The sequence below is a fragment of the Kitasatospora sp. NPDC114501 genome, from assembly GCF_055633695.1.
Genome location: NZ_JBVKDS010000004.1, coordinates 230,687 through 278,695, shown reverse-complemented (window position 1 = coordinate 278,695; position 48,009 = coordinate 230,687). Strand labels below are relative to the sequence as shown.

The 48,009-nt window shown below is 73.8% G+C and carries 47 protein-coding genes (1 of these 47 running past the window's edge); 17 read left to right on the top strand and 30 right to left on the bottom strand.

Translation table 11 applies throughout. The features are described 5' to 3' along the window. Positions 1-127 precede the first annotated feature (127 nt). The 4 genes from ACZ7RU_RS10355 to ACZ7RU_RS10340 form a co-directional block, all read right to left on the bottom strand. Entirely contained in the window at positions 128-1,024 is an 897-nt protein-coding gene (locus ACZ7RU_RS10355) for a hypothetical protein (protein WP_470340456.1), read from the bottom strand. Between the two features lie 45 nt (positions 1,025-1,069). Beyond that, complete coding sequence (locus tag ACZ7RU_RS10350; RefSeq protein WP_470340455.1) at positions 1,070-1,354, bottom strand: DUF427 domain-containing protein; 285 nt, start codon at positions 1,352-1,354, stop codon at positions 1,070-1,072. Positions 1,355-1,461: 107 nt separating this feature from the next. Beyond that, positions 1,462-1,698 carry a DUF6296 family protein gene (locus tag ACZ7RU_RS10345; protein WP_470340454.1) on the bottom strand — a complete coding sequence of 79 codons (237 nt, stop codon included), beginning with the start codon at positions 1,696-1,698 and terminating at the stop codon, positions 1,462-1,464. A 15-nt stretch (positions 1,699-1,713) separates the two neighbouring features. Then, positions 1,714-1,959: a DUF2277 domain-containing protein gene (locus ACZ7RU_RS10340; RefSeq protein ID WP_470340453.1), complete on the bottom strand. Its 246-nt coding sequence runs from the start codon at positions 1,957-1,959 to the stop codon at positions 1,714-1,716. A 167-nt stretch (positions 1,960-2,126) separates the two neighbouring features. On the opposite strand from ACZ7RU_RS10340, the gene ACZ7RU_RS10335 reads away from it, so the two are divergent. Next, positions 2,127-3,335 (top strand): MFS transporter, encoded by a 1,209-nt coding sequence (locus ACZ7RU_RS10335; RefSeq protein WP_470340452.1) that lies wholly within the window; start codon positions 2,127-2,129, stop codon positions 3,333-3,335. Positions 3,336-3,504: 169 nt separating this feature from the next. Here the strand turns inward: ACZ7RU_RS10335 and ACZ7RU_RS10330 are convergent, their stop codons facing one another. From ACZ7RU_RS10330 to ACZ7RU_RS10320, 3 genes are all read right to left on the bottom strand, one after another. Then, entirely contained in the window at positions 3,505-4,023 is a 519-nt protein-coding gene (locus ACZ7RU_RS10330; protein ID WP_470340451.1) for a gamma carbonic anhydrase family protein, read from the bottom strand. A 112-nt stretch (positions 4,024-4,135) separates the two neighbouring features. Continuing rightward, positions 4,136-5,431, bottom strand: a complete 1,296-nt coding sequence (locus tag ACZ7RU_RS10325) for a serine hydrolase domain-containing protein (protein WP_470340450.1) — start codon at positions 5,429-5,431, stop codon at positions 4,136-4,138. A gap of 217 nt (positions 5,432-5,648) precedes the next feature. Beyond that, entirely contained in the window at positions 5,649-6,215 is a 567-nt protein-coding gene (locus ACZ7RU_RS10320; RefSeq protein WP_470340449.1) for a DJ-1/PfpI family protein, read from the bottom strand. A gap of 256 nt (positions 6,216-6,471) precedes the next feature. On the opposite strand from ACZ7RU_RS10320, the gene ACZ7RU_RS10315 reads away from it, so the two are divergent. Together ACZ7RU_RS10315 and ACZ7RU_RS10310 are read left to right on the top strand one after the other, a co-directional pair. After that, positions 6,472-7,020, top strand: a complete 549-nt coding sequence (locus ACZ7RU_RS10315) for an RBBP9/YdeN family alpha/beta hydrolase (RefSeq protein WP_470340448.1) — start codon at positions 6,472-6,474, stop codon at positions 7,018-7,020. 64 nt (positions 7,021-7,084) lie between these two features. Further along, on the top strand, positions 7,085-7,681 hold the full coding sequence (locus tag ACZ7RU_RS10310) for a hypothetical protein (RefSeq protein ID WP_470340447.1): 597 nt from the start codon (positions 7,085-7,087) through the stop codon (positions 7,679-7,681). 25 nt (positions 7,682-7,706) lie between these two features. Here ACZ7RU_RS10310 and ACZ7RU_RS10305 read toward each other — a convergent pair whose 3' ends face one another. From ACZ7RU_RS10305 to map, 6 genes are all read right to left on the bottom strand, one after another. Beyond that, entirely contained in the window at positions 7,707-8,051 is a 345-nt protein-coding gene (locus ACZ7RU_RS10305; RefSeq protein WP_470340446.1) for a hypothetical protein, read from the bottom strand. An 82-nt stretch (positions 8,052-8,133) separates the two neighbouring features. Further along, the gene (locus tag ACZ7RU_RS10300) at positions 8,134-10,452 is read right to left on the bottom strand and encodes a transglycosylase domain-containing protein (RefSeq protein ID WP_470340445.1); all 2,319 of its coding nucleotides are present in this window, start codon (positions 10,450-10,452) and stop codon (positions 8,134-8,136) included. 169 nt (positions 10,453-10,621) lie between these two features. Further along, positions 10,622-12,133, bottom strand: a complete 1,512-nt coding sequence (locus ACZ7RU_RS10295) for an alpha/beta hydrolase (protein WP_470340444.1) — start codon at positions 12,131-12,133, stop codon at positions 10,622-10,624. A 143-nt stretch (positions 12,134-12,276) separates the two neighbouring features. After that, a complete protein-coding gene (locus tag ACZ7RU_RS10290; RefSeq protein WP_470340443.1) occupies positions 12,277-12,702 on the bottom strand; it encodes an acyl-CoA thioesterase in 426 nt (141 codons plus the stop codon). Between the two features lie 100 nt (positions 12,703-12,802). Next, entirely contained in the window at positions 12,803-13,498 is a 696-nt protein-coding gene (locus ACZ7RU_RS10285; RefSeq protein WP_470340442.1) for an HAD family hydrolase, read from the bottom strand. A gap of 78 nt (positions 13,499-13,576) precedes the next feature. Continuing rightward, positions 13,577-14,344, bottom strand: coding sequence for a type I methionyl aminopeptidase (gene map / locus ACZ7RU_RS10280; protein WP_470340441.1), 768 nt, complete (start codon positions 14,342-14,344; stop codon positions 13,577-13,579). A gap of 97 nt (positions 14,345-14,441) precedes the next feature. On the opposite strand from map, the gene ACZ7RU_RS10275 reads away from it, so the two are divergent. Further along, complete coding sequence (locus ACZ7RU_RS10275; protein ID WP_470340440.1) at positions 14,442-14,711, top strand: helix-turn-helix domain-containing protein; 270 nt, start codon at positions 14,442-14,444, stop codon at positions 14,709-14,711. A 391-nt stretch (positions 14,712-15,102) separates the two neighbouring features. On the opposite strand, the gene ACZ7RU_RS10270 is transcribed toward ACZ7RU_RS10275, so the two are convergent. The 5 genes from ACZ7RU_RS10270 to ACZ7RU_RS10250 all read right to left on the bottom strand — a co-directional run bounded on the left by ACZ7RU_RS10270 (position 15,103) and on the right by ACZ7RU_RS10250 (position 20,513). Next, positions 15,103-16,308, bottom strand: a complete 1,206-nt coding sequence (locus ACZ7RU_RS10270; RefSeq protein ID WP_470340439.1) for a cytochrome P450 — start codon at positions 16,306-16,308, stop codon at positions 15,103-15,105. A gap of 90 nt (positions 16,309-16,398) precedes the next feature. Then, complete coding sequence (locus ACZ7RU_RS10265; RefSeq protein ID WP_470340438.1) at positions 16,399-16,617, bottom strand: ferredoxin; 219 nt, start codon at positions 16,615-16,617, stop codon at positions 16,399-16,401. A gap of 581 nt (positions 16,618-17,198) precedes the next feature. Continuing rightward, positions 17,199-18,593 (bottom strand): ABC transporter substrate-binding protein, encoded by a 1,395-nt coding sequence (locus tag ACZ7RU_RS10260; RefSeq protein WP_470340437.1) that lies wholly within the window; start codon positions 18,591-18,593, stop codon positions 17,199-17,201. Between the two features lie 91 nt (positions 18,594-18,684). Next, positions 18,685-19,581, bottom strand: a complete 897-nt coding sequence (locus ACZ7RU_RS10255; RefSeq protein ID WP_470340436.1) for a carbohydrate ABC transporter permease — start codon at positions 19,579-19,581, stop codon at positions 18,685-18,687. Continuing rightward, positions 19,578-20,513 carry a carbohydrate ABC transporter permease gene (locus ACZ7RU_RS10250; RefSeq protein ID WP_470340435.1) on the bottom strand — a complete coding sequence of 312 codons (936 nt, stop codon included), beginning with the start codon at positions 20,511-20,513 and terminating at the stop codon, positions 19,578-19,580. The genes ACZ7RU_RS10255 and ACZ7RU_RS10250 overlap by 4 nt, the downstream gene beginning before the upstream one ends. A gap of 215 nt (positions 20,514-20,728) precedes the next feature. Here ACZ7RU_RS10250 and ACZ7RU_RS10245 point away from each other — a divergent pair, with 215 nt between their 5' ends. After that, positions 20,729-21,415 (top strand): SMI1/KNR4 family protein, encoded by a 687-nt coding sequence (locus ACZ7RU_RS10245; protein ID WP_470340434.1) that lies wholly within the window; start codon positions 20,729-20,731, stop codon positions 21,413-21,415. Positions 21,416-21,437: 22 nt separating this feature from the next. Here ACZ7RU_RS10245 and ACZ7RU_RS10240 read toward each other — a convergent pair whose 3' ends face one another. From ACZ7RU_RS10240 to ACZ7RU_RS10230, 3 genes are all read right to left on the bottom strand, one after another. Next, complete coding sequence (locus ACZ7RU_RS10240) at positions 21,438-22,199, bottom strand: SDR family NAD(P)-dependent oxidoreductase (RefSeq protein WP_470340433.1); 762 nt, start codon at positions 22,197-22,199, stop codon at positions 21,438-21,440. Further along, positions 22,196-23,596 carry an MFS transporter gene (locus ACZ7RU_RS10235; RefSeq protein WP_470340432.1) on the bottom strand — a complete coding sequence of 467 codons (1,401 nt, stop codon included), beginning with the start codon at positions 23,594-23,596 and terminating at the stop codon, positions 22,196-22,198. Before ACZ7RU_RS10235 ends, ACZ7RU_RS10240 begins: the two co-directional genes overlap by 4 nt. Positions 23,597-23,674: 78 nt before the next feature. Further along, positions 23,675-24,253, bottom strand: coding sequence for a TetR/AcrR family transcriptional regulator (locus ACZ7RU_RS10230; RefSeq protein ID WP_470340431.1), 579 nt, complete (start codon positions 24,251-24,253; stop codon positions 23,675-23,677). Positions 24,254-24,405: 152 nt separating this feature from the next. Here ACZ7RU_RS10230 and ACZ7RU_RS10225 point away from each other — a divergent pair, with 152 nt between their 5' ends. Beyond that, positions 24,406-24,879 (top strand): DoxX family protein, encoded by a 474-nt coding sequence (locus tag ACZ7RU_RS10225; RefSeq protein WP_470340430.1) that lies wholly within the window; start codon positions 24,406-24,408, stop codon positions 24,877-24,879. 108 nt (positions 24,880-24,987) lie between these two features. On the opposite strand, the gene ACZ7RU_RS10220 is transcribed toward ACZ7RU_RS10225, so the two are convergent. Continuing rightward, positions 24,988-26,469: a SulP family inorganic anion transporter gene (locus tag ACZ7RU_RS10220; RefSeq protein ID WP_470340591.1), complete on the bottom strand. Its 1,482-nt coding sequence runs from the start codon at positions 26,467-26,469 to the stop codon at positions 24,988-24,990. A gap of 769 nt (positions 26,470-27,238) precedes the next feature. Here ACZ7RU_RS10220 and gcl point away from each other — a divergent pair. From gcl to ACZ7RU_RS10200, 4 genes are all read left to right on the top strand, one after another. Further along, the gene (gene gcl, locus ACZ7RU_RS10215) at positions 27,239-29,020 is read left to right on the top strand and encodes a glyoxylate carboligase (protein WP_470340429.1); all 1,782 of its coding nucleotides are present in this window, start codon (positions 27,239-27,241) and stop codon (positions 29,018-29,020) included. A gap of 157 nt (positions 29,021-29,177) precedes the next feature. Continuing rightward, the gene (locus ACZ7RU_RS10210) at positions 29,178-29,666 is read left to right on the top strand and encodes a glutathione peroxidase (RefSeq protein ID WP_470340428.1); all 489 of its coding nucleotides are present in this window, start codon (positions 29,178-29,180) and stop codon (positions 29,664-29,666) included. A gap of 199 nt (positions 29,667-29,865) precedes the next feature. Further along, on the top strand, positions 29,866-30,441 hold the full coding sequence (locus tag ACZ7RU_RS10205; RefSeq protein ID WP_470340427.1) for a nuclear transport factor 2 family protein: 576 nt from the start codon (positions 29,866-29,868) through the stop codon (positions 30,439-30,441). Between the two features lie 107 nt (positions 30,442-30,548). Next, positions 30,549-31,760 (top strand): hypothetical protein, encoded by a 1,212-nt coding sequence (locus tag ACZ7RU_RS10200; protein ID WP_470340426.1) that lies wholly within the window; start codon positions 30,549-30,551, stop codon positions 31,758-31,760. Positions 31,761-31,866: 106 nt separating this feature from the next. Here ACZ7RU_RS10200 and ACZ7RU_RS10195 read toward each other — a convergent pair whose 3' ends face one another. Beyond that, positions 31,867-32,787 carry a LysR family transcriptional regulator gene (locus ACZ7RU_RS10195; protein ID WP_470340425.1) on the bottom strand — a complete coding sequence of 307 codons (921 nt, stop codon included), beginning with the start codon at positions 32,785-32,787 and terminating at the stop codon, positions 31,867-31,869. A 96-nt stretch (positions 32,788-32,883) separates the two neighbouring features. Between ACZ7RU_RS10195 and ACZ7RU_RS10190 the strand changes: the two genes are divergently transcribed. The 4 genes from ACZ7RU_RS10190 to ACZ7RU_RS10175 all read left to right on the top strand — a co-directional run bounded on the left by ACZ7RU_RS10190 (position 32,884) and on the right by ACZ7RU_RS10175 (position 36,925). After that, complete coding sequence (locus ACZ7RU_RS10190) at positions 32,884-33,588, top strand: succinate dehydrogenase cytochrome b subunit (protein ID WP_470340424.1); 705 nt, start codon at positions 32,884-32,886, stop codon at positions 33,586-33,588. Then, a complete protein-coding gene (locus ACZ7RU_RS10185; RefSeq protein WP_470340423.1) occupies positions 33,585-35,528 on the top strand; it encodes a fumarate reductase/succinate dehydrogenase flavoprotein subunit in 1,944 nt (647 codons plus the stop codon). Before ACZ7RU_RS10190 ends, ACZ7RU_RS10185 begins: the two co-directional genes overlap by 4 nt. Further along, positions 35,525-36,262, top strand: coding sequence for a succinate dehydrogenase/fumarate reductase iron-sulfur subunit (locus tag ACZ7RU_RS10180; protein WP_470340422.1), 738 nt, complete (start codon positions 35,525-35,527; stop codon positions 36,260-36,262). The genes ACZ7RU_RS10185 and ACZ7RU_RS10180 overlap by 4 nt, the downstream gene beginning before the upstream one ends. Before the next feature lie 357 nt (positions 36,263-36,619). Further along, positions 36,620-36,925, top strand: a complete 306-nt coding sequence (locus tag ACZ7RU_RS10175; RefSeq protein WP_470340421.1) for a hypothetical protein — start codon at positions 36,620-36,622, stop codon at positions 36,923-36,925. 21 nt (positions 36,926-36,946) lie between these two features. On the opposite strand, the gene ACZ7RU_RS10170 is transcribed toward ACZ7RU_RS10175, so the two are convergent. Beyond that, positions 36,947-38,449, bottom strand: a complete 1,503-nt coding sequence (locus ACZ7RU_RS10170; protein ID WP_470340420.1) for an FAD-dependent monooxygenase — start codon at positions 38,447-38,449, stop codon at positions 36,947-36,949. A 93-nt stretch (positions 38,450-38,542) separates the two neighbouring features. Between ACZ7RU_RS10170 and ACZ7RU_RS10165 the strand changes: the two genes are divergently transcribed. After that, on the top strand, positions 38,543-39,157 hold the full coding sequence (locus tag ACZ7RU_RS10165; protein ID WP_470340419.1) for a TetR/AcrR family transcriptional regulator C-terminal domain-containing protein: 615 nt from the start codon (positions 38,543-38,545) through the stop codon (positions 39,155-39,157). Positions 39,158-39,302: 145 nt separating this feature from the next. Here the strand turns inward: ACZ7RU_RS10165 and ACZ7RU_RS10160 are convergent, their stop codons facing one another. Next, on the bottom strand, positions 39,303-40,238 hold the full coding sequence (locus tag ACZ7RU_RS10160) for a DUF2797 domain-containing protein (protein ID WP_470340418.1): 936 nt from the start codon (positions 40,236-40,238) through the stop codon (positions 39,303-39,305). 246 nt (positions 40,239-40,484) lie between these two features. Here ACZ7RU_RS10160 and ACZ7RU_RS10155 point away from each other — a divergent pair, with 246 nt between their 5' ends. Then, positions 40,485-40,805, top strand: a complete 321-nt coding sequence (locus ACZ7RU_RS10155; protein ID WP_470340417.1) for a hypothetical protein — start codon at positions 40,485-40,487, stop codon at positions 40,803-40,805. A 455-nt stretch (positions 40,806-41,260) separates the two neighbouring features. Next, positions 41,261-43,378, top strand: a complete 2,118-nt coding sequence (locus tag ACZ7RU_RS10150; protein ID WP_470340416.1) for a restriction endonuclease — start codon at positions 41,261-41,263, stop codon at positions 43,376-43,378. 122 nt (positions 43,379-43,500) lie between these two features. Here ACZ7RU_RS10150 and ACZ7RU_RS10145 read toward each other — a convergent pair whose 3' ends face one another. The 5 genes from ACZ7RU_RS10145 to ACZ7RU_RS10125 all read right to left on the bottom strand — a co-directional run. After that, complete coding sequence (locus tag ACZ7RU_RS10145; RefSeq protein ID WP_470340415.1) at positions 43,501-44,112, bottom strand: DUF4232 domain-containing protein; 612 nt, start codon at positions 44,110-44,112, stop codon at positions 43,501-43,503. Between the two features lie 226 nt (positions 44,113-44,338). After that, on the bottom strand, positions 44,339-45,184 hold the full coding sequence (gene efeU / locus ACZ7RU_RS10140; RefSeq protein WP_470340414.1) for an iron uptake transporter permease EfeU: 846 nt from the start codon (positions 45,182-45,184) through the stop codon (positions 44,339-44,341). 48 nt (positions 45,185-45,232) lie between these two features. Further along, on the bottom strand, positions 45,233-46,534 hold the full coding sequence (efeB, locus tag ACZ7RU_RS10135) for an iron uptake transporter deferrochelatase/peroxidase subunit (RefSeq protein ID WP_470340413.1): 1,302 nt from the start codon (positions 46,532-46,534) through the stop codon (positions 45,233-45,235). Between the two features lie 126 nt (positions 46,535-46,660). Further along, positions 46,661-47,806, bottom strand: a complete 1,146-nt coding sequence (gene efeO / locus ACZ7RU_RS10130) for an iron uptake system protein EfeO (protein WP_470340412.1) — start codon at positions 47,804-47,806, stop codon at positions 46,661-46,663. A 131-nt stretch (positions 47,807-47,937) separates the two neighbouring features. Next, positions 47,938-48,009, bottom strand: the 3' end of a protein-coding gene (locus ACZ7RU_RS10125) for an ABC transporter ATP-binding protein (protein ID WP_470340411.1). The gene runs 753 nt beyond the window's last position; 72 of the gene's 825 nt are visible here — the last part of the coding sequence; its start codon lies off the right edge, out of view; it ends in the stop codon at positions 47,938-47,940.

Here is a 48,009-nt window from a genome sequence, read left to right as displayed (position 1 = left end):
CGGGGTCAGGTCGGGCGGGGGCGCGCTTTCCTCGGCGCCGCCGGGGCAGCGGGAACTCCGGGAAAAGGACGACACACTCGGGACCGGTGACCGGTCCCGGGCGCGCCGTACTGCCGTTCTCCCACCGCTACGGAGCCGTGCCGCCCTTCGGGGCGGGTGCGGCCGCCGCCCAGTAGGCGCCGTCCGCCGGGCGGCGCACGCGCAGGTCCTCCCGCACCTCGTCGGCCAGCCGGCGGGTGTCGCGGCGGTTCATGGTGGCGCCGATGCCTGCGCCGACCAGCAGCGGGGTCACCGCCGGCAGGTGGCGCAGCGAGCTGCGGGTCAGCCGGCGGCGGACCTGCTGGCGCACCTCCGAGCTGATCGCCAGCGCGGCGAAGCCGGCCGGCCGGACCAGCAGGCCGGCGTCGATCCCGCGGCGGTTGGCCCAGGCGCCGAGGTAGGCGCCGGCCCGCTGGGTGGCGGTGCCCTGCGCCGGGATTCCGTACACCTCGTGCAGCTCGGCGATCAGCTTGATCTCCACGGCCGCCACCGCGAGCGTCTCGGCCGCGATCTCCATCGGCATCGCGGGCGGGACCGGCAGCATCGCCGCCGCGCCGACGCCCGCGCCGAGCGCGCTGGAGGCCCGGACGGCGCCGGTGACCAGCACGTCGGCCAGCTGCTCCGGGAAGGCCGCGTCCGGGTGCTGCGCCCGCAGGGTGGCGAGGTCGCGCACCGGGATCCGCGGCGCGGACCGCACCAGCTGTTCGGTCAGGGCCTTGCCGCCGTACGCGGCGCCCTTGGCCGCTCCCCTGGCGGCGGCCCGGCCGCCGTGGCCGAGCAGCCGGGCGCCGTGCAGCACCACGGCGCGGCCGCGGCCGCGCTGCTTCGTCGCGTACTCGGCGGCCGGGCCCCTGCCGACGGGCCGCTCGGACTCCTCGACCAGTTCGGCGAGCCGCTCGGTCAGGAGCGGCACCGCCGGATCGGGCGCCGTCGGATCGGGCTCGGCGGATGGCCGGGAGTGGCCCGGCCTGCGGAAGACTGCCATGGGAATCCGGTACCCCTTTCGCGACGACGTACGGCCCGGGGCCGCCTACTCGACGACCTCCACTCCCCGCCAGAAGGCCACCCGGCCGCGCACGTGCTCGGCCTCGGGCTTCGGGTCGGTGTAGAACCAGGCGGCGTCCGGGTTGGTCCGCCCGTCCACCTCCAGGGTGTAGTAGTCGGCGGTGCCCTTCCACCCGCACACCGTGGTGGTCTCCGAGGGGCGCAGGTACTCGCTGCGCACCGCCTCGGCCGGGAAGTAGTGGTTGCCCTCGACGACGACCGTGTCGTCGCTCTCGGCGATGACGACGCCCTGCCAACTCGCTGTGGTCATACGGCGATTGTGCCTGACCGAGAGCGACCGCGCCCGTGCTTCCCGGCACGGGCCGGCGGTAGGCCGCCGACGGTCGGCGCGCCGGCGGTCAGGGCAGCGGCCGGCCGTCAGGGCAGCGGTTGGGCGTGCACCGGCACGTGCGGGCTCTGGTGGCCGCCGCTGGCGAGCATCCGGACCTCGCCGGCGTCGCTGATCTCGGCCCGGACGATCCCGCTCTCGTCCTCGTACACCGGGTGGCCGCCCGGGCCGCTGGCGTCGGTGCGGGTGACCACCACGACGTCCTGCGGGGCCTGGGTGCCCGGGGTGCCGGGGAAGGTGAGGGCGTAACGCTCGGCGGGGTCCATCACACCTGCTCCTGCCTACCCGACGGCCTCGGCGGGCTCGGCGGCCCGGGTGTGCGAGCCGCGGACCTCCAGCTCGGCCAGCAGCCGGGCGGTGGCCTCCGCCACCGCTTCCACCGCCCGGTCGAAGGCCTCCCGGTTGTGCGCCGCGGGGGCGCGGAACCCGGAGACCTTGCGGACGTACTGGAGCGCGGCGGCGTGGAAGTCCCCCTCGTCGGCGTCGGGCGTGACGGGGGGTCGCAGCGTCTTGATGTTGCGGCACATGCTCCCAGTCTCTCGCGCGGGAGCCGTGTCGGCGACCCCCTCCCGTCACCCGCACCTCACGGCGGCGCCATCCGACCGGATTAGGATGCCGGACGAACGAATCCGTTCCGCCTTCATCCCCGCCGCGCGCTCCCCCCGGTCCGTCGGCGTCACTCCGGAGTCACCCCTTGCCTCTCGCGCTGCTCGCGCTGGCCGTCACCGCGTTCGCCATCGGAACCACCGAATTCGCCGCCATGGGGCTGCTCCCCCAGGTCGCCGACAGTCTCCACGTCTCCATCCCCCGGGCCGGCTGGCTGATCTCGGCGTACGCGCTGGGAGTGGTCGTCGGTGCGCCGCTGCTGACCGCGCTGGCCGCCGGGCGGCCGCGCAAGGCGGTGCTGGTGGCGCTGGCCGGGCTGTTCGCCACCGGCAACCTGCTGTGCGCGCTGGCCCCGGAGTTCTGGACGCTGGCCGCCGCCCGACTGATCACCGGGCTGCCGCACGGCGCCTTCTTCGGGGCCGGCGCGGTGGCGGCGGCCGAGCTGGTCGCGCCGGACCGGCGGGCCCGGGCGGTGGCCGTGATGTTCTCCGGACTGACCGTCGCCAACATCGTCGGCGTCCCGGCCGCGACCCTGCTCGGCCAGCACCTGGGCTGGCGGGCGACCATGCTGGTGGTGGTGCTGATCGCCGCCGCCGGGACGGCCGCCATCGCCCGGCTGGTTCCCGCGCTCCCCTCCCCCGGCCAGTCCGGCCTGCGGCACGAGCTTCGGGCCCTGCGCAGCGGGCAGCTCTGGCTGGCGCTGGCCACCGTGGTGTTCGGCTGCGGCGGCTTCTTCGCCTGCTACAGCTACATCGCGCCGCTGCTCACCGAGGTCTCCGGGTACGCCACGGGCTCGGTGACCCTGGTGCTGGCCCTGTTCGGGGTCGGCATGACGATCGGCAACGTGCTGGGCGGGTTCGCCGCCGACCGGGCGCTGCGCCCCACCGTCTGCGCGGCCTTCGTGCTGCTCGCCGCCACCCTGGCGCTGTTCTCGGTGACCGCGCACGCCCGCTGGTCGGCGGCCGTCACGGTGGTGCTGATCGGACTGTTCGGCTTCGCGATCGTGCCGGCCGTGCAGACCCTGGTGATGCAGAAGGCACGCAGCGCGCCGACCCTCGCCTCGGCGACGGTCCAGGGCGCCTTCAACCTGGCCAACGCCCAGGGCGCGTACTTCGGCGGGCTGGCACTGGCCGCCGGGTTCGGCTGGACCTCGCCGACGCTGGTCGGCGCGGGCCTGGCCGTCGTGGGGACGCTGATCGCGGTGCTCGCCTGGGTGGACGACCGCCGGCGGTCCGCCCCCGCGGCCGGGGAACCCGCGGCGGCGGAACCGGCGGCGGCCGCGATCGCCACGGCCTAAGGCGCGTCTGACAATTCCCGCCGGGTGCGCGACGCCGGGGCACGCACCTCGCCGCGTTGTCGTCGGTCACCAATGCTCCGCAGTGGCTCCCTCCTCCGCCTTGCGATGCACGCACCCCAACGCCGCGCCCTGATCCGACGCGAATTGTCAGACACGCCTTAGAAAGCTCCTAGACCTCCCGGTGGGCCTCGGCGAGCAGTTGGTAGCCGGCGCCGTTGGCCTTGATGCCCGACCTCTCGTCCTCGGTCAGCTCGCGGCGGACCTTGGCCGGGACGCCGGCGACCAGCGAGCCGGGCGGGACGACCATGCCCTGCGGCACCACCGCGCCGGCCGCGACCAGCGAGCCGGTGCCGATCCGGGCGCCGTTGAGCACGGTGGCGTTCATGCCCACCAGCACGTCGTCCTCGACGGTGCAGCCGTGCAGCACGGCGTTGTGGCCGACCGAGATCCGTTCGCCGACCACCAGCGGGAAGCCGGGGTCGGCGTGCAGGGTGCAGTTGTCCTGGATGTTGCTGCCCGCGCCGACGCTGATCGACTCGGCGTCGCCGCGCAGCACCGCGCCGTACCAGATGCTCGCGCCGGCGGCGACGGTGACGTCCCCGACCACGACGGCGTTCGGCGCCACGAAGGCGCCCGGGTCGACGGCGGGTGTCCTGCCCGCGACGGCGGCGATCAGCGGCTCTGCCATGTCTCGTCCTCCTGGTGACGGTGGCCGGTGGGGCGTGTCCGACGATTCCCGCCGGGTGCGCGGCGCCGGTCGCCGGACACGCCCTGGGTCGCCGGTCAGCGTAGGGGGTCGGTCACGGCGCCATGCGGGCGAGGTCGGTTCCGGCGGCTCCGGGCCGGGGCCCGCACAGGGCGGTGGTGAACACCTTGTGCCAGGCGGCGTTGGCCGGCTCGTCCGGGGCGTCGTAGACGGTGGCGTTCCCGGCGAACTCGCGCCTGCCGTCCGCCGAGCCGAGCAGCAGGGTGCCGTAGCCGGGGATGCCGCCCGCGTGGCCCCAGAAGGAGCCGCAGGGCGTGTCCAGGCGCTGTAGCCCGAGGCCGTAGGTCCGGCCCTCGCCGTGCTCGGTGGTCTGCCGCATGGCGGCGAGTTCGGCCGGGCGCAGCAGGCGGCCGCCGAGCAGGGCGTGGAGGAAGGCGGTGAGGTCGGCGGTGGTGGAGATCCCGGCGCCGGACGGGCCGGCCATCGAGGGGTTGAACAGGGTGACGTCGACCGGGCCGGTGTCGGCCTTGTAGTAGCCGTGGGCGTGCGGGCCGGGGAGGAAGGGCGAGTCGCCGGGCATCCAGGTCCCGGTGAGGCCGAGCGGACGGATGATCCGGCGGGTCACCTCCTCGTTCCAGCCGCGGCCGGTGAGCTTCTCGATGATCATCCCGATCAGGATGTAGTTGGTGTTGGAGTACTGCCAGTCCTGGCCGGGCGGGAAGGCGGGCGGGTAGCGCTTGGCGATGTCCACCAGGTCCCGGAGGCCGTAGTGCGTGAAGCGGCCCCCGGCCAGCCACTCCGGGCGCCGGAAGTCGAAGGCCTGGTCCTGGGTGTAGTCGGCGACGCCGCTGGTGTGGTTGAGCAGCTGCCGGACGGTGATCCCGGTGCTGTTCGGGACGATGCCCGGCAGCAGGCACTCCAGGCGGTCGTCGAGGTCCAGCCGTCCTTCGCCGACCAGTTGGAGCAGCGTGGTGGCGACGAAGGGCTTGGTGACGCTGCCGATCCGGAAGGAGCCCCGGGGGTCGGCCGGCGGGCCGTCGAGTTCGGCGACGCCGGTGGCGTTGCGCCAGACCAGCCGGCCGTCCTCGCGGACGGCGGCGAGGGCGGAGGTCGAGTAGCCGGGGTCGGTCATCCCGGCGAGGGCGGCGTCGGCGGCCTCCCAGTCGGCGCGGCGCTCGGGGGTGGCGACGGCGCCGGCCCGGGTGGCGGCGCCGGTGGCGCGGCCGCCGTGCGGGCCGCCGCAGCCGGCGGTGCCCGGGCCGGCGGCGGGCCGGGCCTCGGCGGCTGGGGCGAGCGCGACGAGCAGGCCCGCGCCGACGGCGGCCGCGACGGCGGTGCGCAGGGCCGGTCGGCGGCGCCGGGTGGTCGGAGTGGTCGGGGCGTCGGTCATGCCGGTCTCCCTGGTCTGGGCGTGGCGACGGTCGACCGGGGTACGGTCCCCGGGCTTTGACACCGTGTCAGGGATCCGGGCGGCGGTCGTCGGCCGCTGGTCGGCGCCCGACCCGGAACGGACCCGGAGCGGACCCCGAGCGAACCCCGAACGAACGCGGGAGCCGGACCCCGGGACGGCTCGGGGTACGGCCCCGCGACCAGCGGCGGGGTGTGCGTCAGGTGACCGGGGCGTGCTTGCGCAGGACCTCGATGAAGGCCCGCAGCCAGGCCGGGTGGTCGGGCCAGGCGCGGGCCGAGACGACCAGGCCGTCCACCACCGCCGCGCCGTCCACGAACTCTGCGCCGGCCGCCCTGATGTCCGGGGCCAGCGCCGGGTAGGCGGAGCTGCGGCGGCCGTCCAGGACCCCGGCGGCGGCGGTGATCAGCGGGCCGTGGCAGATCTGGGCGACGGGCTTGTCCCCGGCGAAGAAGTGCTGGGCGATCCGCTGCACGTCCGGATCGTTGCGCAGGTACTCGGGGGCGCGGCCGCCGGGGATGACCAGGGCCACGTAGTCGGCCGGGTCGACCTCGGCGAAGGCCAGGTCGGCGGGCCAGGTGTAGCCGGGCTTCTCGGTGTACGTGTCGAAGCCCTCGACGAAGTCGTGCACCACGAACTGGAGGCGCTTCCTGGTCGGGGCCGCGATGTCGACCTGGTAGCCCTCCTCGCGCAGCCGCTGGTAGGGGTAGAACACCTCCAGTGACTCGGCGGCGTCCCCGGTGACGAGCAGGATCTTCGATGTCATCGCCGACATCCCTCCACGTGGTCGAGCCTCAGGTCGGGTACGGGGCGACGGGCGGTGGCGACCGGCCGGGGCCCGGTCCAACCTCCCGTACCGGCGACACCGCTGGCAACGGGGCGCACCGGGCGCGCAGCGGCGCATACAGATCTTCGCGCGCCGGTGGCGGGGAGTGCGCGCCGGTCGGCCGCCCGGCTGCGGGGGCCGGCGGCCCTCGGCCTAGACTCCTGCTGCCCGTGAACGCCCTGCTCCGGAGGAGCCCATGCCCGCCCGCACCACCTACCTCGTCCTCGCCGGCTACCAGAACTCCGGCCCCGCGCACTGGCAGACCCGCTGGGAGGAGGCCGAGCCGGAGTCCTTCCGCCGGGTCCAGCAGGCGGACTGGGACCACCCGGAGCGGGCGGACTGGGTGGCCCGGGTGGACGCGGCGGTGGCCGCGGCCGCCGCCGAGGGCCCGGTGGTGCTGGTCGCCCACAGCCTGGGCTGCGTCACGGCGGCCCACTGGGCGGCCACCGCGTCCGCCGAGCGGACCGCCGCCGTCCGGGGCGCGCTGCTGGTGGCCCCGGCGGACGTCGACACCGCCGAGGTCCCCGAGCTGGTCGGCTTCCGCCCGGTGACACTGGAGCGGCTCCCGTTCCCGGCCGTCGTGGTCTCCTCGACCGACGACCCGTGGGTCTCCACCGAGCGGGCCCGCGCGTTCGCCGCCGCCTGGGGCGCCCGGTACGTCGAGCCGGGCGCGTACGGGCACCTCAACTCCGACTCCGGACTGGGCGACTGGCCGGAGGGCCGCAAGCTGCTCGCCGAGCTGTGACCGCGGCGACGGGGGAAGCGGGGTCGGGGGAAGCGGTGACGCGGGACACGGGGGCGGGGCGACGATGAGGCGGAGGACGTCCCGGACCAGGCGCGTCCTGGTCCGGCTGCTGGCGGTCGGCGGGCTGGCCGCCGTCCTGCTCTACACCGAGGGGCAGTGGGAGAGCCGCTCGGGCGGGCGGATGCTGGTCGCCGACCTGCTCAACCGGCCGGAGCCGCTGCTCGGCGGGGCGCTGGCGGCGCTGATCGCGGCCGCCTGGCTGGGCGACCTGCGCCCCACCGTGCGGACGGCCACCCGGACGGTCACGGTGACCGCCGGGGTGGTGTTCCTGCTCGGCGTGCTGGCCGCGCACAAGGTGTCGGCGGCCGAGACCCGCAGCCGGGAGGACGCCCCGGCCGGGGCCGAGGTCGCCCTGATCGTGGTGCACCGCTCGTACGCCACCGGGTCGGACGCGGGCGAGCACTGGCAGGTGCTGCTGGAGAGCGGTGCGGGCTGGTCGGCCCGGCGCTGGTCGCTGGCGGACATCGGCCGGGGCCCGGGCGACGTCCGGCTGGTGACCGCGAACTGGACCGGGCGCTCGCAGATCACCGTGGTGACCGACTCCTACCGGCGGGTGTTCAACCTCGACCAGGACAGCGGCGAGCCGGTCGAGGCGCGCTAGCCCGAGCCTCAGGCCCGGTCCGGGTTCAGCCCAGCCCCAGGGCGTGCGCGCCGAGCGCCAGCAGGGCCGCGTTGCCGGCCGCGCCCAGGGCGGTGGCGGACAGGAAGCGGGCCGGCGTGCCGTCCGGGAACGGGTTGAGGGTCATCGCGTGCAGGAAGCCCGGCATCGTCCACACCACCGCCGTCCACTGCCGCACGGCGCCCGCCGGCCCCGCCTCGCCGCGCGGTACGGCACGCGGTTCGGCCCGCAGCGAGAGGCGCGGCGAGGCGCGCAGCTCGTGGGCGGCGGCCAGGCCGATCACCAGGTAGCCGGCCAGGTAGCCGATCGAGGGGCAGAGGACGGCGGGGACGCCGAGGACGCTGTGCGGCATGCGGTCATCGTCCGCCGGACGGCCGCGGCCCCGCATGAGTACCCGTACTCATGCGGGGCCGGGGGTTCACCGGTGCTCGGGCTCACCGGTCCTCGGGGTCGGTGGCGCCGGGCGGCACGGTCGGCACCGACGGCCCGGTGCGGCCGGGAGCCGGGTTGGCGCCGCGCGGCCGGCCGGTGTTCGCCGGGCCGCCGGTGGCGGGGGTTCCGGCGCAGGTGGCCGGGCCCGGCGAGCCGCCGGGGGTGGGGCAGTTGGCGTCCCGCCGGGGCGGGTCCGGGATGTGGACGGTGGTGAAGGACTTCTCCGGCATGTCCCGGACCGCGTCGCTCATCGCCTGCTGCCAGATCGGCCCGGGGCCGGTGGCGCCGAAGACCTCGGCCTGGTACCTGCCGCCGATCCGGATGTTGCGCATCGGCACCTTGGTGCCCGGGCTGCCCAGCCAGACCGAGCCCGCCAGGTTGCCGGTGTAGCCGGTGAACCAGGCCGACTTCTTCTCGTCCGTGGTCCCGGTCTTGCCGGCGATCTGGCGGCCGTCGTCCAGGCCGAGGTCCCGCGCGGTGCCGCCCTTCTCGGTCACCCCGAGCAGCACGCTGTTGATCACGTCCGCGGTGTTCTCGGACATCGCCGGGGTGCACCGGGCCTGGGGCACCGGGACGTCGGCGCCGTCCACCGTGGTGATCCGGTTGATCGCCAGCGGCGCGCAGTAGGTGCCCCGGGCGGCGAAGGCCGCGTACACGTTGGCCATGGTCAGCGGGCTGACCTCCTGGGTGCCGAGGCCGAGCGCCGGCACCTCCTGCAGTGCCGAGCCGTCCGCCTTGCCCTCCATGCCCAGCTTGTTGGCCATCTGCTTGACCGCGCAGAGGCCGATCTCCTGCTCCATCTGCACGAAGTAGGTGTTCACGGAGAGCGCCATGGCCTGCTTGAGCTCGTACGGGCCGACCTCGGAGGCGCTCTCGTTGGGGATGGTCCCCTCCTTCTTGCCCTTGCTGAGGTTCTTCCAGGTGCCGTCGCAGGTCCGCATCGTCGGCCAGTCCATCCGGTTGGGCGAGTCGTACCGCTGGGTCGGCGACAGGCCGGCCTCCAGGGCGGCGGCGGCCACGATCGGCTTGAAGTTGGAGCCGGGCTGGAAGCCGATGCCACCGCCCATCGCCGCGTCCACGTTGTAGTTGACGACGGTCTCGTTCTTCTCCTTGGCCAGGCCGTACGGGCGGGTCTGCGCCATCGCCAGGATCTTGCCGCTGCCGGGCTCGACCATCGTCATCGCGGCCGAGACCGGGTCGGTGACGTACACCTTGGTGGAGACGGCGTTCTGGGCGGCGGCCTGCTTGTCCGGGTCCATCGTGGTGTAGATGTTCAGGCCGCCGGTGTCCCAGAGCTTCTTGCGCTCGGCCGAGCTCTTGCCGAACACCGGGTCCTGCTTGACCACGTGGCGGACGTAGTCGCAGAAGAAGCCCATGCCCGCCTGGGCGGTGATGCAGCCGTTCCGAGGGTCCTTGTAGACGAGGCCGAGCGGCGCGGCCTTCGCCTCCCTGGCCTGCTCCGCGGTGATGTGCCTGTTCTCCACCATCTTGTCGATGACGGTGTCGCGGCGCTTCTGGGCGGCCACCGGGTGCAGCTTCGGGTCGTACTGGGACGGGTTCTGCACCAGCCCGGCGAGCATCGCCGCCTCGGGCAGGCTCAGGTCCTTGGCGTCCTTGCTGAAGTACCGCTGGGAGGCGGCCTGGATGCCGTACGCCTGGTGGCCGTAGAAGGTGATGTTCAGGTAGTTGGTGAGGATCTGCTCCTTGGTCAGGTCCTCCTCCAGCTTGATGGCGTACCGGAGTTCCTGGATCTTGCGGCCGAGGGTCTTGCGCTGCGCCTCGCGCACCGCGTCCGGGTCGTCGCCGGCCTTCTCCACGTTGACGTTCTTCACGTACTGCTGGGTCAGGGTGGAGGCGCCCTGGACGGCGGCCCCGCTCTCCGCGTTCTTGGTGACCGCCCGCAGGATGCCCTTGAGGTCGACGGCGCCGTGCTCGTAGAAGCGGGCGTCCTCGATGTCGACCTGCGCGGTGCGGATCAGCGGGGACATCTGGTCGGCGGGTATGACGGTGCGGTCGCGCTCGTACACCTTGGCGATCAGCCCGCCCCTGGCGTCGAAGATCTGCGTCGCCTGGCTCAGCGGCGGGGTCTTGAAGTCGTCGGGGATGCTCTCGAAGCCCTCGGCGCCGTTCTTCACCCCGAGTCCGACCGCCCCGGCCGCCGGGAGGATCAGGCCCGCCAGCAGGACGCCGCCCAGCACGCTGGAGCCGAGGAAGGTGGCCGCGTGGCCCAGGATGCCCAGCGGGGTCTCGCGGCGCCTCGGGCGCGGCACCCAGGTGTCGCCCGGGTCCGAGGCGGCGGGTATGCGGCTCTTCGGTGACATAGATCGAACATTACGGCCGCGAACAGGCCGCAGGGAGCGGGTGTTGGCGAAGGATTGTCACAAAATCGCGACGGATTCGACTCATTCCCGAGGGTCGAACGGGCGTGCACGGCGGGGCAAGGGTCGTTCGTCCACGGCCCGTTGCCCCGCCTGCCGCACCGGTCCCGGCTCAGCCCGCCGGGCAGCGGACGTCGCGGGCCGGGCGTCGGCCGGTGACCAGGTAGTCCGTCACCACCTCGTCGCCGCAGGCGTTCCCGGTCGCCCGGTAGACGCCGTGGCCGCCCGAGTCCACCGTCACCATCCGGGCCCGGTCCCCGAACGCGGCGCGCAGCTTGAGCGCGCCGGTGTACGGCGTCGCGGGGTCGCGCAGGTTCTGCGTCAGCAGCACGTTGGACGGGCCGCGGTCGGTGACCCGCACCGGCGGCTCGGCGGGCGCGAACGGCCAGAAGGCGCAGGGCATCACGTTCACCGGCAGGCCGGCGGTGAGCGGGCGGGCGTAGCGGTCGGCGGTGACGGCCTTCGCGTAGCCGGCCGGATCGGCGGGCCACCGGACGTCGTTGCACAGGGTGCCGACCGAGACCGCGAGGGTGTTCTGCACCGCTCGCAGCTCCCGCTCGCCCGGCTGCGGTGCGGCGGGCAGCGCGGCACGGCCGAGTCCGGCCAGCACCAGCCGGGCGAGGCCCGGGAACCTGGCGTCCGAGTAGAGGCTCTCCAGCAGGGTCTCGCGCAGCACGTTGCCGTTCAGCTCCGCCGGGTTGGCGCCCTCCCAGGGCAGCGGGGTCCGGTCGAGGCGGGCCGCGAGGTCCAGGAAGAGCGGGCGGACCTCCTCGGGGGTGTCGGCCAGCCGGTCCGGATTGTCCGGCGCGGACGCCCACTTCGCGAAGTCCGGGAAGCGGTCCTCGATGCCCTGGCCGTAGCTGTCCAGCCAGCCGCGCCCGACCCGGGTCGGATCCGGGTCGTCGTTGCTGTCCAGCACGACCCGGTCGGTGCGCTCGGGGAACATGGTGGTGTAGACGGCGCCCGCGTAGGTGCCGTACGAGACGCCCCAGACGGACAGCCGGCGCTCGCCGAGGGCGCGGCGGACGCTGTCGATGTCGCGGGCCTCGTTGGCGGTGGAGATGCTGCGCAGCACCGGGCCGCCGTTGCGGGCGCAGGACTCGGCGACGCGGCGGGCGGTGGCCAGGTTGCCGTCGATCGAGCCGTCGGCGGCCGGCCAGGGACGGACCTTGGACATCGCCAGGTCGGCGGTGTCCAGCTCACAGCTGACCGGGGTGGAGCGGCCGACGCCGCGCGGGTCGAAGCCCACCACGTCGTAGCGGTCGCGGACGGACTGAGGCAGGCGCCCGGCCATGCCCTTGACGAGGTCGAGGCTGGAGCCGCCGGGGCCGCCGGGCACCGCGAGCAGGACGCCGCGGCGCAGACGTTGGTCGGCGGCGGTGATCCGGGAGACGGCGAGGGTGACGCGGGCGCCGTTCGGGTCGGCGTAGTCCAGTGGGACGGTGACCTCGGCGCAGCGTTGCGGGCTGTCGGCCGGGGCGTCCGGACAGGCGGTCCAGGCGAGGCGGTCGCTTCCCGGCTTCGCGGCGTCGGCCGCGCCGGCGGGCAGGGCGGTCAGCGCGGTGACGGCGAGGGCGGCGGCCGCGGTGGCCGCGGCGGTGATGGTGCGGGTGGTCTTCGGCATGCCCAGGAGTCTGCTGTGGCACGGAACTTGGGCCCATCCGGGCAGCGGGCCGGTCGGGGGTGGGGAAAGCCCCCGGGCCGGGGTGGAGACCGCTTCGGTCGCGGTCTCCCACCGCGCGGGATGAGGGAAAGCGGGAGCCGACTCTAGAGACCGAGCAGGGCCGGGTCGGCGGCCAGGGCGCGCAGCGGCTCGCGCGGGTCGGCGACCAGCCTGCGCTCCGCCAGGTCGAGGATGCCGCCGACGCCGGTGATCTCGGCCGCCAGGACGCCGTCCTCGCGGACCAGCCGCTGCACCACCTGGAAGGTCTTGCCGTCCCGCCAGGTGAACGAGCAGCCCACCTCCACCGAGTCGCCCGCGCGCAGCTCCCGCAGGTACTTGACCGTGGTCTCCAGGACGACCGGGCCGACGCCCTCGGCGACCAGGTCCGCCTGGCGGATCCCGGCCGCCCGGAGGTACTCCCAGCGGGCGTGCTCGGCGTACTGGAGGTAGACCGCCTGGTTGAGGTGGCCCTGGGAGTCGGTCTCGTACCCCCGGACGGTGATGTGTGTGGCGAAGTCCTGATCACTCATGCCCCGCACGGTACTCCGCGCCGCCGGGGCCCCACCGCGTGTCCTCCGTCACCCGGCCGGACGGCCTCCCGGACCCCTCGCGCCACCCGGCGGGAGCCGCTCAGCCGGGCAGGACCGCCAGCAGCTCCGTGAGGGCGTCCGGGCGCTCGTCGACCGGCAGGTGCTCGACGGGGTGGAAGCCGCAGCCGAGCGCGGTCGCGCCGCCGTCGCAGACGAGGTCGTCGCCGACCATCAGGATGTCGGCGGGGGCGAGGCCGAGTCGCTCGCAGGCGGTCTCGAAGATCACCGGGTCGGGCTTCTGGGCACCCACCTCGCAGGACAGCACGTAGACGTCGACCAGCTCGTCCAGGCCGTGCGCGCGGAAGATCGGACGCAGGTCCCAACCGACGTTGCTGACCACCGCGACCGGCAGGCCCCGGCGGCGCAGCTCGCGCAGCACGGGGAGGGCGTCGGGGTACGGGCGCCAGCTCGCGGGCGCGATGTGGGTCTCGTAGAGGGCGTCCACGTCGAGGCCGGCGGGCGGTTCGGCTGCGCGGGCCAGTGCGGTGTAGGCGGCGCGGTGCAGCTCGGGGGTCAAGTCCCTGGTGTCCCAGGCCTGCTGGACCTCCGGCGGGATCCGGCGCGGCGGCACCCCACCGGGCAGGGCGCCGAACTCCTCCAGCCGGGCCACCAGTTCGGCCTCCTCCCCGGCGGGCAGGGCGAGGCCGGCGGCGGCGGTGTGGGCCGTCAGCCACTCGGCGGTGGACACGACCCTGAAGAGGGTGCCGGAGAAGTCGAACATGACAGCTTTGATCATGGTCCGAGCCTAGCCCGGGCCCTGCCCGGCCGTCCGGCGTACCGGGTCGGGGCGCGGTCGCGGCAGGGTCGGGAGGGATCAGGGCAGGGTCAGGACGCGCGGGCCGTCCTCGGTGATGGCGACGGTGTGCTCGACGTGGGCGGCGCGGGCGCCGTCGACGGTGCGCAGGGTCCAGCCGTCCGGGTCGGTGCGGTGGTCGTCGCGGCCGCCGGCCAGCAGCATCGGCTCGATCGCCAGCACCAGGCCGGGGCGCAGCGGGTAACCGCGGCCCGGGCGGCCCTCGTTGGGCACGTGCGGGTCCTCGTGCATCCGGCGGCCGATGCCGTGCCCGCCGTAGCCGTCCAACAGGCCGTACCGGCCGGAGCGGGCGACGGCACCGATGGCGTGGGCGATGTCCCCGGTCCGGTTGCCGACCACGGCGGCGGCGATGCCCGCCTCCAGGGCGCGCCGGGTGGTCTCGATCAGGGCGGTGTCCTCGGGGCGGGCGGTGCCGACGGTGAAGCTGACCGCCGAGTCCCCCGCCCAGCCGTCCAGGAGGGCGCCGCAGTCGATGCTCACCAGGTCGCCGTCGCGCAGCCGGTAGCCGTTCGGGATGCCGTGCACCACCGCGTCGTTCACCGAGGCGCAGATGACGGCCGGGAACGGGACGGGCGCGAAGGCCGGGCGGTAGCCGAGGAACGGCGAGGTGGCCCCGGCCGCCTTGAGCACGCCCCGCGCCACCTCGTCCAGCTCCAGCAGGCTCACGCCGACCGCCGCCTGCTCCCGGACGGCCGCCAGCGCGTCCGCCACCACCCGTCCGGCCTCGCGCATCGCGGCCAGCCCGGCGTCCGACTTGAGTTCGACCATGGTGCGACCCTCCCGTGGAAACAATTCTTATACCGGTATTTGTATCACGGTCGCAGGGTCGGGACGCCCCTGGGCAAGAGGCCCTACACTCGTCGGCATGGTGAGGACTCCGCTGACCCCGTGGGAGCGCGAGCGCGGCGAGCGCTTCGGGGCGCTGCTGCGCGAGGCGCGCGGCGAGCGCAGCATGGTCGAGGTGGCGGCGGTGGCCGGCGTCTCGGCGGAGACGCTGCGGAAGATCGAGACGGGTCGGGCACCGACGCCGTCCTTCTTCACCATCGCGGCACTGGCCTTCGCGCTAGACCTGTCGCTGGACCAACTGGCGGCCGCGTGCGCGCCCTCCGAGGACGGCGAGGCGCTCTCCGCCTAGGAGCCGGCCGGCCGATCATGTGACTGTCACCTGCCGGATCCCGCACCTCGTCGCCCGCCTGGTGAAGGTGGCGGTGGAGGCGAGGGCCTTGGCCGCTCGCGGGGCGGGTTCACCGGCAAGGTCCACCTGAGCGCGGACGGCCGGTGCCGCCCGCCGTCCCCGGTCGGTCACGCCGGGGCAGCGGGCGGACCGCACCCGGTTCGATCCGGTACTGGAGTCGAACGGGCCGTCAACGAGCTCGAGCACGCCCGCGCGGTCGCAACCCGACACGACGAGCGCGGACACGTCCACCTCGGCACCGTCACCGCAGCCGCTCCCGTCGTCCGGCTCCGCGCATGGTCGCCCGGACAGCTCCGCCCGGCACTCCGGTGGGAGTTCTCCACCGGGCCGCTCACCAGGTCACGGGCAGTGACCGCATGCCGTAGATGAACGAGTCGGTACGGAACTCGCGCTCGCCGGTCAGCCGCAGCCCCGGCAGCCGGCGGAACAGCGTCTCCAGGGCGATCCGGAGCTCGGCGCGGGCCAGCGGCTGGCCGAGGCACTGGTGCACGCCGAAGCCGAAGGCCAGGTGCCGCCGGGCGTCCCGGGCCAGGTCCAGCTCGTCCGTCGGCCGCCGGCCGGCGCCGCCGAACACCGCCTCGTCCCGGTTGGCGGTGGAGAGCATCGCCATCACGCCCTCCCCGGCCCGGACGGTGACGCCGCCCAGCTCCACGTCCTCCAGCGCCACCCGGGGCAGGCCGGTGTGCACGATGGTCAGCAACCGCAACAGCTCCTCCACCGCGCCCGGCAGGGTGGCCGGGTCGGCCAGGCCGGGGATCTGCTCGGGGTGCTCCAGCAGCAGCGCGGTCGACAGCGAGATCATGTTCGCGGTCGTCTCGTGCCCGGCGATCAGCAGCAGCACGCCCATGCCGGCCACCTCGTCCGGGGTCAGGTCGTCCCGCGCCGCGAGTCGGCTGAGGGCATCGTCCTCCGGCTGTGCGCGCTTGCGGGCCCTCAGGTCCCGCAGGTAGTCCCGGACCTCCTCCTGGGCCTCCCGGAGCTGCTCCACGGTGCTCTCCCGGCTGAGCATCGTGCGGCTCAGGCTCTGGAAGCGGTCGTGGTCCTCGTACGGCACGCCGAGCAGCAGGCAGATCACCAGCGAGGGCACCGGCAGCGCGAAGTCGGTGACCAGGTCGGCCGTGGTCCGGCCCGCGGTCATCCGGTCCAGTGCCTCGTCCACGATCCGCTGGATCTCCGGGCGCAGCGCCTCCACCCGCTTGACCAGGAATTCCCCGGTGATCATCCGGCGCTGGCGGGCGTGCTCGGGGTCGTCGAGCCGCAGGAAGTCCGGATCGTCGGTGATCAGCTCGCGAGCGCCGGCGACCAGCAGCGGGAAGGACGGGTGGCGTATGTCGGCACTGAACCGGCGGTCGGACAGCACGGTGCGGACCTCGGCGAAGCCGGTGACCAGCCAGCAGAGGTCGCCGTCGGGCAGCTCGGCCCTGGTCACCGGCCCGTTGGCGGCGGCCTCGGAGTACGCGGGCGGCGGGCCGAACGGGCAGCCGCCGGAGTGCCGGGCCGGCAGTGGGAGGACGGGGGTGGTGGGTGCGGTGGTCAAGGCGGGGGTCTCCTCACGTCGCGGGTGTTCTCGTGGGGTTCGGGGCCCGGGAAGGTTCCCGGCGGCCTGCGGGGCCGGCGGCGGGGTCCGTCAGGCCCCGGTCCGCGCGGGCTCGTCCCCGGTGACGGTGATCGCCCGGCCCGGGCAGAGCTCGGAGGCGAGTCTGACGTCGTCGAACTGCTCGGGCAGCAGGACGCTCTGACGGAGCCTCACCAGACTGTCCCGGTCGTCCTGGTCGAAGACCGCGGGGGCGTTCATCACGCACATGCCGGAGCTACAGCAACGGTCCCGGTCGACGCTCACCTGCATGTCGGGCACCTCTCGCCAGGGCGGCGCCGGCCGCCCGGCGGCCGCCTCTCGTTGTCACCGTCAACCTAGCCGTCACCGGTCCGTTCACGGAGGGGTACGGTGGCCGGATCGAGAATGGCCGATTCGGCCCCTGTACATGAACCCCGTTGCGGCGCAGTGCGTTTCAACCCGCTGTACTTCGCCGGACCGGTCGGCGGACCCGGCGCGCGGACGGCCTCACAGGTATTCGGCGGTGGCCGACTCCCGTACGGAGGCCACCGTGCCGGCCTCGGCGGCGCTCCTGTCCGGCCGGTAGCACACCGCCCGGGCGAACCCGCAGGACCGGCCCGGCGGGATAGCGGGGGCTGTGCCGGAGGCCGTCGAAGGCGGCCCCGGCGACCGGTTCCGGCCGGACCGGCACCGTCCGGGCGTCCCGCCCGGTCTCCCGGGCGAGCAACTCGGCGGTCTGCCAGGACTCGTGACCGCGCGGGCAGACCCTCGTACGGGCGCGCCGGCCGGCGACTCCCGACGTGCAGCGACGGCCCGCCCCGCGCGCGGTGCGCGGGGCGGGCCGTCGCCATCGGGCCGTTCGGCGGCGCGGCTCAGCCGACCGAGCTGTTGTAGCTCTCGATCGCCGGCCGGAGCTCCTTCGCCGCGTCGGCCAGGGCCTGCTGGGCCGGCTTGGTGCCCGCGATGGTCTGCTCGATCGCGGTCTCCACGCCCTTGCGGGCCTGCGGCATCACGCCGAGCAGGCAGCCGGCCGTGGCCGGGGTCGGCTTGGTGGCCTTCAGCTGGTCGATCGCGGTCTGGAACTGCGGGTACCTGGCCACCCACTCCTTGTCCTTGGGGTCGTCCAGGGACTTCGTGTTGACCGGGAAGTAGCCGGTGCCGGTGTGCCAGACGGCCTGCTGCTCGGGGGCGGAGACGAACTTCTCGAACTCCCAGGCGGCGCGCTTCTCGGCGTCCGAGTGGCCCGGGCCGCTGATCCACAGCGAGGCGCCGCCGATCACCGGCCCGCCCTGGTCGCCGGCGGCGACCTTCGGGAAGGCAGCGGTGCCGACGCCGAACTTCGCGGCCTCGGTGTAGCCGCGCAGCACGCCGGTGGACTCCAGGTGCATCGCGACCGTGCCGGCCTTGAACGCGGCCTGGGCGTCGTCGGTGGTACGGCCGGTGTTGGCCGCGTAGCCGCCCTTGACCAGGTCCGCCCACCACTGGACGATCCGGGCGCCCTGGGCGGAGTCGAAGACGACCTTGCCGGCCTTGTCGCCACGGCCGTTGTCGTTGTCGCAGTACATGGCGCCGGACTCGGCCAGCAGCTGCTCGACGAACCAGCCGTAGATGGCGGCGCCGAAGCCGTACCGGACGGTCTTGCCGTCGGCGTCCTTCCTGGTCAGCTTCCTGGCCAGCTCGCCCAGCCCGTCGAGGTCCCTGGGCGGCTGCGCCGGGTCGAGGCCGGCCTCCTTGAAGGCGTCGGTGTTCAGGTAGAGCAGCGGCATCGACGAGTTGAACGGCATCGACTGGAGCTTGCCGCCGACCGAGTAGTAGTTGCGGATGTTGGCGTCCAGGTCGTCCAGCGCGTAGCCGTCCTTGTCGGCGAAGGCCTGGGCCGGGACGGTCTGCCTGGAGTCGATCATGAACCGGGTGCCGATGTCGTAGACCTGCGCCAGGACGGGGGTGCCCTTCTGCTGCACCGCGGCCTTGTACTTGGTGACCAGCTCGTCGTACTTGCCCTGGAACTGCGCCTTGACCTCGATCCTGCCCTGGTGGGCGGCGTTGAACTGGCCGACCAGCCCGTTCAGCACGTCGGCGTTCTTGCCGGTCATCGAGTGCCAGAACTCGACGGTGGTGACGCCGGAGGCCTGGTCGAGCGCCTGGGCGCCGGGCGCGCCGGCGTCGGAGGAGCCGCCGGCGCCGGACCCGGAGCCGCTGGAGCTACAGGCGGTCAGGGACAGGCCGGCCACCAGCAGGGCCGCGAGCGCGCGCGCACTCTTCTTCACGAGGGTTCTCTCTCTATCCGGGAAAGCGGGGGACGTGGACGGGACGGCGCCAGCGGGGCGGGACCAGCGGCGCGAAGTCAGCGGCGCGAAGTCAGCGGACCGCGCCCGCGGTGAGGCCGCGGACGATGAAGCGCTGGCCGAAGACCACCAGGGCGAGGGTGGGCAGCAGGGAGAGCACGACACCGGCCAGGATCAGTCCGGGGTCGGCCATCTCGGAGTCGCGCAGCGAGGTCAGCCCGATCTGCAGGGTCTGCATGTCCGCGGTGCGGGTGATGATCAGGGGCCAGAAGTACTGGTTCCAGGCCGACAGGAAGACGTAGACCGACAGCGCCGCCAGGGCCGGCTTGTTCAGCGGGACGACGATCCGCCACAGGAAGCGCCAGTGGCCGGCCCCGTCGATCCGGGCGGCGTCGCGCAGTTCGCCGGGCAGCTGGCGGAAGGCCTGGCGCAGCATGAAGGTGCCGAAGCCGGAGGCCAGGAAGGGCAGCACCAGGCCGAAGTAGGTGTTGCCGAGCCCCCAGTCGGACAACGTCAGGTAGTTGGGGATGATGATGGCCTCCCACGGGACCATCAGCGTGGCCAGGAACACCCCGAACACCACGGCCCGGGCCTTCATCGGCAGGAAGACGAAGGCGTACGCGGCGAGGACCGAGGTGAACAGCTGGGCGAGGGTGATGGCGGTCGCCGTGATCGCCGAGTTGGCGTACTGGCGGGCCAGCGGGATGGCCTCCACCGCGCCGGAGAAGTTCCGTCCGGTGACCGAGTGCGGCACCAGGGCCGGCGGGTAGGAGGAGAGTTCGGACGGGCCCATGAAGGCGCCGGCGACCGCGTAGTAGACCGGGAAGGCCACGGTGACGACGGCGACGGCGAGCACCAGGTAGACGGCGGCGCGGCCGAGCAGGTCGCGCGGGGAGCGCCCGGCGAGGGCGCGGGCGCGCGGGCGGGGCGCCTGCGCCTCGGTCCCGGCCTCGGTGGTGAGGGTGGTCATGCGTAGTGCACCTTCCGCTCCAGGACGCCGAACTGGACGGCCGTGCAGGCGAGGACGACCACGAGCAGCACCACGGCCTGGGCGCTCGCGGTGCCGAAGTCGCTGGAGCCGTAGGCGAAGGCCTTCTCGTAGACGGAGTAGACGAGGGTCCGGGTGGAGCCGTCCGGCCCGCCCTTGGTGAGGATGTGGATCTGGCCGAAGCTCTGGAGCGCGTGGACGGTGGAGACCACGGTCAGGAAGAACAGGTTCGGGCCGAGCATCGGGACGGTGATCGAGCGGGCCAGCCGCAGGCCGGACGCGCCGTCGATGCGGGCCGCCTCCAGTACCTCCCCCGGGATCGAGCCGATGCCCGCGGAGAGCACCAGCACGTTGTAGCCGAGGTTCATCCACACCGTGGTGACGGCCACCGAGACCAGCGCGTACCGGGAGTCGGTCAGCCAGCCGACCGGGCCGAGGCCGACGTGCGAGAGCAGGCCGTTGAGCACCCCGCTGGCGGGGTTGAAGAACACCGCGAAGACCACCGAGGCGCTGGCCACCGAGAACGCGAAGGGCAGTGCGAACGCCGAGCGCAGCAGCCGCACGCCGCGGATGCGGTTCTCCAGGAGCAGCACCAGCACCAGCGCGCCGAGCACCCCCGGGACCACGGTGAGCAGCGTGAACAGCGCCGTGGTGGTCAGGGTGCGGCCGAAGTCGGCCGAGGCGAGGAGGTCCGTGTAGTGCTTCGCCCCCACGTAGCGGGAGGGCGCGCCGAAGAGGTCGTTGGCGTGTGCGCTCAGGTAGACCGTCCGCCCCAGCGGGTAGCCGATGAAGAGGACGAAGACCACCAGGGAGGGCAGCAGGAAGGCCCAGGCGAGCCCGTGCTCGCCCCAGCGCCCTCCCCGTCGCGGTCGTGGGCGGCCCGGGAGCGGCCCGGTGTGCGGTGCGGTCGGCATCTGTCGCGCGTCCGCCTTTCGTGATGTCGGTTCCGGCCGAAACCGTGTCCTGCCCACACGACGGCGTGGAAACCCCACGGTGATCAACGGGTGTCGCCGGGATTACGCGTTCGCGTCAGATTCGGCCGGTCCGGCACGGACGGGCGGCGGACCGGCGGCGGACCGGCCGTTGAGCGGTTCACCGCGTTGTCGGAGGGGTGTCGTACGGTGCGCCGGTGGACGAAACGGAATTCGACATCCGGGCCGCAATGGCCGAAAGTGTGCGCTCCCGCGCGGGTGCCTGGGCGCTCGTCAGGGGCTTCGCCGCGTACTGGGGCGAGCCGCTGGGGCCCGGCGACGGCTTCACCGACGCGGAGCTGGACGCGGCCGAGCGACGGCTGGGCCTGCGGCTGCCGGTGGCGCTGCGGGAGGCGTACCGGCTGTTCGGCCGCCGGGCGGACCTCACCAGCAGTCAGGACGTGCTGTTGACGCCGGCGGAGCTGTACGTGCTGGACGGCGCGCTGGTGTACCGGGCGGAGAACCAGGGCTGCGCGCACTGGGGCGTGCTGCTGGACGACCTCGGCCGGGAGGACCCGCCGACGGTGGGCCGGCTCGACCTGGCGGACAGGTCGCGGGAACGGTGGGAGCCCTGGGAGGAGCGCTTCTCGACGGCGGCCGCGGCGATGGCGATGACGGAGAAGCTGCTGGAGGACCACGAGCTGGCCGACTTCCTCGAAGTGGACGAGGAGCTGCCGGACGGTCTGGAGGAGTTGCCCGCGCTGGGCCGCGACCTCCGCTGGTACCGGGGGCCGGAGGTGCTGGTCGGTGTGGCCGGGGACGCCTGGACGGCGGCCCGGGCACGCACCCCGGAGGCGCTGGACGCGCTCTACGGGGCGGTGCCCGGGGAGTGGTCGGGCGAGTAGCCCGGCGGCGGGGAGCCGGGGGTCAGGCGGAGGAGCCGCCGTCCAGGACGAGGTCGCTGCCGACGGTGTAGCCCGCCTCCGGCGAGGCCAGGTACAGCACCGCGGCGGCCACCTCCTCCGTCGCGCCGGCCCGGCCGACCGGGACCTCGGCCTTCATCCGCCCGGCCTTGGTCGCGGCGTCCTCGCCCGGCCGGGAGGACATCGGGGTGTCCACCGCGCCGGGGCTGACGGTGTTGATCCGCACGCCCTCGGCGATGTGGTCGAGGGCGGCGGCCCGGGTCAGCACGGTGACCGCGGCCTTGCTGGCGGCATAGGCCCCGACGCCCGCGATCCGCTTGTGGGCGCCGATGTTGGACGAGACGTTGACGATCGCACCGCCGCCGTGGGCCCGCATGTGGCCGATCTGGTGCTTCATCGCGAGCAGGGTGCCGGTCACGTTGATGTCGAACATCCGCTGCCACTCGGCCTCGTCGATGTCGGCGACCGGTCCGAGGGCGCCGAGCACCCCGGCGTTGTTGACGGCGACGTCCAGGCCGCCGAAGTGCTCGACGGTCTCCCTGACCAGCCGGGCGGCGTCCTGGGCGTTCGTCACGTCGCCGGTGACCGCGAGCGCCTTGCCGCCGGCCTGCTCGATCAGCTCGACGGTCTCGGCGAGCGGGCCGGCGGTGCGGCCGGCGACCGCGACCCGGGCGCCCTCGCGGGCGAAGGCGAGCGCGATGGCCCGGCCGATGCCGCCGCCACCACCGGTGACCAGGACGGACTTGTCGGCGAAACGCGTGGTCATGAGGTGAACTCCTTGATTCGGGTGGTGCGTTCGGTTGTGGTGGGGATGGTGGTCCGGGGCAGGGCGGCGACCGCGACGGCGGTGAGCGCCAGCCCGACGGCGGCCGCCGCGAAGGCCGCGGCGTAGCCGCCGACGACGCTCGGGCGGGTGGCGGCCAGCGCCATCAGGGCGGCCAGTCCGGCGGTGGGGCCGAGTTCCATGGCGGTGTTGAACACTCCCGCGGCCAGCCCGGTGCGCTCCGGTGGCACGCCGCCGGTGGCGAGCACCGCCGCGCCGGCGAAGGCCATGGCGGCGCCGGCGGGCAGCAGGAGCAGTCCGGGCAGCAGTCCGAGGGCGTACCCGCTGCCGACGGCGAGCCCGGCCAGCAGGCCGAGTCCGGCGGCCGCCACGGCGAGGCCGCCGGTGGTGACCGCCACCGGTCCGTACCGGACGGTCAGCGGCCCGGCCAGCCGGCCGGCGAGCAGCAGGACCGCCGCGTACGGCAGGAAGGCGGCGGAGGTGGCCGCGGCGCTCCAGCCGCGCAGCTGCTGGAGGTAGAGCGAGAGCAGGACGAAGGTGAGCGCGGTGCCAGCGGCGGTGGCCATGACGGCGGCGAGCCCGGTGGCGCGGCGCCGGTCGGCGAGGAAGCCGGGCGGCAGCAGCGGGTCGGCGGTGCGGCGTTCGGCGGCGGCGAAGCCGAGCAGCAGGGCGAGCCCGGCGGCCAGCGGGCCGTACGTTCCGGGGCTGTGCCAGCCGTGTTCGGTGGATGCCACGAGGGCGTAACTGGCCGCGCAGACACCGGCGGTGGCGAGGGCGGCGCCGCGCAGGTCCAGTGCGGGGCGGTGGCCGGCGGGGGCGGCGGCGGGCAGGGCGGCGGAGCGGGCGAGCCCGGCCAGGGCGACCAGCACGGGCACCGCGAACAGCCAGCGCCAGGACACCGCGGCGGCGACCGCGCCCGAGAGCACGCTGCCGACGGTGGCGCCGAGCACCGACAGGCCGCCCCAGGTGGCCATCGCCCGGCGGTAGGCGGCCGGTTCGGGGTACAGCACCCGGACCACCGCGACCGCCGCCGGCGCGGTGAGGGCGGCTCCGGCACCCTGCGCGAAGCGGCTCGCCAGCAGGACGGGGTAGCCGGGCGCGAAGGCGCAGGCGACCGAGGCGGCGGCGAGCAGCGCCAGGCCCGCGCGGAGCACCGGGCGCCCGCCGTGACGATCCGTCAGCCTCCCGCCGAGCAGCAGGAGGGAGCTGAAGGAGAGGCCGTAGGAGGCGCTGAGCAGCAGCACCGCGGACGGGCCGAGCCCCAACTCCCCCGCCACCAGGGGCAGCGGCACGGTCAGGATCGTGATGGTGAGGACCAGCACCGCCTGGACGACGCCGAGCAGCGCGAAGCCGTACCGGCCGGTAGTGATGACGGCCATGTAAAACCCTCCCCCCTATATAGACCGTTCGGTCCAGAATGAGCACAACAGAAGAAACCGGTCCGGGATGACCGGGCGTCAGTCCAGCAGCGCCAGCGCCTGCTCGGCGGCGTCCCGCGCCCGGGGCCCGCCGTCGGCGGTCTTGCCCACCACCCGGATGCCCTGCAGCAGCACCACCAGCATCCGGGCGAGCGCCCGCGGCTCCCGCCCGGCGGGCAGTTCGCCCTGGGCGGCGGCACGCACCAGGGCGCCGGTGAGCAGCGTCTCCAGGTGGTCGAGGCTCGCCTCCACCCGGCGGGCCGCGGCCGGATCGTGCGGAGCCAGCTCCACCGCGGTGTTGGTGACGAAACAGCCGATCCGGCGTTCCGGCTCGTCCGCCGCCGCGTAGTGGCGGACCAGCGCCCGTACCGCCGGCAGCGCCGGACCCGGCTGGGACAACTCGTCCAGCCGCGCCGAGTCGCTCTGCTCGCAGTAGCGCTCCAGCGCGCGCAGGTACAGCTCGCGCTTGCTGCCGAAGGTCGCGTAGACGCTGGCCCGGGCGATCCCGAGCCGCTCGACCAGGTCGGCCATCGAGGTCGCCTCGTAGCCGCGCTCCCAGAACAGCTCCAGGGCTGCCTGCAGCGCCGCGTCCGGGTCGAATTCCTTCGTTCGCGCCATACCGGGAACAGTAGCCCTTTCTAGATCGATCGGTCAAGAAAGAGCGCTCATTGGTCCAGACCTGATATCTGACGGAGCATTGCCAACGGAACTGGGCCAAGGCTACCCTTACCGCTCCCGTCCACCTCCTCCCCCCACAGGAGGCGTTTCGCATGCCCGCACAGCAGCCCAACCACCCCCGCCAGACCCTCGACGCCGTCAGACCCGTCGTGCTGACGGCGTTTCGGATCGTCGTCGGCCTGCTCTTCGCCTGCCACGGCGCCGCCTCGTTGTTCGGTGTGCTCGGCGGCGCCAAGGGCGGCGGCACCATCCCGCTCGGCCAGTGGCCCGGCTGGTGGGCCGCGCTGATCCAGCTGGTCGGCGGCGCCCTGGTACTGCTCGGCGCCGGCACCAGGGTGGCCGCCCTGCTCTGCTCCGGCTCGATGGCCTACGCCTACTTCACCGTCCACCAGGAGCACGCGCTGCTGCCGCTGCAGAACGGGGGCGAGCTCTCGGTGATGTACTGCTGGGCGTTCCTGGTCATCGCCACGCTCGGCTCCGGCCCGTACGCCCTGGACCGCCTGCTCACCCGGCAGCCCGTCGCCGCGTCGGCCGAACCGGCGGCCCGGCCCACGTCGACGGTCTGACGGCCCGTCCGGCGAGAGCGCTGCGAGCACGGTTCTGCGCTCCTCGCGTCGAAAGGCACTGGTCACGGCCCGGGATTCGAACCCCGGGCCGCAACCAGGCCCTGAACGTCAGGCCACCGAGGGCAGCGGCGGTTCGACCGCCAGCGGCGCGGTGGAACGGGCCCGGTGCTGGTCGGCCCAGGAGACCAGGGCCACCGTGCAGGCGTGGTCCAGGTGGCGCAGCCCGGACCAGTCCAGCTCCACCGGCCGGTCCCCCGGCAGCCGTTCCAGGGTGTCCAGCAGCCGGGGCAGCCGCAGGAAGGTCGCGTTGCCGCTCAGCCGCACCCGGTGCAGCGGCTCCCCGGTCGGCCGTGCCTGCTCCTCCACCGCGATCTGTAGCTGCGAGGTCTGCCAGGCCGACTTGGCCACCGCCAGTCCGACACCCATCAGCACCCCTTCGAACAGGTCGGTGGCGATGATCGCGACCGCCGTCACCACCAGCACCAGCGCCTCGCCCAGGTGGCCGCGGCAGAGCGCGACGATCCGGCGCAACGGCACCAGCTTGGCACCGGCGTGCACCAGGACGGCGGCCAGCGCGGTGAGCGGGACGAGCCCGAGGGCGCCGGGCAGCAGCGCGGTGAACAGCAGCAGCCAGCCGCCGTGCAGGACCCGCGAGGCCTTGGTGCGCGCGCCGGCCTGGACGTTGGTCGCGCTGCGCACGATCACCGCGGTCATCGGCAGCGCGCCGAGCAGCCCGCAGACGGCGTTGCCGACGCCCTGGGCGGTGAGCTCGCGGTCGTAGTCGGTGCGCGGGCCGTGGTGCATCCGGTCGACGGCGGCGGCGCTGAACAGCGTCTCGGCGGAGGCGATCAGGGTGAAGGCGATGACGGTGCCCAGTCCGGCGGTGCCGACCAGGGAGGCCAGCGAGTCGCGGTCGGGCAGGTGCACCACGTCGAGCAGCCCGGCCACCCGGACCCGGGCCACCGGCAGGTCGGCGGCGGCGGTGACGGCGGCGGCCAGGCCGACGGCGGCCAGCGGGGCGGGGACGGCGCGGGCGGCGCGCTCCGGCAGGTACTTCCAGCCGACCAGGACCAGCAGGGTGCCGAGGCCGAGGGCGACCGCGCTCGGGGTGGCGTCGGCGGTCAGCACGTCGCGCAGCAGGTCGGGCAGTCCGGCGAGCTTCTCCGGCCCGGTGGCGGGGGCGCGGCGGTCGGCGAGCGCGTAGAGCTGGCCGAACACCAGGGTCAGTCCGATGCCGGCCAGCATGCCGTGCACCACCGAGGCGGACATCGCCCGGAACCAGCGGCCGAGCCGCAGGGCGCCCATCGCCAGCTGGAGGAGGCCGGTGCAGAGGACCAGCAGGCCGAGCGCGCCGACGCCGAAGCGCTGGACGGCGTCGGCGACCAGGACGGTCAGCCCGGCGGCGGGCCCGCTGACCTGGAGGCTGCTGCCGGGCAGCAGGCCGGCCACCAGGCCGCCGACGATGCCGGTGACCAGCCCGAGTTCGGCCGGGACGCCGGAGGCGACGGCCACCCCGACGCAGAGCGGGAGGGCGACCAGGAACACCACCAGCGAGGCCGGCAGGTCATGGCGCCAGGGGACGGCGCGCAGGACCGCGACCGGGGTGCGGGGACGGCCCGGCGGGCCGTGCTTGCGGAGGAGGCCCGGCGGGCTCTCGCTCCGGTGGGACGGCGGGTTCACCCGGTCACCGCCAGGGACCGGTCAGGGGTGCAGCAGCGCATGGGGACGTTCCTTCCGCGCACCCGCCGCTGCGGGCGCGCCGTTGCAGGGCGGGGAGCCGGAAAACGGGGAGCAGGAACACGGGGCCAGGAGCACGGGGAAGGGGACCGCGGAGGGGCGGCGACAGCGGTACGGCCGCGGGTCCGGTCGGACCGGAGCGCGGCGGCGGGTGTCGGGTCGGTGCGGCCAGGGGGTGCGTCCCTCGCTCGGGTGCGGCGGACCGGGCGCGCTGGTCCTGGACGGGGCCACCGGCGGAGTTCCCCCCGCTCCTCGGCGCTCCCCGATCCCCCCTGCCGCGGCCTCAGTTGGACGTCACGGGCCCGGCGTGCCACCGACGGTACCCAGTGCGGCGGGGCGGCCCCACACCCCGCACCGTCCCTTCACCGGCGCTGCACACCGGCCGCGCTTCCCGGCGCGGAACGTCCGCTTCCCCGGGTACACCAGCGCGAACGCCGTCCGGGCGTACGAATCCGGGCCGCCCGGCCGCCCCTCCCCGGCGTCCACATTCTGTTGAAGTCCCCTTGACGCCCCGACGGGCCCCGCCCTACCGTGTTTCCACATACAGAAACCATGCTTCCGTATGGTGGAATTCGCGAGATGAGCCCTCCGAGCCACTGCGGGCCGACGCAGGAGAGATCCGATGCCCCGTATGACAGCCGCCCGCGCGGCCGTGGAGATCCTGAAGCTCGAAGGCGTGGACGTCGCGTTCGGCGTACCCGGCGCGGCCATCAACCCGTTCTACGCCGCCCTGGAGGCCTCCGGCGGGATCAGGCACACCCTGGCCCGGCACGTCGAGGGCGCCTCCCACATGGCCGACGGCTACACCCGCGCCAGGGCCGGCAACATCGGGGTCTGCGTCGGCACCTCCGGGCCGGCCGGCACCGACATGATCACCGGCCTGTACGCGGCGATCGCCGACTCCGTCCCGATCCTCTGCATCACCGGCCAGGCGCCCGTCGCCCGGCTGCACAAGGAGGATTTCCAGGCCGTCGACATCGCCTCGATCGCACGGCCCGTCACCAAGGCCGCCACCACCGTCCTGGAGGCCGCGCAGGTCCCCGGGGTGTTCCAGCAGGCCTTCCACCTGATGCGCTCCGGCCGCCCCGGCCCGGTGCTGATCGACCTGCCGGTCGACGTCCAGCTGACCGAGATCGAGTTCGACCCGGAGGCCTACCAGCCGCTGCCGGTCCACAAGCCCGCCGCCAACCGCGTCCAGATCGAGAAGGCCGTCGCCCTGCTCCAACGGTCCGAGCGCCCGCTGATCGTGGCCGGCGGCGGCGTCATCAACGCCGACGCCTGCGAACTGCTGCTGGAGTTCGCCGAGTCGACCGGCGTCCCGGTGGTCCCCACGCTGATGGGCTGGGGCGCCGTCCCGGACGACCACGAGCTGAACGCCGGGCTGGTCGGCCTCCAGACCTCCCACCGCTACGGCAACGAGACCTTCCTCGCCTCCGACTTCGTCCTCGGCATCGGCAACCGCTGGGCCAACCGCCACACCGGCGGCCTGGACGTCTACACCGCGGGCCGCACCTTCGTCCACATCGACATCGAGCCCACCCAGCTCGGCCGGATCTTCGCCCCGGACCTCGGCATCGCCTCCGACGCCAAGGCCGCCCTGGAACTCCTCGTCGAGGCGGCGCGCGAACTGCGGGCCGCCGGCACGCTCAGGGACCGCGGCGCCTGGGCCGCCTCCGTCCAGGAGCGCCGGGCCCGGCTCCAGCGCCGCACCCACTTCGACGACGTGCCGCTCAAGCCGCAGCGGGTGTACGAGGAGATGAACAGGGCCTTCGGCCCGGAGACCCGCTACGTCACCACCATCGGGCTGTCCCAGATCGCCGGCGCGCAGCTGCTGCACGTCTACCGGCCCCGGCACTGGATCAACTGCGGCCAGGCCGGCCCGCTCGGCTGGACCGTCCCGGCCGCCCTGGGCGTCGCCACCGCCGACCCCGGTGCCCAGGTCGTCGCGCTCTCCGGCGACTACGACTTCCAGTTCATGATCGAGGAGCTGGCGGTCGGCGCCCAGCACCGCATCCCGTACGTCCACGTGCTGGTGAACAACTCCTACCTGGGGCTGATCCGCCAGGCGCAGCGGGCCTTCGACATCGACTTCCAGGTCAGGCTGGACTTCGAGAACGTCAACGCGCCGGAGCTGGGCGCCTACGGCGTGGACCACGTCAGGGTCGTCGAGGGCCTGGGCTGCAAGGCGATCCGGGTCACCGAGCCGGCGGGCCTGCTGCCGGCCTTCGAGGAGGCGAAGAAGCTGGCCGCCGAGTTCCGCGTCCCCGTCGTGGTCGAGGCGATCCTGGAGCGGGTCACCGACATCCCGATGGCCTCCGCCGACATCGACAAGGTCATCGAGTTCGAGGAGCTCGCGACCCGTCCGGAGCACGCCCCGACGGCGGTCAGGCCGCTGGCGCCCTGACCGGTCGCGCGCACCGGTCGCACGGGCGCCCACCCGTCGCTCCGTACGCCCCCGCGCGCCCGGAACACCGGCACGCCGACCACGGTTGATCCCGTCGCGGCCGCTACCGTGGCCCCGGAAGAGCCCGGCCCGACGACTTTCCGAAAGGACCACCACCGTGAGCCTGTACGACATCCCGCTGCGCACCCTCGCCGGCGCGCCCACCTCGCTCGCCGAGTACAAGGGCAAGGCGCTGCTGATCGTCAACGTCGCCTCCAAGTGCGGCCTGACCCCGCAGTACGAGGGCCTGGAGCGGCTCCAGCAGCGGTACGCCGGGCGCGGGTTCACCGTGCTGGGCTTCCCCTGCAACCAGTTCGCCGGGCAGGAGCCGGGCAGCGCCGAGGAGATCCGGACCTTCTGCTCCACCACCTACGGGGTGACCTTCCCGCTGTTCGAGAAGATCGACGTCAACGGCGAGGACCGGCACCCGCTGTACGCCCGGCTGACCGAGGTCGCCGACGAGGAGGGCCAGGCCGGGGACATCACCTGGAACTTCGAGAAGTTCCTGGTCTCCCCGGACGGCACCGTCGCCGCCCGCCTGCGTCCGGGCGTCGACCCGGAGGCCCCCGAGCTGATCGCCGCCCTGGAGGCCGTCCTCCCGGCCTGACGCCACCGCCCCGCCACCGCCGGACGACCCGGAGCGCCCCGCGCTCCGGGTCGTCGCGCGTCCGACTGGAGCCGGCCCCGGGGGGCGGCCGGCGGATTGCGGAGCGAAGCTTGATCTCAAGTCAACTTGAGGTTCTAGTCTTCCCGGTGTGCGGCCGAAGCGGTCGCGACACCCACCGCGATCCCCGGGAGCCACCGCGATGTCCACCACCATGACCACCCCCGTCGCCCCCACCGCCGCGGACTTCGCCGCCCTGGAGCAGCGCGTCCGCGTCCTCACCGACCGTGCCGACATCACCGGTCTCGTCGACGGCTACCTGATCAGCCTCGACACCGTGCCCCACGGCGGCGGACGGTTCGACGAGGCGTGGGCACGGCGCTACTTCACCCCCGACGTGCGGATCACCTCGCCGGTGGGGGAACACGAGGGGATCGACGGACTGGCCGAGTCCGAGCAGGCCACCCTCGGGAAGTTCGAGCGGACCCAGCACGTGGGCGCCAACTACATGATCGACCTGGACGGGGACCGGGCCACGGTGCGCTGGAACGCCCTGATGACCCACGTCCACCTCGCCTCGACCCAGCAGGCGCGGGGCGAGGAGCCCGGGGGCCACTTCGACGTCGGCGGCACCTTCACCGGCGAGGCGGTGCGCACCTCCGACGGCTGGCGGCTGCGCCGTCTGGAGGTGCGGGCCGTGTGGACGAACGGGAAGGGCCCGCTCGTCCTGACCCCGAAGGCCGAGGCGACCCTGCGCGACCTCGCGGGCGGGGCGTGACGGCGGACGGGGCGTGACGGCGGCCGGAGCCGGCCGGATGTTGCGGACATGCTCAGCGCGCGCCTAGCCTCGGTGCCCATCGCCCCCTTCCCGCGGAGAGGACCGCCTTGATCACTCGTCACCTCAGGACCGCCGCCCGAGCACTGCTCGCGGCCGGTCTGCTCGTCACCGGCGCGCTCGTCGGCGCACCGCCCTCGGCCGCGGCCGCCGCGGCACCGACGGCCCTGACCGCCTCCGACTACACGCTCACCGCGGACTACCACCGGTTCGACACGCTCAACTCGGCGCTCGTCACGGCACTGGGGACCTCCCCCGTGCACACGGTGATGGAGAACGCGAACCACGACCGGCAGTCGCTCTCCTCGTCCTTCTCCGTCAACGGCCTGTCCACCGGCTTCCGGTTCGACGACGGCGACGACTCCGACTGCCAGAGCGTCCCGCAGGGCATCACCACGAGCCGGGACGCCGTGGGGACCGCGGACAGCGGCAACTACGACGGCCATCAGCTCGTCCTGGTGAGCTGGTACACCACGGACGGCTGCGGCGGCACCCAGCAGCGCAGCCGGATCACCCTGGTCGACTGGGACGCCACCTACCCCAACACCTACCGCAAGATCCTCCTGGTGGAGCCGACCGGCACCGCTGAGGCGCCGGACTTCAAGGACATCCCGATCCACGCCGGCGGCGTCTCCTGGTACGGCGACCACCTCTACGTCGCCGACACCGGGCTGGGCATGCGGGTCTTCGACATGCGCAAGATCCTCAACACCGACACCGGTGGCACCGCCGACCAGATCGGCCGCCAGTCCGGCTCCGTCTACTACGCCCACAACTACGCCTACGTCCTGCCCCAGGTCGGCACGATCACCTCCCACGCGCCGTCCGGCAAGAGCCTGGTGTGGTCGTCGGTCTCCCTCGACCGGGTCAGCAAGTCGATCGTGATGACGGAGTACACCTGCCAGGCGGACTGCACCAAGTACCCCAACCGCCCCCCGCGGGCGGTCCGCTTCCCGTTCGCCTCCGGGGCGACGACCTTCGCCGCGACGACGACCGCGAGCCAGGCCCTCCAGCTGCCCTGGTACAACCTCAACGGCGTCGCCTCCCACAACGGCCGCTGGTGGTTCAACTCCTCGCGACAGAAGCAGCTCTACTACTGGACCCCGACCGCCGGCCCCGCCACCTTCCCCTGGGTGAGCGGCGGCGAGAGCCTCTCCTACTGGGAGGACGCCACCGCCGCCGACCTGCTGTGGTCGCTCCAGGAGACCACGGGCGGACGCAACGTCTTCGCGGTCACCCAGGCCACCTACGGCGGCGGCTGAGCACACGGCCCGGCGGAGCCCACGGCCCGGGGCCGCGACACCGTCCGCAGTGGACGGCGCCGCGGCGCCGGGCCGACCGCCGCCACCGGACGACGCCCGCCCGAGGTCACAGCAACAGCCGGGTGCCCGGCGGCAGTTCGCCGTCCCGGGCGGCGCCGTGGAGGTGCGCCAGCAGGGTGGTGCGCAGCGCCTCCGCCGCGCGGGTGAGCGGCACCTCGTGGCCGTGGGCGACCGCGATGGTGCGGCCCAGGCCCGGCCCGGCGAACGCGGTCACCGCGAGGCCCGAGCGGGCGGCCACCATGCCGGGGACGACGGCGGCCCCGAGCCCGGCCCGGACGAAGCCCAGCACGGCGTCCATCTCACCGCCCTCCACCGCGAACCGCGGCTCGAACCCGGCCGCCCGGCAGGCCGCCAGGGTCGCCTCGCGGAGGTCGTAGCCCTCCCGGAACATCACCAGCGGACGGCCCTCCAGCTCCGCCACTCGGACCCTGCGCCGGGCCCACCGCTCGGCCGCGACCAGCACCAGCTCCTCGTGCAGCAGTTCGGTGACCGCCAGGGCGGGCGCCTGCTCGCCGCTGGGCCGGGTGATGATCAGCGCGAGGTCCAGCTCCCCCGCCGCCAGCCAGCCGACCAGGTCGCGCGAGCCGCCCTCGCGGACCACCAGGGTCACCCCCGGGTAACGGTCCCGGAACACCCGCAGCACGTCCGGCACCAGGCTGGTGCACAGGCTCGGCGGGGCGCCCAGCCGCACCCGGCCGCGGCGCAGCTGGACCGTCTCCTGGACGGCCAGCCGGGCGCTCTCGGTGTCGGCGAGGATGCGCCGGGCCAGCGGCAGCAGGGCGTCCCCGGCGTCGGTCAGCGCGATGTTGCCCCGGGTGCGGTGGAACAGTTCGGCGCCCAACTCCCGTTCCAGCGCCCGGATCTGCTGCGAGAGCGACGGCTGGGCGACGTGCGCCGCCTCGGCCGCCCGGGTGAAGTGCCGGGTCTCGGCGACGGCCAGGAAGTAGCGGAGTTGCTGGAGCTGCACAGGGCCAGGATAGGCCGCATCGATAGCTGGTGCCTATCGTCGTGAGCCGCATCATGTCTTGGACGTACCCTGACCCCCGTCCCTACCGTTGCTGCCATGACAACCGCGACTCGGACGGCCCGGCACCCGTCCACCCTGGCGATCCTGTGGCGGTCGACCGTCGGCAAGAAGGCGGTCATGGCCGTCACCGGACTGGTCATGCTGCTGTACCTGGTCGCGCACATGCTGGGGAACCTCAAGGTGTTCCTCGGCCCGGACGACATCAACGGCTACGCGGCCTGGCTGCGCACCCTCGGCCAGCCCTTCCTGGGCCACGAGTGGTTCCTGTGGATCGCCCGGGCCGGCCTGCTGGCCGCCGTGGTGCTGCACGGCGTCTCCGCGTACCAGCTCAGCCGCCGCGACCTCGCGGCCCGCCCGAGCGGGTACGTGCACCGGCGCCGCCGCGCGAGCTACGCGACCCGGACCATGCGCTGGGGCGGGGTGATCCTGGCGCTGTTCGTCGTCTGGCACGTCCTCGACCTCACCACGCTGACCGTGAACCCGGCCGCCGAGCACGGCCACCCGTACCAGAACATCGTGGCCTCCTTCGGCCGCTGGTACGTCGACGTGTTCTACGTCGTCGCGATGCTGGCCGTCGGCCTGCACATCCGGCACGGGTTCTGGAGCGCCGCCCAGACCCTCGGTGCCAACAACGCCCGCCGCGACCGGGCGCTGAAGCTGATCGCGAACGGACTGGCCCTGGTGCTGACGGTCGGCTTCCTGTCCGTCCCCGTCGCCGTGATGACCGGAGTGGTGAAGTGAGCTACCTGGATTACACCCTCGGCGAGCCGGTGGCCGATACCAAGGCCCCCGCCGGCCCGATCGAACAGCGCTGGGACCAGCGGCGGTTCGACGCCAGGCTGGTCAACCCGGCCAACCGGCGCAAGCACACCGTGATCGTGGTCGGCACCGGCCTGGCCGGCGGCGCGGCCGGCGCCACCCTGGCCGAACAGGGCTACCACGTGGTCCAGTTCTGCTTCCAGGACTCCCCCCGGCGCGCCCACTCGATCGCCGCCCAGGGCGGCATCAACGCGGCCAAGAACTACCGCAACGATGGCGACTCGGTCCGCCGGCTGTTCTACGACACCGTCAAGGGCGGCGACTTCCGCGCCCGCGAGTCCAACGTGCACCGGCTGGCCCAGGTCTCGGTGGAGATCATCGACCAGTGCGTGGCCCAGGGCGTGCCCTTCGCCCGCGAGTACGGCGGCCTGCTGGACACCCGTTCCTTCGGCGGCGTCCAGGTGTCCCGGACCTTCTACGCCCGCGGCCAGACCGGCCAGCAGCTGCTGCTCGGCGCCTACCAGGCGCTCTCCCGGCAGGTCGCCGCCGGGAACGTGGAGCTGCACCCGCGCACCGAGATGCTCGACCTGCTGGTGGTCGACGGCCGGGCCCGCGGCATCGTCGCCCGCGACCTGGTCACCGGCGAGATCCGCAGCTACACCGCCGACGCCGTGGTGCTCGCCACCGGCGGCTACGGCAACGTGTTCTACCTCTCCACCAACGCCAAGAACTCCAACGCCACCGCGATCTGGCGGGCGCACCGACGGGGCGCGTACTTCGCCAACCCGTGCTTCACCCAGATCCACCCGACCTGCATCCCGCGCTCGGGTGACCACCAGTCCAAGCTCACCCTGATGAGCGAGTCGCTGCGCAACGACGGCCGGATCTGGGTGCCGAAGGCGAAGGGCGACGACCGGCCGCCCGAGCGGATCCCGGAGGAGGAGCGGGACTACTACCTGGAGCGGATCTACCCCGCCTTCGGCAACCTGGTGCCGCGCGACATCGCCTCCCGGGCCGCCAAGAACGTCTGCGACGAGGGCCGCGGCGTCGGCCCCGGCGGCCAGGGCGTCTACCTGGACTTCGCCGACGCGATCCGCCGGATGGGCCGGGACGCCGTCGAGGCCAGGTACGGCAACCTCTTCGAGATGTACGAGCGGATCACGGCCGAGGACCCGTACCGGGTGCCGATGCGGATCTACCCGGCGATCCACTACACGATGGGCGGGCTCTGGGTCGACTACGACCTGCAGACCACCGTGCCCGGCCTGTTCGCGATCGGGGAGGCCAACTTCTCCGACCACGGCGCCAACCGGCTCGGTGCCAGCGCGCTGATGCAGGGCCTGGCCGACGGCTACTTCGTGCTGCCGCCCACCATCAACGACTACCTGGCCCGCCACCCGCTGCCGGCCGTGCCCGCCGACCACCCGGTGCTCACCGAGGTGGAGGCCGAGGTCGAGGACCGGCTCAACCTGATCCTCTCGGTGGACGGCGACCGCACCCCGGACTCCTTCCACCGCGAGCTCGGCGAACTGCTCTGGGACGAGTGCGGGATGGCCCGCGACGCGGCCGGGCTCACCCGGGCGCTGGAGCGGATCCCGCGGCTGCGCGAGGAGTTCTGGCGCCGGATCAGGGTGCCCGGCACCGGGCAGGAGCTCAACCAGTCGCTGGAGAAGGCCAACCGGCTGGTCGACTACTTCGAGCTGGCCGAGCTGATGTGCCTGGACGCGCTGCACCGCGCCGAGTCCTGCGGCGGCCACTTCCGCACCGAGAGCCAGACCCCGGAAGGCGAGGCCGCCCGCCGCGACGAGGAGTTCTCCTACGCCGCCGCCTGGGAGTTCACCGGCACCGGCGAGGCACCCGTCCTCCACCGCGAGGACCTCGTCTTCGAGTACGTCCACCCCACCCAGCGGAGCTACGCATGAACCTCACCCTGCGCATCTGGCGCCAGGAGGGCCCGGACGCACCCGGCTCGATGACCACCTACCGGGTCGGCGGGATCAGCCCTGACATGTCCTTCCTGGAGATGCTGGACACCCTCAACGAGGAGCTGATCACCCGCGGCGACCAGCCGGTCGCCTTCGACCACGACTGCCGCGAGGGCATCTGCGGCGCCTGCGGCATGGTCATCAACGGCCAGGCGCACGGCCCCGAGCGCACCACCACCTGCCAGCTGCACATGCGGCACTTCCAGGACGGCGACACCATCGACGTCGAGCCCTGGCGGGCGGCGGCCTTCCCGGTGGTCAAGGACCTGGTGGTGGACCGCTCGGCCTTCGACCGGATCATCGGCTCCGGCGGCTACATCACCGCGCCCACCGGCAGCGCCCCCGAGGCGCACGCCACGCCCGTCCCCAAGAAGGCCGCCGACACCGCCTTCGAGCACGCCGAGTGCATCGGCTGCGGCGCCTGCGTGGCGGCCTGCCCGAACGGCTCGGCGATGCTCTTCACCTCCGCCAAGGTGGTGCACCTCAACGTGCTGCCGCAGGGCGCGCCGGAGCGCTCCGCCCGGGTGCGGAACATGGTCTCGGCCATGGACGCCGAGGGCTTCGGCGGCTGCACCAACACCGGCGAGTGCGCCACCGCCTGTCCCAAGGGCATCCCGCTGCCCAGCATCGCGGCGATGAACCGGGAGTTCCTGCGGGCCGCCCGCGGCTGACGACTCCCTCTCCCCCGGTACCGTCCGTCCCTCGGACGGTCGGCCCCCGCTCTGGTGCTCAGGCGGGGGCCGACGTCCCTCCGGCGGGGCGTGCGGCGGGAGTTCGCGCTCCCCGTACGGGTGGTGGATCGCCGCGAGCGGTGCTTCCTGACGGAGAATCGCGCTACGGTGGTGCTCCGCTACGGAGGGACGGCATATGCCCGAGGTTCAGTCCTGTTCCGGTTGCGGCGGGTCCGGGGGGACCCAGAAGACCGAGGCAACGGTCGAACTGGACGAGGAAGGAAGCATGGTGCCCAGCGTCCACACCTTCTGGTCGCCCTGCGGTCGGTGCCACGGATCCGGGACGGTGATCGTCGGATGAGGTTCGTCTTCGAGTGCGTCGAGTGCGGTGGGCACTACCTGCCGCCCGAGGAGATGGTGTACCCCGACGGGCCGGCCTCGCCGGTCTGGTGCACCGACTGCCAGAGTGCCAAGCGCGCGGCCGGCGTCCGGGAGGACCCGCTGCTCGCCCGGGTAGCACTGGCGGCCGCCCGGGCGGCGCTGGCCGGGCGGGCGGCCGAGGCGGCCGAGCAGCCGGCGCGCTTCGACGTCCGCCCGTCCCGGCCTCCGCTGTCCCGCCGGTCCCGGCCCGGCCCCGGTGTGGTGCGCAGCAGGCTGGGCTGAGCTCCCGGGCGCCGCCGCCGATCAGGCCGGGACGGCGTGGCCGAGGGCGGCGGCGACGGCGACGTCCACGGCGGTGCGCAGCTCGGCGTCGTCCTGCTCGGTCCAGGCCCCGGCGATGTGACCGTCGGGGCGGACGAGGACGGCGCGCAGGCCCTCCCAATCGGCGCGGGGCCGGTCGGGGACGCCGTGGTGCGCGGTTACATGGTCCCGGGCCCGGTCGGCCAGCACGCCGCCGGGCGTGAGGTCGAGCAGGAGGTAGGCGTCCGCCCGCAGCAGCGCGAACAGGTCGGTGCCCGGGTCGGTGCCCGGACCGGTGAGGGTGAGGCCCGGGGCGCGGGTGCCGGTCAGCGGGTGGGCGGCGGGATCGCCGCCGGGGTAGGCGACGTCGAGTGCGCTGAGCCGCCCGGCCAGCACGTCGCCGAACTCCCGCGAGCGCGGGACGAGCCGACTGAGCAGGTCGCGCAGGGCCAGGCCCTCGGGGGTGAAGGCGTGGAACAGGTGGGTCTGCGCGCGGCTGTGCTCCATCAGCTGCCCGCCGACCGGGTGCCGGTCGGTATGGTAGGTGTCCAGTAGCCCCTCGGCCGCCCAGCCGTTGAGGGTCGCGGCCAGCTTCCAGCCGAGGTTGAAGGCGTCCTGGACGCCCACGTTCATGCCGACGCCGCCGGCCGGGTAGTGCTGGTGGGCGGCGTCGCCCGCGAGCACGACGCGCCCGCGCCGGTACCGCTCGGCCAGTCGGGTGGCGTTGCCGAAGCGGGAGAGCCAGGACGGGTCGTGCAGGCCGAAGTCCTCGCCGGCGATGGCGACGGTCTTCCGCCGCAGCTCCTCCAGGGTGAGGTCGCCGGGCCATTCGGTGGTCGCACTGTCGGGGTCGGCCCCGACGATGCGCCAGCGTCCGCCCGGCAGCGGCACGACCATCAGTCCGCCCTGCTCGTTGAAGCGGTTGAAGCCGGGCGTCGGCGGGGTGGCGAGGCGGACGTCGCCGAGCCAGCCGAGGTAGCTGGAGGGGGTGCCGGGGAAGCCGATGCCGGCGGCCTCGCGCACGGTGCTGCGGGTGCCGTCGCAGCCGGCGAGGTACTCGGCCCGGATGTCGTACGGGCCCTGCGGTCCCTCGACCCGTACGGTCACCGAGTCCGGCTGCTCGGTGAACCCGGTGACCCGGTGGCCGCGCCGGATCCTGGCGCCCAGCCCGAGGGCGTACTCCTCGAACAGCTCCTCGGTTCGGGCCTGGGGGATGAAGAGGGTGTAGGGGTGCGGGGTGTCCAGGACCGAGAAGTCGAGCCGGTCGGGGAGGTTGGCGAAGTGGCCGGTGGAGATCTTCAGGGCCTCCGCCAGGAAGCGCCGGTGTACCCCGCGCGAGGCCAGCACCTCGATGCTGCGCGGGTGCACGGTGAGCGCCTTGGAGCGCTGGTCGACCTCGGTGCGCTGCTCGACGACCGTCACGCCGACGCCGTTCAGGCGCAGTTCGGCGGCGAGCCAGAGCCCGACCGGTCCGCCTCCGGCGATGACGACCTGCTGCGTTTCCATGCGACTGCCTCTCACTGGACCGGTGCCCGGGGCATCCGGGCGCGACGACTTCTCGGTCAGTGACCGAGAAGCTGGGTCCAGTAAACTCGGTCAGTGACCAAGAGGCAATCCGGCGACCGGCTCGACCCGGCCGCAGTGACCCGCGCAGGGCTGGAACTACTGGACGAGAAGGGCCTGGAGGCGGTGACCACCAGAGCGGTCGCCGACCGTCTCGGCGTACGCATGAGCACCGTGCAGTGGCACGTGAAGACCAGGGCCCGGATGGTGGAGCTGATGGCGGACGCCGTCTTCGGCGAGATCCCGCTCACCGATCTGCCGTCCGCGCCCGAGGAGCGGGTCCGCGAACTGGCCCGCCGCTGCCGCCGGGCCCTGCTGTCCCACCGCGACGGCGCCGCCCTGGTGGTGGGCACCTACGCGGCCGAGCCGAACACCCTGCGCTTCGCGGAACTGCTGGTCGGCGCACTGCTCGCCGGCGGCAGGGACGGCCGCGAGGCCTCCTGGACCGCGTGGACGCTGACCTACTTCACCCTCGGCCTCGTCCAGGAGGAGCAGGCCGCCGCCGGCGACCACCCCTGGGCCGACGTCCTCGGCGGCGCCGTCTCCGAGGCCACCCACCCCGCCCTCCATCGCACGGCCCGCTACCTCGCACCGGACTCGTTCGACGAGCGGTTCGAGTTCGGGGTCTCGGCGATCCTCCGGCGGTCGTGACGAACACCCCCGACGGACGCCCGTCGGCGGGGTCCGCTCGGAAGTGGTGGCAAATCAAAACCGCAAGGCCGGGATCAGGCCTTGCGGTTCGATGACGCGACCACGCCGGTCGGGGCGGTTCCCGGGGGACCGCCCGGGGGGCGCCTCAGAACAGCGCCTCCTGGGTGTCCGGCTCCGGCGGACGGACCCGCTCCTGGAGGACGAGGCCCGCGGAGCCCCGGCCGGCGACCGGGCTGAGCGTCCAGCCGGTGAGCAGCCGGGTGTCCAGCAGCAGCGGGCCGGAGCCGTCCGTCTGGTCGAGGAAGAGGTGCCGGCCCACCGGCGGCCGCAGCCGGCCCGCGACCACCGCGCCGTCGGCCAGCCCGACGATCTCCCGGTACGCCTCCGGGGCGCCGCCCGCCAGGCCGTAGCGCTCGACGTGGTCGACCACCGGGCGGTCGGCGAGCAGTTCCAGGGCGTGGCCGTCCAGCAGCCGGTGCGCCCGGGCACGGGCCTCGCCGAGCACCGTTCGGCGGTACGGGGCGTCGCCGTGCGACCACCAGTGCTCGGTCTTGAGCCGGGACTTGAACCGCTCGCGGGCCAGGCCCGAGGCGGCGACGGTGAGTTCGGCGCGCCGGATCGCCGGGAGGGCGCCGCGGGCGGTGAACGCGTAGGCCAGCGCGCCCTGTTCGAGCAGTCGGCTGTCGCCGCGCTGCTCGGCGGTCAGGCCGACCTTGAGCAGGCCCTCGCCGAACCAGGCGAGGTAGAGCAGGTAGGTGCGGCCGTCGTCGAGGATCTGGTCCCGGGCGAGGGCGAGGCCGCGGTCCACGCTCTGGCAGGCCGGGCACTGCGTCGCGCCGCCGTCGGGGTCGACCACCGCGTGGTGCGGGCAGGGCGTGCGCTCCGTCGCCCCGGCGAGCCAGGCCCCGACGCAGCGGCGCGGGCCGCCCAGCAGCCAGCCGACCTCCGCCCCGGGCGTCACGGCGCGCTCGTGCACCTGGGCGCCGCGCGCGGCCCCGAGCACGGCACGGCCGTCCCGCCAGCTCAGCCCGGTGGAGATCCAGCCGCCCGGGGCGGCCTGCTGCTGCGGGGGGATCGTCACGTCTCTCCTTGGCCTCGGTAGCCGTCGCCCTCGATAGTCGTCGCCTTCGGTAGCCGTCGAGACTACCCGGTGGCACCGACAGCAGGCTTCGGCGGCGGGACCGCGCAGGCCGGTCGGCGGCCGGCGCCGGGCCCAGTGGAGCCGCGCTCGACGAACGATCGAGTCGACGTGACCACGTCAAATCAAGCGGTTAGCGTCCTTCCCAGTGCACTCCCCACGAACGATCCGTTTGGGAAGGGAACAACCATGCGCATCCTCCAGCGTGTCGCGGCCGCCACCGGCTCCATCGCCCTCGCCGGCTCGGGCCTGATCCTGGCCGCCGCGCCCGCGTCGGCCACCACCACCGCACTGAGCTGCAACGCACCGTCCTACTTCACCGGCAGCGGCGGCCACGCCGGCGCGTCGATCCGGTGCGTCGGCTCGGCCTTCACCGGCCGGATCGTCTGCTACAAGCCGGGTTACGGCAACTACACCCACTACGGCAACCGCGTCGAGTCCGGCGGCACCTCGACCACCTGGTGCGACCTCGGGGCGACCATCCAGAAGGCCGACGCCGTCTCCTCCTGACCCCGCGGCACTGATCCGCGGCGCTGACCCCGCGGCGCTGAGCCCGCGACAGCCCGGCTCTCCGGCCGGGTGCTCGACAGCACTGCACGGGAGATCGTGGGCCCGTCCGGCGAGCTTCGCCGGACGGGCCCACGTCTGCGCTGCGCCCCGGCACCACGGCTCCCGGCCAGCGCCGACGGCCCCGCCGCGGCGCCCGCCGCACACCGGCACCGCCCGCTCCGCCGAGCGGCGACCCGCCCGCCACCCCTCCCCCGACGAGCCGTCAGGTCCACCGCCGCCCGGGCCGCCAGCCGCCGGAAGGGCCCGCAGGTCACGGGCGCTTGGCCGGGCAGGGTGTTCACGTTCTATTGTTGCGGCGCGGTCGGCGGTGCGCCCGGGAGGCGGTGTCGCGCGGCCGCGGTCGACGCGAGGCGAATGGGGTGGGGCGGACGGTGTCGGGGCGGCGGAGCAGCGGGGTGCTGGCGATCTGGGCGGAGGCGCAGCGACAGCAGCAGCGCCGGGAGGAGGCCCGGTGGCGCGCCGAGGCGGCGGAGCAGCGCCGCCGGGAGCGGGAGCAGCGCGAGGCGCAGAAGGCGGCGGTCCGCGGCGAGCGCGAGGCGCAGCGCGCCTACCAGCAGTCGCGGGAGGCGGGGGCGGCCCGGCGGACGGCCGAACTGGACGCCCGGGTGGCGGAGTTGAGGGGACTGCTGGCCGCCGGGCTGGCCGCGCCGGCCTTCGGTCCGCAGGTCCTCCTGGCGCCGCGGGCGGTGCCGTCGTTCGACCCCGGCCCGCTGGGCGAGCCGGTGCCGATGCCGGACCAGTCCGAGGCCCGGTACTTCGTGCCGCCGCCGGACCCGGTCCAGGCCCGCAACCCGGGGGTGCGGCAGCAGTACGAGCGGTACCTGGCGCAGGCCCGGGCCCGGTTCGAGCAGGACTGGTACGCCGCGCAGGCCCGGGAGGCCGACTGGCAGCACCGGCTGGCCGCGTACCACCAGGAGTACCTGGCCGGGGTCGAGCAGTCCCGCCGGCAGCAGGAGGAGCTGGCCGCCCGGACCGAGGAGTTGCTGCGCCGGCTGCGGGCGGGTGAGCCGGAGGCGGTGCAGGAGTACTTCACGGCCGGCCTGTACGCCTCGGCGGCCTGGCCGGAGGGCTTCCCGCACCGGCTGGTGGCGGCGTTCGACGCCGGGAGCCGCCAGCTGGTGGTGGACTGGGAGCTGCCCGGGCCGGACGTGGTGCCGGCCGCCGCCCGGGTGCGGTACGTGAAGTCGGACGACCGCGAGGCCGAGGTGGCCCGGCCGGCGACGGAGCGCAAGGCGCTGTACCGGGAGGTGCTGGCGCAGTCGGCGCTGCGGGTGGCGGCGGAGCTGTTCCGGGCGGACCGGGACGGGCTGCTGGACTCGGTGGTGCTGAACGGGTTCGTGCTCGGCATCGATCCGGCGACCGGCCGGGAGGCCGAGCGCTTCCTCTCCACCCTGACCGCGACCCGGGCCGGCTTCGCCGGTCTGGCGCTGGACCGGGTGGCGCCGGTGGAGTGCTTCCAGGGCCTGGGCGGCCGGCTGTCGGCGCGCCCGGAGCGGCTGGACGAGGTGCGGCCGGACCGGCGGCCGCAGAGCGTCGGCGGGAGCATGGCCGGGCACGGCGGCGAGGACGAGCCGGACCTGTTCGAGATGGACCCGCTGGAGTTCGAGGACCTGATCGCCGAGCTGTTCCGGCTGCGCGGCTTCAAGGTGATGACCACGGCCCGCAGCGGCGACGTCGGGGTGGACGTGGTGGCCGAGGACCTGGACCCGGTGACCGGCGGCAGGATCGTGATCCAGGCGAAGCGCTACAAGAGGACCGTCCCGCCGACGGCGGTGCGGGACCTGGAGTCCACCGTCCGCCACCACGGCGCCATCAAGGGCATCCTGGTCACCACCGCGGGCTTCGGCCGCGGCTCGTACAGCTACATCGAGGGCAAGCCGCTGACCCTGGTGAGCGGTCCGGAGCTGGTCGCGCTGCTCGCCGAGCAGGGCCTGCGCGGCCGGCTCGGCGGGGGCTCCGCCGCCGCCCCGGCCGCGACCGAAGCGCCCGGGGAGTCGGGCGGGACCGCCCTGACGGTGAGCTGGCGGAGCCGTACGGCCGGCGGGGACGCGGTGGAGCTGGACGTGACCGCCTTCCTGTGCGCCGGTGGCCGGGTGCTCAGCGACGAGCACTTCGTGTTCTTCAACAGCCCGCAGGACCCGGACGGCGCCGTCCGGCTGCATCCGACCCGGTCGGTGCCGGGCGAGCCGACCCGGGCGGCCCGGCTGGCCCTGGACCTGCACCGGCTGCCGGCCGCCGTCGAGGAGGTGGTGGTCGCCGTCTCCACCGAGGAGGAGGACCATCCGGCGCTGCCGCTCGGCTACGTGCACGGGCTGACCCTCGCCGCCGCGTACGGGCCGGGGGCGGACGGCCCGGCCGCCTGGGCGGCCCCGACGGGCGGGGTGCCGGACAGCGCGATGCTGCTCGGGGCGTTCGGCCGGACCGCCGGCGGCTGGGAGTTCAGCCCGTCCGGGCGGGCGGTGGGCGATGGCCTGGCCGGGCTGGCGACGGCCTTCGGCGTGGCGGTCGAGTAGGCGGTCCGGGAGCGGTCCGGAAGCGGTCCGGGAGGACGGAGCCGGGAGCCCTCGGGGCGGTTTCGAGAAACCGCCCCGAGGGCTCCGGTGCATCGTCGGCGAAGAACGTCAGTCGAACGGCCTCAGTTGAACAGGACCTTCTCGTTGTTCGGCTGAAGGGTGCCGGTGGTCAGCCCGGCGGCCGAGACCAGCAGCTGGCCGGCCGGCTTGCCGTCGGTGCCGAGCACCTCGGCGGTGACCGGCGCGGTCTCGTCCGGCAGTGTGACCTGGAGGCCGGTGAGCACGTGGCAGGTGGCGTCCGACTTGTCGCAGGCGCTCCACTTGAGGCCCGCGTATCCGGACTTGTTGGGCTTCAGGGTGGTCAGCACCGCCGGCCCGGGGTGCGCCTCGTGGTTGGCCGCCAGCGCGTCCGCGCTGTTGTCGGCCTTCAGCCCGCCGAAGCCCGGGTAACCGTACAGGGTGCAGTTGTGGTCGCTCTTGTTCTTGATCGTCAGCATGGCCGAGCCCGCGCCCTTGAGCTGCACGGTGGCGGTGACCTCGTCGCTCTTGCACCGCGAACCGGCCGCCTGGCCGGCCATCGGGTCACCGGGGACGGTGGCCCCGGCGGCGCTCGCCTTCGGGTCGCCCGGCTTGTCGTCCGTGTACTTCACGTCGTCGCACGCGGTGAGCAGAACGGTCGCCGCGAGGGCGGCGACACCGGCGGCGACTAACCTGGCAGGCCTGCGAACGGTCATGTTCCCCCCATGGGTGGGTAATGGCATGGAGCTGTCACCCTAAGTACGAAAGCCGTGGCGGAACGGTTCCACTGGGGCTGCAGATGGTCAGAGCTGTCCGTTTTTGTCGCTTTCCTGTCTTGTTTCGAACGGAATTGGCCGGAACTGGCGGGAATTGGCGTCGGCTCAACGAAACCGCCCCGCCCGGCGGGTGCCGGGCGGGGCAGTGAGGTGTCGAACCGCGTTGTCAGGAGGCCGACTTGGCGGCCACCCGCGAGGCGGGCTTGGTCCTGTCGCCGCCGAAGAGGTTGAAGAACACCGCCAGCGTCGGCAGCAGGTAGCCCAGCCAGACCACCAGCTGCAGCACCGTCGGATCCGGCTGGAAGTTGAACACGCCCTTCAGCAGGGTGCCGTACCAGCTGTCCTTGGGCACGGCGCTGGAGATGTCGAACGCCAGGCTGTGCAGGCCGGGCAGCCAGCCGGCCTCCTGGAGGTCGTGCACCCCGTAGGCGAGCACCCCGGCCGCAACCACGACCAGCATCGCGCCGGTCCAGGTGAAGAACTTGGCCAGGTTGATCTTCAGCGCGCCCCGGTAGAACAGCCAGCCGAGCACCACCGCGGTGAGCAGGCCGAGCGCGGCGCCGACCAGCGGATTCCAGCCGTCGTCGGTGGCCTGCACGGCCGACCAGATGAACAGCGCGGTCTCCAGGCCCTCGCGGCCGACGGCCAGGAAGGAGGTGACCACCAGGGCCGTGGTGCCCATCGCGACCGCCGCGTCCAGCTTGCCGTGCAGCTCGGTCTTCAGGTGCCGGGCGGTGCGCCGCATCCAGAAGACCATCCAGGTCACCAGGCCGACCGAGATGATCGACAGCGTGCCGCCGAGCGCCTCCTGGGCCTCGAAGGTGAGCTGCGAGGAGCCGAACTGGAGCACCGCGCCGAAGGCCATGGAGAGTGCCACGGCCGAGGCGACGCCGATCCACACCGGCGGCAGCCTGTCCTTGCGGTCGGTCTTGACCAGGTAGGCGATCAGGATGCAGACGACCAGGCTGGCTTCGAGGCCTTCGCGCAGGCCGATCAGGTAGTTGCCGAACACGCGGGCTCCCGGGGTGTCGAGGTGGTACGAGGGGGACGGGGACGGGGATCAGCCGAAGAGGGCCTGGCCCCACCACTCCCCCGGCTTGCGCACGCCCGCCGGGCAGGCGAAGTGGGCGGAACCGACGTGCTGGATGTACTCGTTGAGCTTGTCGCTCGCCGCCAGGCGGTTCTGCAGCGGGACGAAGGCCTTGCGGGTGTCGCGCTGGTAGGCGAGGAAGAACAGCCCCGCGTCCAGCCGGCCGAGGCCGTCGGTGCCGTCGGTGAAGGAGAAGCCGCGGCGCAGGATCATCAGGCCGTTGTTGGCGTCCGGGTGGGCGAGCGCGACGTGCGAGTCCGCGGGCATCGCCTTGAGGTCCGGCGCGTCGTGCTCCTTGGCCTTGCCGTACGGGGCGCCCTCGCCCTTGGTGCGGCCGAAGACGTCCTCCTGCTCCTTGAGCGCGGTGCGGTCCCAGGTCTCGATGTGCATCCGGATCCGCCGGGCGACCAGGTAGGAACCGCCGGTCATCCACTCCGGGCCGTCGCCGGGGGCGGCCCAGACGTGGTCGGCCAGCTTCGCGGTGTCGGTGCCGGCGATGTTGTGGGTGCCGTCCTTGAACCCCATCAGGTTGCGCGGGGTCTGCGCGTCCGGGGTGGTCGAGGAGGTCTTGCCGAAACCGAGCTGCGACCAGCGGATGTTGACGGTGCCCATGCCGATCCGGGCCAGGTTGCGGATCGCGTGCACGGCGACCTGCGGGTCGTCGGCGCAGGCCTGGACGCAGATGTCGCCGCCGCTGCGGGTCGGGTCGAGCTTGTCGCCCTTGAAGTTCGGCAGGTCGATCAGGGCCTCGGGGCGCTTGGCCAGGAGGCCGAAGCGGTCCACGCCGTCCTTCTCGAACAGGCTCGGGCCGAAGCCGATGGTGAGGGTGAGCCGGGAGGCGGGCAGGCCGAGGGCCTCGCCGGTGTCGTCCGGCGGCGCCTCCGCCGATCCGGGCACCGCGCCGGTGCCGACCTCGCGCCCGCCGGTCATCGCGGCGGCCGCCTTGGTCCACTCCTTGAGCATCTTGACCAGGGAGTCCCGGGTGGCCTTCTCGGAGACGTCGAAGGCGGCGAAGTGCAGCCGGTCCTGGACCGGGGTGGAGATGCCCGCCTGGTGCTCGCCGTAGAACGGCACCTCGGCGCCGACCGGGGCGGCCACCGGGGCGGCGTCGTCCTGGCGGGTCGCCGCGGCGACCGAGCCGACGGCGGCGGCGCCGAGCGCGACGCCCGCGCCGGCCCAGCCGATGACGGCGCGCCGACTGACCGCGCCCCTGCTCTCGGTGGCGTCGGTGGTGGCCGGCGTCCCGTTCTGCTGCTCGTGCTCCGTGTCCATCGGCGGGCGGGCCCTTCTACTGTGCTGGACTTCTGCGCTGACCCACGGAGGCCGTGGCGGCCGGATCGCGGGCCGCCACGGCGTCGGTGGGGGTGGTGGGACTGGTGCTTCGGGTGGGTGCGGCCGTTACTTGACGACCACGGCGGCGGCCAGCTTCGACAGCGGCTCGCCCAGCGAGTTGACCGCGTCGGAGAAGGTCTTGCGCTCGGCCTCGGTGACCTTGTCGTAGGAGGTGAAGGTGCCGTCCGCCTGCTTGTACTTGGCCAGCAGGGTGTTGATGGCGGCGAACTCGGAGTCCAGCGTCTTCGCCAGCTCCGCGTCCTTCTCGGCGGCGACCGGCTTCAGCAGCTCGTAGGCCTTCTGCGCGCCCTCGACGTTGGCCTGGAAGTCGGCCAGGTCGGTGTGGCTGTAGCGGTCCTCCTCACCGGTGATCTTGTTGGTGGCGACCTCGTCCAGCAGTTCCTTGGCGCCGTTGGCCATGCTGGTCGCGGTGATCTCGGCCGCGGGGATCTTCTTCTGCCAGTCCTTGAGGTCGGCGACCAGCTGGTCGGCCAGCTTCTTCTCGTCGTCGCCGATCCTCGCGTCGGCCCAGAGCGACTTCTCCAGCTTGTGCCAGCCGGTCCACTCCTGGCCCTGCTCCAGCTTGTCCTCGCGGGTGTCCGTCTTCGGGTCGACGTCACCGAAGCTCTCGGCGACCGGCTCGGTGCGCTCCCAGCCGGTGCGCGAGGGCGCGTACAGCGACTTGGCCTGCTCCACGTCGCCCGCCTTGATCGCGGCGGCGAAGGCCTCGACGGCCGGGATGGTGGCGTCGGCCTGCTGCTGGGCGTACGTGCGGTAGGAGTCGACGGCGGCGGCCAGGCGCGGGTCGGTCGGCGCGGCGCTGCCGCCCGCTCCGGTGACGGTGATCTTCTGGCGGATGCCGTCGCCGACCATGCCGGGCTTGCAGGCGATCTCGTACGAGCCGGCCTTGATCTCGGCGTTGATGCTGGCCTTGGTGCCGGGGCCGATGTTCTCGCGCTCGGTGACGATCTTGTCGCCGTCGCCGTAGACGTAGACCTCGGTGGTCTTGGAGCCCTTGTTGCTGATGTCCAGCACGACGTGGCCGGCCGGGAAGCTGGTCCGGGAGACCTCGCAGGCGGTGTCGGTCGCGTTCACCTTGACCGCGTCGGAGGCGGCCTTGTCGTCCTTCTTGGACGAGCAGCCGGCCAGGGTTGCGGTCGCCACGGCGAGGGTGAGCAGCGCTGCTGCGGTGGATCGGCGACGGGCGGACATGGGGGCTCCAACGGAAAAAGGGCATGGGAGTGCCGAGGCAGTGCGGTCGGCTGGGGGGCCAGCCGACCATCATTAGCTAAGGCATACCTTACGTACAGACGATTTTCAGTCCATACCCACCCCCGGAACCGTTATCTTCCCGGTGTACGGCGGGCGGCCGCCCGGGCCGTCCAGCGGCCCTCGTGCCGGCTGATCCGGATCGG

Excerpts from the sequence above, each read along its gene's own strand:
- ACZ7RU_RS10355 (WP_470340456.1), bottom strand. The coding sequence starts at position 1,024 with ATGGCAGTCTTCCGCAGGCCGGGCCACTCCCGGCCATCCGCCGAGCCC.
- ACZ7RU_RS10350 (WP_470340455.1), bottom strand. The coding sequence starts at position 1,354 with ATGACCACAGCGAGTTGGCAGGGCGTCGTCATCGCCGAGAGCGACGAC.
- ACZ7RU_RS10345 (WP_470340454.1), bottom strand. The coding sequence starts at position 1,698 with ATGGACCCCGCCGAGCGTTACGCCCTCACCTTCCCCGGCACCCCGGGC.
- ACZ7RU_RS10340 (WP_470340453.1), bottom strand. The coding sequence starts at position 1,959 with ATGTGCCGCAACATCAAGACGCTGCGACCCCCCGTCACGCCCGACGCC.
- ACZ7RU_RS10330 (WP_470340451.1), bottom strand. The coding sequence starts at position 4,023 with ATGGCAGAGCCGCTGATCGCCGCCGTCGCGGGCAGGACACCCGCCGTC.
- ACZ7RU_RS10325 (WP_470340450.1), bottom strand. The coding sequence starts at position 5,431 with ATGACCGACGCCCCGACCACTCCGACCACCCGGCGCCGCCGACCGGCC.
- ACZ7RU_RS10320 (WP_470340449.1), bottom strand. The coding sequence starts at position 6,215 with ATGACATCGAAGATCCTGCTCGTCACCGGGGACGCCGCCGAGTCACTG.
- ACZ7RU_RS10315 (WP_470340448.1), top strand. The coding sequence starts at position 6,472 with ATGCCCGCCCGCACCACCTACCTCGTCCTCGCCGGCTACCAGAACTCC.
- ACZ7RU_RS10310 (WP_470340447.1), top strand. The coding sequence starts at position 7,085 with ATGAGGCGGAGGACGTCCCGGACCAGGCGCGTCCTGGTCCGGCTGCTG.
- ACZ7RU_RS10305 (WP_470340446.1), bottom strand. The coding sequence starts at position 8,051 with ATGCCGCACAGCGTCCTCGGCGTCCCCGCCGTCCTCTGCCCCTCGATC.
- ACZ7RU_RS10300 (WP_470340445.1), bottom strand. The coding sequence starts at position 10,452 with ATGTCACCGAAGAGCCGCATACCCGCCGCCTCGGACCCGGGCGACACC.
- ACZ7RU_RS10295 (WP_470340444.1), bottom strand. The coding sequence starts at position 12,133 with ATGCCGAAGACCACCCGCACCATCACCGCCGCGGCCACCGCGGCCGCC.
- ACZ7RU_RS10290 (WP_470340443.1), bottom strand. The coding sequence starts at position 12,702 with ATGAGTGATCAGGACTTCGCCACACACATCACCGTCCGGGGGTACGAG.
- ACZ7RU_RS10285 (WP_470340442.1), bottom strand. The coding sequence starts at position 13,498 with ATGATCAAAGCTGTCATGTTCGACTTCTCCGGCACCCTCTTCAGGGTC.
- map (WP_470340441.1), bottom strand. The coding sequence starts at position 14,344 with ATGGTCGAACTCAAGTCGGACGCCGGGCTGGCCGCGATGCGCGAGGCC.
- ACZ7RU_RS10275 (WP_470340440.1), top strand. The coding sequence starts at position 14,442 with ATGGTGAGGACTCCGCTGACCCCGTGGGAGCGCGAGCGCGGCGAGCGC.
- ACZ7RU_RS10265 (WP_470340438.1), bottom strand. The coding sequence starts at position 16,617 with ATGCAGGTGAGCGTCGACCGGGACCGTTGCTGTAGCTCCGGCATGTGC.
- ACZ7RU_RS10255 (WP_470340436.1), bottom strand. The coding sequence starts at position 19,581 with ATGACCACCCTCACCACCGAGGCCGGGACCGAGGCGCAGGCGCCCCGC.
- ACZ7RU_RS10250 (WP_470340435.1), bottom strand. The coding sequence starts at position 20,513 with ATGCCGACCGCACCGCACACCGGGCCGCTCCCGGGCCGCCCACGACCG.
- ACZ7RU_RS10240 (WP_470340433.1), bottom strand. The coding sequence starts at position 22,199 with ATGACCACGCGTTTCGCCGACAAGTCCGTCCTGGTCACCGGTGGTGGC.
- ACZ7RU_RS10235 (WP_470340432.1), bottom strand. The coding sequence starts at position 23,596 with ATGGCCGTCATCACTACCGGCCGGTACGGCTTCGCGCTGCTCGGCGTC.
- ACZ7RU_RS10230 (WP_470340431.1), bottom strand. The coding sequence starts at position 24,253 with ATGGCGCGAACGAAGGAATTCGACCCGGACGCGGCGCTGCAGGCAGCC.
- ACZ7RU_RS10225 (WP_470340430.1), top strand. The coding sequence starts at position 24,406 with ATGCCCGCACAGCAGCCCAACCACCCCCGCCAGACCCTCGACGCCGTC.
- gcl (WP_470340429.1), top strand. The coding sequence starts at position 27,239 with ATGCCCCGTATGACAGCCGCCCGCGCGGCCGTGGAGATCCTGAAGCTC.
- ACZ7RU_RS10205 (WP_470340427.1), top strand. The coding sequence starts at position 29,866 with ATGTCCACCACCATGACCACCCCCGTCGCCCCCACCGCCGCGGACTTC.
- ACZ7RU_RS10190 (WP_470340424.1), top strand. The coding sequence starts at position 32,884 with ATGACAACCGCGACTCGGACGGCCCGGCACCCGTCCACCCTGGCGATC.
- ACZ7RU_RS10180 (WP_470340422.1), top strand. The coding sequence starts at position 35,525 with ATGAACCTCACCCTGCGCATCTGGCGCCAGGAGGGCCCGGACGCACCC.
- ACZ7RU_RS10175 (WP_470340421.1), top strand. The coding sequence starts at position 36,620 with ATGAGGTTCGTCTTCGAGTGCGTCGAGTGCGGTGGGCACTACCTGCCG.
- ACZ7RU_RS10170 (WP_470340420.1), bottom strand. The coding sequence starts at position 38,449 with ATGGAAACGCAGCAGGTCGTCATCGCCGGAGGCGGACCGGTCGGGCTC.
- ACZ7RU_RS10155 (WP_470340417.1), top strand. The coding sequence starts at position 40,485 with ATGCGCATCCTCCAGCGTGTCGCGGCCGCCACCGGCTCCATCGCCCTC.
- ACZ7RU_RS10145 (WP_470340415.1), bottom strand. The coding sequence starts at position 44,112 with ATGACCGTTCGCAGGCCTGCCAGGTTAGTCGCCGCCGGTGTCGCCGCC.
- efeB (WP_470340413.1), bottom strand. The coding sequence starts at position 46,534 with ATGGACACGGAGCACGAGCAGCAGAACGGGACGCCGGCCACCACCGAC.
- efeO (WP_470340412.1), bottom strand. The coding sequence starts at position 47,806 with ATGTCCGCCCGTCGCCGATCCACCGCAGCAGCGCTGCTCACCCTCGCC.